This window comes from Amycolatopsis sp. NPDC101161, assembly GCF_044768185.1.
Lineage (GTDB): Bacteria > Actinomycetota > Actinomycetes > Mycobacteriales > Pseudonocardiaceae > Amycolatopsis.
Genome location: NZ_JBIWPI010000004.1, coordinates 523,053 through 577,305, shown reverse-complemented (window position 1 = coordinate 577,305; position 54,253 = coordinate 523,053). Strand labels below are relative to the sequence as shown.

General features: G+C 70.1%; 67 protein-coding genes (2 of these 67 only partly in view). 59 read left to right on the top strand and 8 right to left on the bottom strand.

What is annotated here, in order from left to right:
* The 5 genes from ACIRSS_RS30335 to ACIRSS_RS30315 all read left to right on the top strand — a co-directional run.
* Positions 1 to 607, top strand: partial view of a zinc ribbon domain-containing protein gene (locus tag ACIRSS_RS30335; RefSeq protein WP_400900754.1) — the 3' portion only. The gene continues 35 nt to the left of window position 1, outside the view; the window shows 607 of its 642 coding nt (coding positions 36-642); the start codon falls outside the window, past its left edge; the stop codon is at positions 605 to 607.
* Between the two features lie 310 nt (positions 608 to 917).
* A complete protein-coding gene (locus ACIRSS_RS30330; RefSeq protein WP_400900752.1) occupies positions 918 to 2,765 on the top strand; it encodes a hypothetical protein in 1,848 nt (615 codons plus the stop codon).
* A 70-nt stretch (positions 2,766 to 2,835) separates the two neighbouring features.
* Positions 2,836 to 4,518 carry a hypothetical protein gene (locus ACIRSS_RS30325; protein ID WP_400900750.1) on the top strand — a complete coding sequence of 561 codons (1,683 nt, stop codon included), beginning with the start codon at positions 2,836 to 2,838 and terminating at the stop codon, positions 4,516 to 4,518.
* A 27-nt stretch (positions 4,519 to 4,545) separates the two neighbouring features.
* Entirely contained in the window at positions 4,546 to 4,752 is a 207-nt protein-coding gene (locus ACIRSS_RS30320; protein ID WP_400900748.1) for a hypothetical protein, read from the top strand.
* A gap of 14 nt (positions 4,753 to 4,766) precedes the next feature.
* Entirely contained in the window at positions 4,767 to 4,985 is a 219-nt protein-coding gene (locus ACIRSS_RS30315; protein ID WP_400900746.1) for a hypothetical protein, read from the top strand.
* 39 nt (positions 4,986 to 5,024) lie between these two features.
* On the opposite strand, the gene ACIRSS_RS30310 is transcribed toward ACIRSS_RS30315, so the two are convergent.
* Positions 5,025 to 5,504, bottom strand: coding sequence for a GNAT family N-acetyltransferase (locus tag ACIRSS_RS30310; protein WP_400900744.1), 480 nt, complete (start codon positions 5,502 to 5,504; stop codon positions 5,025 to 5,027).
* A gap of 58 nt (positions 5,505 to 5,562) precedes the next feature.
* Here ACIRSS_RS30310 and ACIRSS_RS30305 point away from each other — a divergent pair, with 58 nt between their 5' ends.
* The 42 genes from ACIRSS_RS30305 to truA all read left to right on the top strand — a co-directional run bounded on the left by ACIRSS_RS30305 (position 5,563) and on the right by truA (position 31,790).
* The gene (locus ACIRSS_RS30305) at positions 5,563 to 5,784 is read left to right on the top strand and encodes a hypothetical protein (protein WP_400900742.1); all 222 of its coding nucleotides are present in this window, start codon (positions 5,563 to 5,565) and stop codon (positions 5,782 to 5,784) included.
* Between the two features lie 163 nt (positions 5,785 to 5,947).
* Complete coding sequence (locus tag ACIRSS_RS30300) at positions 5,948 to 6,103, top strand: hypothetical protein (protein WP_086675507.1); 156 nt, start codon at positions 5,948 to 5,950, stop codon at positions 6,101 to 6,103.
* A 759-nt stretch (positions 6,104 to 6,862) separates the two neighbouring features.
* A complete protein-coding gene (gene rpsL / locus ACIRSS_RS30295; RefSeq protein WP_003102113.1) occupies positions 6,863 to 7,237 on the top strand; it encodes a 30S ribosomal protein S12 in 375 nt (124 codons plus the stop codon).
* Positions 7,237 to 7,707: a 30S ribosomal protein S7 gene (gene rpsG / locus ACIRSS_RS30290; protein WP_003102106.1), complete on the top strand. Its 471-nt coding sequence runs from the start codon at positions 7,237 to 7,239 to the stop codon at positions 7,705 to 7,707. Before rpsL ends, rpsG begins: the two co-directional genes overlap by 1 nt.
* 63 nt (positions 7,708 to 7,770) lie before the next feature.
* Complete coding sequence (gene fusA / locus ACIRSS_RS30285; RefSeq protein ID WP_400900740.1) at positions 7,771 to 9,870, top strand: elongation factor G; 2,100 nt, start codon at positions 7,771 to 7,773, stop codon at positions 9,868 to 9,870.
* A 131-nt stretch (positions 9,871 to 10,001) separates the two neighbouring features.
* The gene (tuf, locus tag ACIRSS_RS30280; protein ID WP_360597555.1) at positions 10,002 to 11,195 is read left to right on the top strand and encodes an elongation factor Tu; all 1,194 of its coding nucleotides are present in this window, start codon (positions 10,002 to 10,004) and stop codon (positions 11,193 to 11,195) included.
* 394 nt (positions 11,196 to 11,589) lie between these two features.
* Positions 11,590 to 11,895, top strand: coding sequence for a 30S ribosomal protein S10 (rpsJ, locus tag ACIRSS_RS30275; RefSeq protein ID WP_003102098.1), 306 nt, complete (start codon positions 11,590 to 11,592; stop codon positions 11,893 to 11,895).
* A 31-nt stretch (positions 11,896 to 11,926) separates the two neighbouring features.
* On the top strand, positions 11,927 to 12,583 hold the full coding sequence (rplC, locus tag ACIRSS_RS30270; RefSeq protein WP_086675504.1) for a 50S ribosomal protein L3: 657 nt from the start codon (positions 11,927 to 11,929) through the stop codon (positions 12,581 to 12,583).
* Positions 12,580 to 13,269 carry a 50S ribosomal protein L4 gene (gene rplD / locus ACIRSS_RS30265; protein WP_086675503.1) on the top strand — a complete coding sequence of 230 codons (690 nt, stop codon included), beginning with the start codon at positions 12,580 to 12,582 and terminating at the stop codon, positions 13,267 to 13,269. Before rplC ends, rplD begins: the two co-directional genes overlap by 4 nt.
* Positions 13,266 to 13,577, top strand: a complete 312-nt coding sequence (rplW, locus tag ACIRSS_RS30260; RefSeq protein WP_003102087.1) for a 50S ribosomal protein L23 — start codon at positions 13,266 to 13,268, stop codon at positions 13,575 to 13,577. Before rplD ends, rplW begins: the two co-directional genes overlap by 4 nt.
* Before the next feature lie 15 nt (positions 13,578 to 13,592).
* Complete coding sequence (rplB, locus tag ACIRSS_RS30255) at positions 13,593 to 14,426, top strand: 50S ribosomal protein L2 (protein ID WP_257921854.1); 834 nt, start codon at positions 13,593 to 13,595, stop codon at positions 14,424 to 14,426.
* Between the two features lie 18 nt (positions 14,427 to 14,444).
* Positions 14,445 to 14,726: a 30S ribosomal protein S19 gene (gene rpsS / locus ACIRSS_RS30250; protein ID WP_003102083.1), complete on the top strand. Its 282-nt coding sequence runs from the start codon at positions 14,445 to 14,447 to the stop codon at positions 14,724 to 14,726.
* 31 nt (positions 14,727 to 14,757) lie between these two features.
* A complete protein-coding gene (gene rplV / locus ACIRSS_RS30245) occupies positions 14,758 to 15,174 on the top strand; it encodes a 50S ribosomal protein L22 (protein ID WP_125306112.1) in 417 nt (138 codons plus the stop codon).
* Complete coding sequence (gene rpsC / locus ACIRSS_RS30240) at positions 15,174 to 16,013, top strand: 30S ribosomal protein S3 (RefSeq protein WP_013222607.1); 840 nt, start codon at positions 15,174 to 15,176, stop codon at positions 16,011 to 16,013. Before rplV ends, rpsC begins: the two co-directional genes overlap by 1 nt.
* A gap of 3 nt (positions 16,014 to 16,016) precedes the next feature.
* Positions 16,017 to 16,436 (top strand): 50S ribosomal protein L16, encoded by a 420-nt coding sequence (gene rplP, locus ACIRSS_RS30235; RefSeq protein ID WP_004558864.1) that lies wholly within the window; start codon positions 16,017 to 16,019, stop codon positions 16,434 to 16,436.
* Positions 16,436 to 16,681, top strand: a complete 246-nt coding sequence (rpmC, locus tag ACIRSS_RS30230; protein WP_086675500.1) for a 50S ribosomal protein L29 — start codon at positions 16,436 to 16,438, stop codon at positions 16,679 to 16,681. The genes rplP and rpmC overlap by 1 nt, the downstream gene beginning before the upstream one ends.
* The gene (rpsQ, locus tag ACIRSS_RS30225; protein ID WP_285456195.1) at positions 16,678 to 16,956 is read left to right on the top strand and encodes a 30S ribosomal protein S17; all 279 of its coding nucleotides are present in this window, start codon (positions 16,678 to 16,680) and stop codon (positions 16,954 to 16,956) included. Before rpmC ends, rpsQ begins: the two co-directional genes overlap by 4 nt.
* Before the next feature lie 91 nt (positions 16,957 to 17,047).
* Complete coding sequence (gene rplN / locus ACIRSS_RS30220) at positions 17,048 to 17,416, top strand: 50S ribosomal protein L14 (RefSeq protein WP_004558867.1); 369 nt, start codon at positions 17,048 to 17,050, stop codon at positions 17,414 to 17,416.
* Positions 17,416 to 17,730 carry a 50S ribosomal protein L24 gene (gene rplX, locus ACIRSS_RS30215; protein WP_086675498.1) on the top strand — a complete coding sequence of 105 codons (315 nt, stop codon included), beginning with the start codon at positions 17,416 to 17,418 and terminating at the stop codon, positions 17,728 to 17,730. The genes rplN and rplX overlap by 1 nt, the downstream gene beginning before the upstream one ends.
* Positions 17,730 to 18,293, top strand: a complete 564-nt coding sequence (rplE, locus tag ACIRSS_RS30210) for a 50S ribosomal protein L5 (RefSeq protein WP_247015084.1) — start codon at positions 17,730 to 17,732, stop codon at positions 18,291 to 18,293. Before rplX ends, rplE begins: the two co-directional genes overlap by 1 nt.
* A 4-nt stretch (positions 18,294 to 18,297) precedes the next feature.
* On the top strand, positions 18,298 to 18,483 hold the full coding sequence (locus ACIRSS_RS30205) for a type Z 30S ribosomal protein S14 (RefSeq protein ID WP_004558870.1): 186 nt from the start codon (positions 18,298 to 18,300) through the stop codon (positions 18,481 to 18,483).
* A gap of 86 nt (positions 18,484 to 18,569) precedes the next feature.
* On the top strand, positions 18,570 to 18,968 hold the full coding sequence (rpsH, locus tag ACIRSS_RS30200; RefSeq protein WP_400900735.1) for a 30S ribosomal protein S8: 399 nt from the start codon (positions 18,570 to 18,572) through the stop codon (positions 18,966 to 18,968).
* Between the two features lie 16 nt (positions 18,969 to 18,984).
* Positions 18,985 to 19,524 carry a 50S ribosomal protein L6 gene (rplF, locus tag ACIRSS_RS30195; protein ID WP_400900733.1) on the top strand — a complete coding sequence of 180 codons (540 nt, stop codon included), beginning with the start codon at positions 18,985 to 18,987 and terminating at the stop codon, positions 19,522 to 19,524.
* 2 nt (positions 19,525 to 19,526) lie between these two features.
* On the top strand, positions 19,527 to 19,925 hold the full coding sequence (rplR, locus tag ACIRSS_RS30190; RefSeq protein ID WP_167379724.1) for a 50S ribosomal protein L18: 399 nt from the start codon (positions 19,527 to 19,529) through the stop codon (positions 19,923 to 19,925).
* A gap of 34 nt (positions 19,926 to 19,959) precedes the next feature.
* Positions 19,960 to 20,604, top strand: a complete 645-nt coding sequence (gene rpsE, locus ACIRSS_RS30185) for a 30S ribosomal protein S5 (RefSeq protein ID WP_086675494.1) — start codon at positions 19,960 to 19,962, stop codon at positions 20,602 to 20,604.
* 1 nt (position 20,605) lies between these two features.
* Positions 20,606 to 20,791 carry a 50S ribosomal protein L30 gene (rpmD, locus tag ACIRSS_RS30180; RefSeq protein WP_004558875.1) on the top strand — a complete coding sequence of 62 codons (186 nt, stop codon included), beginning with the start codon at positions 20,606 to 20,608 and terminating at the stop codon, positions 20,789 to 20,791.
* Entirely contained in the window at positions 20,788 to 21,234 is a 447-nt protein-coding gene (rplO, locus tag ACIRSS_RS30175; RefSeq protein ID WP_372671240.1) for a 50S ribosomal protein L15, read from the top strand. Before rpmD ends, rplO begins: the two co-directional genes overlap by 4 nt.
* An 82-nt stretch (positions 21,235 to 21,316) precedes the next feature.
* Positions 21,317 to 21,856: a hypothetical protein gene (locus ACIRSS_RS30170; protein WP_400900730.1), complete on the top strand. Its 540-nt coding sequence runs from the start codon at positions 21,317 to 21,319 to the stop codon at positions 21,854 to 21,856.
* A gap of 691 nt (positions 21,857 to 22,547) precedes the next feature.
* Entirely contained in the window at positions 22,548 to 23,069 is a 522-nt protein-coding gene (locus tag ACIRSS_RS30165) for a hypothetical protein (RefSeq protein WP_400900728.1), read from the top strand.
* 22 nt (positions 23,070 to 23,091) lie between these two features.
* A complete protein-coding gene (locus tag ACIRSS_RS30160; protein WP_400900726.1) occupies positions 23,092 to 23,715 on the top strand; it encodes a LysE family translocator in 624 nt (207 codons plus the stop codon).
* Between the two features lie 255 nt (positions 23,716 to 23,970).
* Complete coding sequence (secY, locus tag ACIRSS_RS30155) at positions 23,971 to 25,278, top strand: preprotein translocase subunit SecY (protein WP_400900724.1); 1,308 nt, start codon at positions 23,971 to 23,973, stop codon at positions 25,276 to 25,278.
* A complete protein-coding gene (locus ACIRSS_RS30150; protein ID WP_400900722.1) occupies positions 25,275 to 25,829 on the top strand; it encodes an adenylate kinase in 555 nt (184 codons plus the stop codon). The genes secY and ACIRSS_RS30150 overlap by 4 nt, the downstream gene beginning before the upstream one ends.
* Before the next feature lie 44 nt (positions 25,830 to 25,873).
* On the top strand, positions 25,874 to 26,650 hold the full coding sequence (gene map / locus ACIRSS_RS30145) for a type I methionyl aminopeptidase (RefSeq protein WP_400900720.1): 777 nt from the start codon (positions 25,874 to 25,876) through the stop codon (positions 26,648 to 26,650).
* 266 nt (positions 26,651 to 26,916) lie between these two features.
* Entirely contained in the window at positions 26,917 to 27,138 is a 222-nt protein-coding gene (gene infA, locus ACIRSS_RS30140) for a translation initiation factor IF-1 (RefSeq protein WP_004558881.1), read from the top strand.
* A gap of 37 nt (positions 27,139 to 27,175) precedes the next feature.
* A complete protein-coding gene (gene rpmJ, locus ACIRSS_RS30135) occupies positions 27,176 to 27,289 on the top strand; it encodes a 50S ribosomal protein L36 (protein ID WP_004558882.1) in 114 nt (37 codons plus the stop codon).
* 209 nt (positions 27,290 to 27,498) lie between these two features.
* Complete coding sequence (gene rpsM / locus ACIRSS_RS30130; RefSeq protein ID WP_004558883.1) at positions 27,499 to 27,879, top strand: 30S ribosomal protein S13; 381 nt, start codon at positions 27,499 to 27,501, stop codon at positions 27,877 to 27,879.
* On the top strand, positions 27,876 to 28,061 hold the full coding sequence (locus tag ACIRSS_RS30125; protein WP_013222623.1) for a hypothetical protein: 186 nt from the start codon (positions 27,876 to 27,878) through the stop codon (positions 28,059 to 28,061). Before rpsM ends, ACIRSS_RS30125 begins: the two co-directional genes overlap by 4 nt.
* A gap of 18 nt (positions 28,062 to 28,079) precedes the next feature.
* Entirely contained in the window at positions 28,080 to 28,487 is a 408-nt protein-coding gene (gene rpsK, locus ACIRSS_RS30120; protein WP_004558885.1) for a 30S ribosomal protein S11, read from the top strand.
* Between the two features lie 23 nt (positions 28,488 to 28,510).
* Positions 28,511 to 29,116, top strand: a complete 606-nt coding sequence (rpsD, locus tag ACIRSS_RS30115) for a 30S ribosomal protein S4 (protein ID WP_400900718.1) — start codon at positions 28,511 to 28,513, stop codon at positions 29,114 to 29,116.
* Between the two features lie 100 nt (positions 29,117 to 29,216).
* Positions 29,217 to 30,287 (top strand): DNA-directed RNA polymerase subunit alpha, encoded by a 1,071-nt coding sequence (locus tag ACIRSS_RS30110; RefSeq protein ID WP_004558887.1) that lies wholly within the window; start codon positions 29,217 to 29,219, stop codon positions 30,285 to 30,287.
* 41 nt (positions 30,288 to 30,328) lie between these two features.
* On the top strand, positions 30,329 to 30,877 hold the full coding sequence (gene rplQ / locus ACIRSS_RS30105) for a 50S ribosomal protein L17 (RefSeq protein WP_400900716.1): 549 nt from the start codon (positions 30,329 to 30,331) through the stop codon (positions 30,875 to 30,877).
* 73 nt (positions 30,878 to 30,950) lie between these two features.
* On the top strand, positions 30,951 to 31,790 hold the full coding sequence (gene truA, locus ACIRSS_RS30100) for a tRNA pseudouridine(38-40) synthase TruA (protein ID WP_400901923.1): 840 nt from the start codon (positions 30,951 to 30,953) through the stop codon (positions 31,788 to 31,790).
* A 43-nt stretch (positions 31,791 to 31,833) separates the two neighbouring features.
* Here the strand turns inward: truA and ACIRSS_RS30095 are convergent, their stop codons facing one another.
* Both ACIRSS_RS30095 and eccE read right to left on the bottom strand, forming a co-directional pair.
* Positions 31,834 to 32,553, bottom strand: a complete 720-nt coding sequence (locus ACIRSS_RS30095) for a hypothetical protein (RefSeq protein WP_086681370.1) — start codon at positions 32,551 to 32,553, stop codon at positions 31,834 to 31,836.
* Entirely contained in the window at positions 32,550 to 33,785 is a 1,236-nt protein-coding gene (gene eccE, locus ACIRSS_RS30090; protein ID WP_400900714.1) for a type VII secretion protein EccE, read from the bottom strand. Before eccE ends, ACIRSS_RS30095 begins: the two co-directional genes overlap by 4 nt.
* A gap of 582 nt (positions 33,786 to 34,367) precedes the next feature.
* Between eccE and eccB the strand changes: the two genes are divergently transcribed.
* From eccB to ACIRSS_RS30075, 3 genes are all read left to right on the top strand, one after another.
* A complete protein-coding gene (gene eccB / locus ACIRSS_RS30085) occupies positions 34,368 to 36,005 on the top strand; it encodes a type VII secretion protein EccB (protein WP_400900712.1) in 1,638 nt (545 codons plus the stop codon).
* Positions 36,006 to 36,072: 67 nt separating this feature from the next.
* Positions 36,073 to 36,390, top strand: coding sequence for a hypothetical protein (locus ACIRSS_RS30080; RefSeq protein ID WP_400900710.1), 318 nt, complete (start codon positions 36,073 to 36,075; stop codon positions 36,388 to 36,390).
* A complete protein-coding gene (locus tag ACIRSS_RS30075) occupies positions 36,390 to 37,502 on the top strand; it encodes a WXG100 family type VII secretion target (RefSeq protein ID WP_400901921.1) in 1,113 nt (370 codons plus the stop codon). Before ACIRSS_RS30080 ends, ACIRSS_RS30075 begins: the two co-directional genes overlap by 1 nt.
* Before the next feature lie 42 nt (positions 37,503 to 37,544).
* Here the strand turns inward: ACIRSS_RS30075 and ACIRSS_RS30070 are convergent, their stop codons facing one another.
* Positions 37,545 to 39,173 carry a S8 family serine peptidase gene (locus tag ACIRSS_RS30070; RefSeq protein WP_400900708.1) on the bottom strand — a complete coding sequence of 543 codons (1,629 nt, stop codon included), beginning with the start codon at positions 39,171 to 39,173 and terminating at the stop codon, positions 37,545 to 37,547.
* 20 nt (positions 39,174 to 39,193) lie between these two features.
* Positions 39,194 to 40,558, bottom strand: a complete 1,365-nt coding sequence (eccD, locus tag ACIRSS_RS30065; RefSeq protein WP_400900706.1) for a type VII secretion integral membrane protein EccD — start codon at positions 40,556 to 40,558, stop codon at positions 39,194 to 39,196.
* 303 nt (positions 40,559 to 40,861) lie between these two features.
* Between eccD and eccCa the strand changes: the two genes are divergently transcribed.
* From eccCa to ACIRSS_RS30040, 5 genes are all read left to right on the top strand, one after another.
* Positions 40,862 to 44,875 (top strand): type VII secretion protein EccCa, encoded by a 4,014-nt coding sequence (gene eccCa, locus ACIRSS_RS30060; protein WP_400900704.1) that lies wholly within the window; start codon positions 40,862 to 40,864, stop codon positions 44,873 to 44,875.
* 109 nt (positions 44,876 to 44,984) lie between these two features.
* On the top strand, positions 44,985 to 47,003 hold the full coding sequence (locus ACIRSS_RS30055) for a type VII secretion-associated protein (protein ID WP_400900702.1): 2,019 nt from the start codon (positions 44,985 to 44,987) through the stop codon (positions 47,001 to 47,003).
* An 18-nt stretch (positions 47,004 to 47,021) separates the two neighbouring features.
* On the top strand, positions 47,022 to 47,378 hold the full coding sequence (locus tag ACIRSS_RS30050; RefSeq protein ID WP_400900700.1) for a hypothetical protein: 357 nt from the start codon (positions 47,022 to 47,024) through the stop codon (positions 47,376 to 47,378).
* Between the two features lie 253 nt (positions 47,379 to 47,631).
* Positions 47,632 to 47,958: a WXG100 family type VII secretion target gene (locus tag ACIRSS_RS30045; RefSeq protein ID WP_400900698.1), complete on the top strand. Its 327-nt coding sequence runs from the start codon at positions 47,632 to 47,634 to the stop codon at positions 47,956 to 47,958.
* A 60-nt stretch (positions 47,959 to 48,018) separates the two neighbouring features.
* Positions 48,019 to 48,312 carry a WXG100 family type VII secretion target gene (locus ACIRSS_RS30040; protein ID WP_400900696.1) on the top strand — a complete coding sequence of 98 codons (294 nt, stop codon included), beginning with the start codon at positions 48,019 to 48,021 and terminating at the stop codon, positions 48,310 to 48,312.
* Between the two features lie 79 nt (positions 48,313 to 48,391).
* Here the strand turns inward: ACIRSS_RS30040 and ACIRSS_RS30035 are convergent, their stop codons facing one another.
* Both ACIRSS_RS30035 and ACIRSS_RS30030 read right to left on the bottom strand, forming a co-directional pair.
* The gene (locus tag ACIRSS_RS30035; protein ID WP_400900694.1) at positions 48,392 to 49,078 is read right to left on the bottom strand and encodes a DUF4333 domain-containing protein; all 687 of its coding nucleotides are present in this window, start codon (positions 49,076 to 49,078) and stop codon (positions 48,392 to 48,394) included.
* Between the two features lie 28 nt (positions 49,079 to 49,106).
* Positions 49,107 to 50,000 carry a hypothetical protein gene (locus tag ACIRSS_RS30030; RefSeq protein WP_400900692.1) on the bottom strand — a complete coding sequence of 298 codons (894 nt, stop codon included), beginning with the start codon at positions 49,998 to 50,000 and terminating at the stop codon, positions 49,107 to 49,109.
* 261 nt (positions 50,001 to 50,261) lie between these two features.
* Between ACIRSS_RS30030 and rplM the strand changes: the two genes are divergently transcribed.
* The 3 genes from rplM to glmM all read left to right on the top strand — a co-directional run bounded on the left by rplM (position 50,262) and on the right by glmM (position 52,754).
* Positions 50,262 to 50,714, top strand: a complete 453-nt coding sequence (rplM, locus tag ACIRSS_RS30025) for a 50S ribosomal protein L13 (protein WP_086679273.1) — start codon at positions 50,262 to 50,264, stop codon at positions 50,712 to 50,714.
* A gap of 14 nt (positions 50,715 to 50,728) precedes the next feature.
* Positions 50,729 to 51,250, top strand: a complete 522-nt coding sequence (gene rpsI, locus ACIRSS_RS30020) for a 30S ribosomal protein S9 (protein WP_364284751.1) — start codon at positions 50,729 to 50,731, stop codon at positions 51,248 to 51,250.
* A 169-nt stretch (positions 51,251 to 51,419) separates the two neighbouring features.
* Positions 51,420 to 52,754, top strand: a complete 1,335-nt coding sequence (gene glmM, locus ACIRSS_RS30015) for a phosphoglucosamine mutase (RefSeq protein ID WP_400900690.1) — start codon at positions 51,420 to 51,422, stop codon at positions 52,752 to 52,754.
* Here glmM and ACIRSS_RS30010 read toward each other — a convergent pair.
* The gene (locus ACIRSS_RS30010; protein WP_400900688.1) at positions 52,740 to 53,675 is read right to left on the bottom strand and encodes a cytochrome P450; all 936 of its coding nucleotides are present in this window, start codon (positions 53,673 to 53,675) and stop codon (positions 52,740 to 52,742) included. The genes glmM and ACIRSS_RS30010 overlap by 15 nt on opposite strands.
* A gap of 14 nt (positions 53,676 to 53,689) precedes the next feature.
* Here ACIRSS_RS30010 and ACIRSS_RS30005 point away from each other — a divergent pair, with 14 nt between their 5' ends.
* Positions 53,690 to 54,253: the 5' portion of a fatty acyl-AMP ligase gene (locus ACIRSS_RS30005; RefSeq protein ID WP_400900686.1), read on the top strand. Its footprint extends 1,086 nt past the window's final position; the window shows 564 of its 1,650 coding nt (coding positions 1-564); it begins with the start codon at positions 53,690 to 53,692; the stop codon falls past the right edge of the window.

Genomic DNA, 54,253 nt, shown 5'->3' with positions numbered 1-54,253 from the left:
GGACCTCTCCAACACGCAGGGGTACCAGTTCGAGTTCCGCTGTGAACGCTGCGGCAACGGTTTCCGTTCCGCCTTCCAGCGCGACACCATGGAAACCGGGCGAAGCGTGCTTCGCACGGTCGGGTCGTTCTTCGGCGGGACGCTGCGGGACCTGAGCAACTCGGCCGACCAGTGGCGCTACGACCGCGCGACCAACTCGCCCGCCAAGGACCGGGCGCTGGCCGCCGCGGTCAAGGAGATCACCCCGAGCTTCCGCCAGTGCCGCGGCTGCGGCGACTGGATGTGCCAGGACCAGTGCTGGAACGAGGAGATCGGCCAGTGCCTGCGCTGCTCGCCGAGCGTCGCCGAGGAGATCTCGCGCGCGCAGGCGTCGGCGCAGCGCGACCAGATCTGGGACAAGGCCCGAGAGAAGGACTGGACGTCCGGGCTGGACATCGACACCCGCGCCAAGGTCACCTGCCCCGGCTGCGGCCTGAAGGCCGACGGCGGGAAGTTCTGCGCTTCCTGCGGCACGTCCCTGGCGCTCAAGGTCGCCTGCGGCGGCTGCGGGAGCGAGGCCAACAAGCCGGGCGCGCTGTTCTGCTCGGACTGCGGCACCAAACTCTGACCGGGAGTTCCCGGCACTTCATAACGAATACATAACTCGCAGCCCCGGCGTTCAGGCGCCGGGGCTGCGCCGTTGTGACCAACCGTGACGCCGCCGGTTGGACTACCCGCTTCGCTCACCCGTTCGGCGCAAGGGATCGCGTCAACTCGGCCCACGCCGTGGGAAATTGACCCGATCGGTGGGCATCTCATTCTTTGATCACGGCTGGACGCTTCGTCCGCTTGGCGCGAATATTCCGCCCGGGTCCGCTGACGTCAGCTTTCCGTTGTGTCCCAACGGTTTCCGTCCGTGAAGAAGAACAGGGAGAACCATGCGATCAACTCCGTCGCGCCCGGGCCGGTGGCGAAAGGTGGTGACCGGCGCCGCGGCACTCGCCCTCGCGGCCGGCGCGGTCACGTACACCGGCTCGTCCACCGGCGCCTACGCCGACGTCCAGACGATCACCGACGCGAAGACCGCGTCCGACGGCAAGCAGTACTGGGTGCAGAACCACCTGGTGTCCAAGGATCTCGCGCGTTCGGAGAGCGGGACGCCGAAGAAGTGGCTGCTCGTCTGGGCCGGTGACGAGAACATCGCCGACACGCTCGTCAAGGACGTCAAGAACCTGCCGGGCACGCTCGGCGGCGGGCTCAACAAGATCAAGAACGCCTTGCCCGGCCCGGACTTCCTCGCCGTGATCGACGCGACGCAGGGCTCGCCGACGTACGGCAAGGTCGTCAACACCGCGACCGTCGGCCCGCTGGTCGAAAACGAGCCGCACCACATGCAGTACGTCTGGCACAAGGGCGACACGATCTACGCCGGCGCGCTGTTCGCCGCGGCGACGTACGCCTTCGACGTCAGCGCGCTGCCGCAGCTGAAGCTCAAGGGCGTCAGCCTGCCGACGAACACGCTCGGCGGCAGCGTCCCGGACGCCTACTGGGTGCTGAAGGACGGCACCGCGTACGGCACGTACATGGGCGGCCCGGTGGTCCCCGGCCCGCACGCCTACGCCGACGGCTCCACGCAGATCGGCAACGGCTTCGCGGGCAGCCCCGGCGAGGTCGTCCACTTCGGACAGAACGCGCAGGTGCTCTCGGAGTCCCCGGCGGCGACCCCGCAGGGCGACAACAAGAAGCTCTGCGACAACCTGCCGCAGCTGGGCACGCCGACCTGCGCCAACCCGCACGGCATCCAGGCCCGCGAGGACCTGGACACGCTCGTCACGAGCGACTACGCCGAGCCGCGCAACATCATCCTCGACCCGGTGAAGCAGCCGTCGCCGTACCTGCGGCGGCCGACCGTGCGGACCTGGGACATCTCCGACCGCAACCACCCGAAGCTGAAGTCGGTGTCGTACCTGCAGGACGGCCCGCGCGCCGATCCGGCCGACCCGCTGCACGCCGAGAGCCGCGCGGTCATGGAGACCACGGTGACCAACCTGCCGGGCCACAAGGGCGCGTTCGCCCAGACCATGCAGGGCGGCGCGGTGTTCTACACGCCGGACATCACCGCGAAGGAGCCGCACTGGATCGAGGTGTTCGACGACGGCGCCGCGAACAAGTCCATCTACGCCAACAACGACTCGAACGGCGCCAGCTCCAACGGCGGCTGGATCCAGACGAGCCCGGACGACAAGTACCTCTACCGCGCGATCGTCGGGCGGCAGAAGGGCACGCTCTCGGCCGACGACCCCGGCACCACCGGCGGCGTCTACGTCCTCGACATCCGGAAGCTGGTCAACGCCGGCGACCGCATCGAGGACATCGAAGGCCGGGTCGACACGAAGGCGAAGGCACAGCAGGGCGGGGGCGGCGACCTGCCGACCGTCGTCGGCGCGGCCCCGATCAACCCCGGCACGCCGGGCGCGGGCCCGCACTGGGGCGCCTACGACAACTTCGTGCTCGGCGACGACGGCTTCTACCACGAAACCACGTCGCCGCAGCACCTCGCGGTGTCGAACTACTTCGTCGCGCGGTCCGGTTTGGACGGTGACCACAAGGTCAACCTGCTGAACCTCGGCCCGGACGGGAAGGTGTCGGTCGACTCGAACTTCCGGGACGAGTTCACCGGCCAGGTCGGCGTCAACTTCAACCGCAAGTCGTGGCCGCACGGGGACTTCGGCAACGCCAAGCCGCACTCCGAACTGTTCGTGGTCGCGGACGCGAACGTCAAGTAACGCGGTCGTGAGTGCGTAACGGTGTTCTAACACTGTTACGCACTCACGACCCCCTGGACTGGGAGTCTTGATGGACCACGACCACTCCGCGCCCACCGGTTCGTCCACTGTGGACAGCCTGGCGCTGGTGCTCCGGCTGGCCCTGCTGCTGTCGACGGCGTTCCTCGCCGGTGGCGGCCTGGTGCGGGGGCCGGTGCCGGCTCGCCGCGCGCTCTACGCCCTTGGTGGGCTTTCGGCGCTGCTCGCCGTCGTGTCGGCGTTCGTCGCCGACGTCAACGTGGTCGCGCTGGCGATCCACGTCGTGCTCGCGGTGGCGGTGCCGGTCCTCCCGCGGGCCACCCGCTGGACGTCGGCCGCGCTGCTGGCGCTCGTCGTGCTGGAGACGTCGCTCGGCGGCACCGGCATCGAGTTCGCGATCGACACCGTGTTCGTCGCCGGGGCGGCCGTGTGGTTCGGCTTCGCGCTGCTCGGGCCGGTGACGACGGCGGCCGTCCGGCCCGGGCCCCTCGCGCTCACCCTCGGCGGCCTGCTGGTCCTGGCCGGCGCGGTCCGGTTCGGCCTGTCCGGCCTCGGCTTCGACCGGCGGCTCTACACGACGGTCTTCGGGCTCGCGGTGGTCGCCGTCGTGGTCCTCCCGCTGGTCGTCAGCGGGCTCGCGGCGGTCCTGCGCGAGCGTGCTTACCGGTTCGGCGTGCTCGGCGTCGCGCTCGCGTTCGTCGCGTGGGGCGCGCTCGGCGCGATCCCCGCGCCGCCGCCGTTGCCCGTTCCGGGCGTGCCGCTGCTCGCCGGCGAGGCCGGGTTCCCGGTGCTCGTCAGCCCGCAACGGCCGGGCCGCAACGTCGTCCACTTCCCGGCGAGCGCGGGCGACGACCTCTCGGCGGGAGTCCGCGGCGGGCTGATCACGAAGGCCGTCGCGCGGCCCGGGGCCGAGGGCACGTGGGCCGATGTCGACTTACCGCCCGGCCGGAGCGACCTGGAGATCCGCCGCGGTGACGCGACGACGGTCGTCGAGGTCGACGCGGGGACCGCGCCCGGCCCGGCGATCGCCGAGGCGGACGCGCCGGAATGCGCGTCCGCGGCGCTCGGCGGCCTGGTCGCCGGCCGCGCCGACGTGCTGAGCGCGTGCCCGTCCGACGCGCTGACGCCGGAGGACAGCGGCGCGCTGGTCAAGCTCGTCGAGTTCCTGGCCGGGCGGAAGCCGGCCGCGCTCACGCTCGTCGAAGACGACTCGCCGCGCGGGGTCGCGGCGGCGAAGCTGGTGCGCGAAACCGCGGCGCGGACCGGGCTGGCCGTGCGGCCGGACGCCGGGCCCGACACCGCGCTCGTCGTCGTCTCCGGCTGGGCGGGCGGGTACACCGCGATGACGCGGGCCGCCGAACTGCAGCGCCTCGAACCCACCCACCAGTACGGGCTCTACCTGGCGCCGTGGCTGCTGAACGGGCCGATCGTCAACGCCGTGGCGAGCGCGTCGCTGCCGCTGCGGTTCGACCCGCGGGAGGCGACCGCGGTCGGGTACGCCGTGGCGGTCGGCGACCGCTTCGGCGGCGAAAGCCCGACGCCTAGCGGCTTCCGGACCTGGCTCGGCGCCGACCGGGCCGCGGGGGACGTGCAGATCTTCGCCGCCGCCCAGGTCAACGCCATGCCGATGTACCCCACCGAACCCCACGCCACCGGAATGGTGATGGACCGCGACTACGCGGGCCAGTGGGTGTCCGACGGAACCATCGTGCCGATCACGTCGGTTCTCCGCTGAAAAACCCTTGAGAGGAAAGGAAAACGCATGAAGCGTCTTGCTGCCCGCGTGCTGCTGCCGCTGGTCGCGGCGACGGCGTTCACCGGCCTGGCCGCCGGGGTCGCCTCGGCCGACCCGACCGACGGTTCCGTCTGGCTCGTGCCCGGCGTCGACCTCGGCAGCGTGCTCGGGCCGGTCGGCCAGCCGGTCGGCCTGCTCGCGCCCGTCTTCGACCTGATCACCGCTGTTTCCTGAAAGGCAGAGAACCCATGAAGAAGACCCTCGCTGTCGCGGTCCTCGCCGGCGCGGCCCTGTTCGGCGCGGCGACGCCGGCGCTGGCCGCCGACGGCCCCGGTGTCGTCGTGGTCGACGAGCCGGACACCAGTGGCCTGAACAACATCTGGACGTTCGCGCCGCTCGGCGTCCCGGTGCTCGGCCTGATCCAGTCGGTCAACGGCGTGCCCGGCAAGCTCCTGCCTTCCTTCTGACCGCGACGGCGGCCCCTCGCCCCCGAGGGGCCGCCTGCGTCAGCTGAGGGCCTTCTCGAACCAGTGCTCGGCGTACTTGTCGTCGTTGAACGGCTCGACCTCGGCGTACCCGAGCTTCGCGTACAGCGCGCGGGCCTCGACGAGGTCGTGGCGTGTGTCGAGCCGCATGAGCCGCGACCCGAGCCGCCGTGCCGCGTCCTCGGCGGCCGTCACCAGCGCGGGGCCGCCGCCGCTGCCGCGGTGGGCGTGCTTCACGAAGACCTTGGTCAGCTCGCTGACGCCGGGCGCCGCCACTCGGGTGCCGGCGCAGCCCGCGACGACGCCGTCCCGCCGTCCGACGAGGAAGGCGCCGGTCGGGGCCATCAGATCGGTGCCGGGTTCGTCGGCGATGCCCTGGTCGATCTCGGCTTCGGTGGCCTGGCGTCCGTAGTAGCGCGAAGCGACTTCGTCCATGTACTCGCGCATGATCGCGACGGCGTCCGGGTGGGCGACGTCGATCTGGGTGATCTTCCAGTTCACGTCCTCATCGTGAGGTCGCTGTCCAGCGAATTCGGCGGCCCCCGGGCACCATGGGCGCATGACGACTGTCACGAAGCGCCTGACGGTGGTGGCCGTCCTGCTGATCACGCTGGGCGCGATCCTGCTGTCGGTGGGCGCGATCGGTTTCCAGGCGTCCAAGCCGGCCGACGCCAACATCGGCGCGGGGTTCGCGCTGCTGGCCGGGCCTTACATCGTCGGGCTGGGGCTGGTGTTCGCGCTGTCGGCGGGCTTGACGCACCTCACGACGCGCCGCCGCTGACGGTCCACAGGGTCGCGAGCACTGCTGCCCGCCACCCATCGTGGCCGCTCGGCGACGGTGTGACGTACGGAACGCCGGATCCGATCCCACTGCGTCACCCGGTCGGGTAATGGGTAGGTTGCGGCCGCAAGGGGAAGCAGGGGAACAGCGCTAGGAGTGCGTGATGAGCAGCAGCGAAGGGGCCGGCCGGCCCGACGAAGAACCGAAGTCGACGGGCAGCCACGCGGCGCCGGAGGGGGCCGGGGTGCACCCGCTCATCGACCTCTCGCGCGACCCGAACCCGGGCAAGCCGGACCACGCGAAGCCCGACGAGGACTGAGCGGGGGAGCCAGGCCGGGTCGGTCCGGCCCACGGAGCGCGGCTGACGCGCCGGCGGGCCGGGCCCGCCGGGCCGGGCCGGGGTAGCCGGGCCTACCGAGCCGGGCCCACCGAGCCGGGTCGGGTCGGTCCACGGAGCGCGGCTGACGCGCCGGCGGGCCGGTTCTGCCGAGCTAGGGCCCCCGGGCCTACTGAGCCGGGTCGACCGCGCCGGGTGAGCTGGAGGGCCGCCCGGCGGGTCGCGCACGCCGGGATCCACCGTCGCGAACGACTCATCCGGGACGTGGACGAGTCGTCCGCGGCCGCCGGCCGGGAGCGGAACATTCCCGAGGCCGGCGGTGTTGTAATCAGTGCGGGGGGAGTCCGTGCCGGGCGCACCCGGCGGCGGAAACCCGGGGGAAACCGGCCCTGGCGGGCGGGGAAACCACGCCACCGCGACCGGACTCCGGAACATCCCCCGGCCGGGCGGTGCCGAGAGGTAGGCTGGAGGTTCGCCGACCTTCAGACCCCCCGCCGCGTTCCGTCCGGACCCGGGCGGGTATCTTTGGAGACCGTGCCCGGCAGGCGTCGGGCCGCTCCGCGTGCCGTGCGCATGGGCGGGGTGCTCAGGCACCCGGTCACCGGCTTCGGCAGGTCGGGGTTCCGACGGAAAATCCCTCCGGGAAGTTACCGGTCGAGAGACCGTGACGCGGGCCGACACGCCCGACCGCGGGGGCCGGTGAAGACACGAAGAAGCAGATCACGACAGGAAGCTGGTCCATTGCCCACGATCCAGCAGCTGGTCCGCAAGGGCCGCCAGGACAAGGCTGCCAAGCAGAAGACCGCGGCCCTCAAGGGGAGCCCGCAGCGGCGAGGCGTGTGCACCCGCGTGTACACCACGACCCCCAAGAAGCCGAACTCGGCGCTGCGCAAGGTCGCGCGTGTGAAGCTGACCAGCGGCATCGAGGTCACCGCCTACATCCCCGGTGAGGGCCACAACCTGCAGGAGCACTCGATGGTGCTCGTGCGCGGTGGTCGTGTGAAGGACCTTCCGGGTGTCCGTTACAAGATCATCCGCGGTTCGCTCGACACGCAGGGTGTCAAGAACCGCAAGCAGGCGCGCAGCCGGTACGGCGCGAAGAAGGAGAAGAGCTAATGCCCCGCAAGGGTCCGGCCCCGAAGCGGCCGCTGATCTCCGACCCCGTCTACGCCTCCCCGCTGGTCACCCAGCTGGTGAACAAGGTGCTGAAGGACGGGAAGCGGTCCCTGGCCGAGCGCATCGTGTACGGCGCGCTCGAAGGCGCTCGCGAGAAGACGGGCACCGACCCGGTCGTCACGCTGAAGCGCGCTCTCGACAACGTGAAGCCCACCATCGAGGTGAAGAGCCGCCGCGTCGGTGGCGCCACCTACCAGGTGCCGATCGAGGTCAAGCCGGGTCGCTCGACGACCCTGGCGCTGCGCTGGCTGGTCTCCTTCTCGCAGGCCCGCCGCGAGAAGACGATGATCGAGCGCCTGCAGAACGAGCTCCTGGACGCGTCGAACGGCCTCGGGGCCTCCGTGAAGCGTCGCGAGGACACGCACAAGATGGCCGAGTCCAACCGGGCCTTCGCGCACTACCGCTGGTGATTTCCGCCCGGCATCAGATGCAAGCCATGCCGGGCCCCACGCTTGAGACAGGGGAACATTCTCGTGGCACGTGAAGTGCTGACCGACCTCAACAAGGTCCGCAACATCGGCATCATGGCGCACATCGACGCCGGCAAGACCACCACCACCGAACGGATCCTGTTCTACACCGGGGTCAACTACAAGATCGGTGAAGTCCACGACGGCGCCGCCACCATGGACTGGATGGAGGAGGAGCAGAAGCGGGGTATCACCATCACCTCGGCTGCCACCACCACCTTCTGGAACGACTACCAGATCAACCTGATCGACACCCCCGGGCACGTCGACTTCACCGTCGAGGTGGAGCGCAACCTGCGGGTGCTCGACGGCGCGGTCGCGGTCTTCGACGGCAAGGAAGGCGTCGAGCCGCAGTCCGAGCAGGTCTGGCGGCAGGCGGACAAGTACGACGTCCCGCGCATCTGCTTCGTCAACAAGATGGACAAGCTGGGTGCGGACTTCTACTACACCCTGAAGACGATCACGGAGCGCCTCGGCGTCAAGCCGCTGGCGATCCAGCTGCCGATCGGCGCCGAGAACGACTTCGAAGGCGTCATCGACCTGGTCCGCATGAAGGCGCTGACCTGGCGCGGCGAGGTCCAGAAGGGCGAGGACTACTCGGTCGAGGACATCCCCGCCGACCTGGCCGACCGCGCCGCGGAGTACCGGGAGAAGCTGATCGAGGCCGTCGCCGAGACGGACGACTCCCTCATGGAGAAGTTCCTCGAGGGCGAAGAGCTCTCCGAGGCCGAGATCAAGTCCGGCATCCGCAAGCTGGTCATCACGCGTGAGGCGTTCCCGGTCCTGGCCGGCTCCGCCTTCAAGAACAAGGGCGTGCAGCCCATGCTCGACGCGGTGATCGACTACCTGCCGTCGCCGCTGGACGTCCCGGCCGTCGAGGGCCTGCTGCCCGACGGCGAGACCGTGGTCTCCCGCAAGGCGTCGGTCGACGAGCCGTTCGCCGCGCTCGCGTTCAAGATCGCCGCGCACCCGTTCTTCGGCAAGCTGACCTACATCCGGGTGTACTCGGGCAAGGTCGCCGCCGGGGCGCAGGTCATCAACGCGACCAAGGAGCGCAAGGAGCGCATCGGGAAGATCTTCCAGATGCACTCCAACAAGGAGAACCCGGTCGACGACGCCCAGGTCGGCCACATCTACGCGGTCATCGGGCTGAAGGACACCACCACGGGTGACACCCTGGCGGACCCGCAGAACCCGATCGTGCTGGAGTCGATGACGTTCCCCGAGCCGGTCATCCGGGTCGCGATCGAGCCGAAGACGAAGGCCGACCAGGAGAAGCTGTCCCTGGCGATCCAGAAGCTGGCCGAAGAGGACCCGACGTTCCAGGTCAAGCTGGACGAGGACACCGGCCAGACGATCATCGCGGGCATGGGCGAGCTGCACCTCGAGGTGCTGGTGAACCGGATGAAGTCCGACTACAAGGTCGAGGCGAACATCGGCAAGCCGCAGGTCGCCTACCGCGAGACGATCAAGAAGACGGTGGACAAGCTCGACTACGTCCACAAGAAGCAGACCGGTGGTTCCGGCCAGTTCGCGAAGGTCATCGTGAAGCTGGAGCCGCTCGAGCGCACCGACGGCGCGCTCTACGAGTTCGACAACAAGGTGACCGGTGGTCGCGTGCCGCGGGAGTACATCCCGTCGGTCGACGCGGGCGCGCAGGACGCGATGCAGTACGGCGTCCTGGCCGGCTACCCGCTCGTCGGGTTGAAGTTCACCCTGTTGGACGGTGCTTACCACGAGGTCGACTCTTCGGAGATGGCGTTCAAGATCGCCGGTTCCATGGCGATGAAGGAAGCCGCGAAGAAGGCCGGCCCGGTGATCCTGGAGCCGATGATGGCGGTCGAGGTGACCACGCCCGAGGACTACATGGGTGACGTCATCGGTGACCTCAACTCCCGCCGTGGTCAGATCCAGGCCATGGAGGAGCGGTCGGGTACCCGCGTCGTGAAGGCGCTGGTCCCGCTGTCGGAGATGTTCGGCTACGTCGGTGACCTCCGGTCCCGCACGCAGGGTCGGGCGAACTACTCCATGGTGTTCGACTCCTACGCCGAGGTTCCCGCGAACGTCGCGAAGGAAATCATCGCGAAGGCGACGGGGGAGTAAAACCCCTCACCGCGCGCGGGCATTAAGGGACTCTCCTGAACGTCCGCTAGCACCGACGAAGGAACATTCGGGGGTCGGCAGCCACGCCGGCCCCCGAGCACAAAGCGAAACCAGTCCAGGAGGACATTCCAGTGGCGAAGGCGAAGTTCGAGCGGAGCAAGCCGCACGTCAACATCGGGACCATCGGTCACGTCGACCACGGCAAGACCACGCTGACCGCGGCGATCACCAAGGTTCTGCACGACAAGTACCCCGAGCTCAACGAGTCGCGTGCGTTCGACCAGATCGACAACGCGCCCGAAGAGCGCCAGCGCGGTATCACGATCAACATCTCGCACGTCGAGTACCAGACCGAGAAGCGTCACTACGCGCACGTCGACGCCCCCGGTCACGCGGACTACATCAAGAACATGATCACCGGTGCCGCCCAGATGGACGGCGCGATCCTGGTCGTGGCCGCGACCGACGGCCCGATGCCGCAGACCCGTGAGCACGTGCTGCTCGCCCGCCAGGTCGGCGTGCCCTACATCGTGGTCGCGCTGAACAAGGCCGACATGGTCGACGACGAGGAGATCCTCGAGCTCGTCGAGCTGGAGGTCCGTGAGCTGCTGTCCTCGCAGGAGTTCCCCGGCGACGACGCCCCCGTCGTGCGCGTCTCGGGCCTGAAGGCCCTCGAGGGCGACGCGAAGTGGGCCGAGGCCGTTCTCGAGCTGATGACCGCCGTCGACGACAACGTGCCGGACCCGGTGCGTGAGCTCGACAAGCCGTTCCTCATGCCGATCGAGGACGTCTTCACCATCACCGGTCGCGGCACCGTCGTCACCGGCCGCGTCGAGCGTGGCGTGGTCAACGTGAACGAAGAGGTCGAGATCGTCGGCATCAAGGAGAAGTCGCAGAAGACGACTGTCACCGGTGTCGAGATGTTCCGCAAGCTGCTCGACTCGGGCCAGGCGGGCGACAACGTCGGCCTCCTGCTCCGCGGCATCAAGCGCGAGGACGTCGAGCGCGGCCAGGTCGTCGTGAAGCCGGGTACCACCACCCCGCACACCGACTTCGAGGGCCGGGTCTACATCCTGTCGAAGGACGAGGGTGGCCGTCACACCCCGTTCTTCAACAACTACCGCCCGCAGTTCTACTTCCGCACCACCGACGTGACCGGCGTCGTGACCCTCCCCGAGGGCACCGAGATGGTCATGCCGGGCGACAACACCGACATCTCGGTGCAGCTGATCCAGCCGGTCGCCATGGACGAGAACCTGCGCTTCGCGATCCGCGAGGGCGGCCGCACCGTCGGTGCGGGTCAGGTCACCAAGATCATCAAGTGATTCGGCGCCCCGCCCGGGGGTAATACACCCCCGGGTCAGGGGCGTCAAATCACGTGTGCGACACTATTCAGGTTGCTCGTCCTGGGGCGGCCGATCCTTGCGAGGGTCCGGCCGCCCTGGTGCGAGTGGCCACGGTCCGCCGAGCTCTTCCTTCGGGTTGCAGGCGAGCGGGCAAAGGCAGTGAGACGGTCAGCCGGCTCATAGCCTCCTCACGTTGAGGAAGACCAGGCAAGACGACGATCCCGCGGGATCCGTCTGTGCGTCGGGCGCGACACGCCCGACCGCGTGGACCGGGGACAGGGCCGTTGAACTGCGGAAACCCAGGCTCAGGGTGGGAACACCCGGCGGGGTTTGTGAGATAGCGGCACGAGACGACAAGGAACGAGCAGCCACCATGGCGGGACAGAAGATCCGCATCCGGCTCAAGGCCTACGACCACGAGGCGATCGACACCTCGGCGCGCAAGATCGTGGAGACGGTCACGCGCACCGGCGCCCGGGTCGTCGGGCCGGTGCCGCTGCCCACCGAGAAGAACGTTTACTGCGTCATCCGCTCGCCGCACAAGTACAAGGACTCGCGCGAGCACTTCGAGATGCGCACGCACAAGCGTCTGATCGACATCCTCGACCCGACGCCGAAGACGGTCGACGCGCTCATGCGCATCGACCTGCCGGCGAGCGTCGACGTCAACATCCAGTAAGCGTTGGGCGAGCGGCGGAGATAAGAGACTCATGTCTGACAGGCAGATGAAGGGCATCCTGGGCACCAAGCTCGGCATGACCCAGGTCTTCGACGAGCAGAACCGGGTTGTCCCGGTCACCGTCGTGAAGGCCGGTCCGAACGTGGTCACCCAGGTTCGGACCCAGGAGAAGGACGGCTACAAGGCCGTGCAGCTGGCGTTCGGCGCGGTCGACCCGCGCAAGGTGAACAAGCCGCGCACCGGCCACTACGACAAGGCGGGCGTGACCCCGCGGCGCTTCCTCGCGGAGCTGCGTACCACCGACGCCGAGACCTACGAGGTCGGCCAGGAGATCACCGCCGAGGTGTTCGCCGCCGGCGTCGAGGTCGACGTGACCGGTACCAGCAAGGGCAAGGGCTACGCCGGTGTCATGAAGCGCCACGGCTTCAAGGGCCAGGGCGCGAGCCACGGTGCCCAGGCCGTGCACCGCAAGCCGGGTTCGATCGGTGGCTGCGCCACCCCCGGCCGCGTCTTCAAGGGCCTGCGCATGGCGGGCCGGATGGGCAACGACCGGGTCACCACGCAGAACCTGACCGTGCACGCCGTGCGTGCCGAGGACGGCCTGCTGCTGATCAAGGGCGCCGTGCCCGGTCCCAAGGGCGGCCTGCTGTTCGTGCGCAGCGCCGCGAAGGGTGGTAACTCCGAATGACAAGCGTCGAGCTGAAGACCCCGGCCGGTAAAGCCGACGGCACCGTGGACCTCCCCGAGGAGATCTTCGACGTGCAGGCCAATGTCGCGCTGATGCACCAGGTGGTGGTGGCCCAGCAGGCCGCCGCGCGCCAGGGCACGCACGACACGAAGACCCGTGGTGAGGTCTCCGGTGGCGGCAAGAAGCCGTACCGGCAGAAGGGCACCGGCCGTGCCCGCCAGGGTTCGACCCGCGCGCCGCAGTTCGTCGGCGGTGGCGTCGTCCACGGCCCCACGCCGCGTGACTACTCGCAGCGCACCCCGAAGAAGATGAAGGCCGCCGCCCTGCGTGGCGCCCTCTCCGACCGGGCGCGCGCCGGCCAGCTGCACGTCGTCACCGAGCTGGTGACCGGTGAGAAGCCGTCGACCAAGGCCGCCAAGACCGCCCTCGCCGCCGTCACGGCCGCGAAGCGCGTGCTCGTGGTGCTGGACCGGGCCGATGAGCTGAGCTGGGTTTCCCTGCGGAACCTGCCCGAGGTGCACATCCTCTGGGCGGACCAGCTCAACACCTACGACGTTCTGGTCAACGACGACGTCGTGTTCACCAAGGCCGCGTACGACGCGTTCGTCGCCGGCCCCGTCCGCGGTAAGACCGTCAAGGCTTCCGCGCGGTCGGGCGAGGTCACGGAAGGGAGTGACGAGAAGTGAGTTCGGTCGCCATTCCGGACCCCCGCGACATCCTGCTCGCGCCGGTCATCTCCGAGAAGTCCTACGGGCTGCTCGAGGACCACAAGTACACGTTCATCGTCCGCCCGGACGCCAACAAGACCCAGATCAAGATCGCGGTCGAGAAGGTGTTCGGCGTCAAGGTGGTCAGCGTCAACACGGCCAACCGCCAGGGCAAGCGGAAGCGGACTCGCGCGGGCTTCGGCAAGCGCAAGGACACCAAGCGCGCCATCGTGACTCTTTCGCCCGAAAGCAAGGCGATCGAGATCTTCGGCGGACCCACCGCGTAAAGGACTGAGCTGACAATGGGCATCCGCAAGTACAAGCCGACGACCCCGGGTCGTCGCGGTTCGAGCGTCTCGGACTTCGCCGAGATCACCCGCTCCACCCCGGAGAAGTCGCTGCTTCGTCCGCTGAGCGGTTCGGGCGGTCGCAACTCGTCCGGCAAGATCACCACCCGGCACAAGGGTGGCGGCCACAAGCGCGCTTACCGCGTCATCGACTTCCGTCGCAATGACAAGGACGGCATCCCCGCCAAGGTCGCGCACATCGAGTACGACCCCAACCGGTCCGCTCGCATCGCGCTGCTGCACTACGCCGACGGCGAGAAGCGCTACATCATCGCGCCGGAGAAGCTGAAGCAGGGCGACACCGTCGAGAACGGCCCCCGGGCCGACATCAAGCCGGGCAACAACCTGCCGCTGCGCAACATCCCGGTCGGCACCGTGATCCACGCGATCGAGCTCCGCCCCGGCGGCGGCGCGAAGATGGCGCGGTCCGCGGGCGCGAAGGTGCAGCTCGTCGCCAAGGACGGTCCGTACGCCCAGCTGCGTCTCCCCTCGGGCGAGATCCGCAACGTGGACGTGCGCAACCGCGCCACGGTCGGCGAGGTCGGCAACTCCGAGCACGCCAACATCAACTGGGGCAAGGCCGGCCGCAACCGCTGGCGCGGCAAGCGCCCCACGGTCCGTGGTGTCGTCATGAACCCGGTCGACCACCCGCACGGTGGTGGCGAGGGCAAGACGTCCGGTGGTCGTCACCCCGTCAACCCGAACGGCAAGCCCGAGGGTCGTACGCGCCGGCGCAAGCCGAGCGACGCCCTCATCGTCCGCCGCCGGCGTACCGGCAAGAAGCGCTGAGCAGGGAGGTAGAAGCACATGCCACGCAGCCTTAAGAAGGGCCCGTTCGTGGACGACCACCTGCTCAAGAAGGTGGACGCGCTGAACGAATCGGGCAAGAAGACGGTCATCAAGACCTGGTCGCGCCGCTCGACGATCATCCCGGACTTCCTGGGTCACACGATCGCCGTGCACGACGGCCGCAAGCACGTCCCGGTGTTCGTCACCGAGGCCATGGTGGGTCACAAGCTGGGCGAGTTCGCCCCGACGCGGACCTTCAAGGGCCACATCAAGGACGACCGCAAGTCGCGCCGCCGCTGAGCGGGCACGAAACAAGACAAGGGAAGTAGCGATGAACGCCCAGAACGACGCGACGGTCGAGGCCCTGCCTACGGCTTACGCGCGGGCTCGCTTCGTCCGGGACTCGCCGACCAAGGTGCGCCGGGTGATCGAGCTCATCAAGGGACGTAGCGCCGCCGACGCCTTGGCCGTGCTCCGGTTCGCCCCGCAGGCGGCCAGCGAGCCGGTCGCGAAGGTGCTCGCCAGCGCCGTGGCCAACGCCGAGAACAACCTTCAGCTGGACCCGGAGACGCTCTGGGTCAAGAACGCGTACGCCGACGAGGGCCCCACCCTCAAGCGGATCCGCCCGCGGGCCCAGGGCCGTGCGTACCGGATCCGCAAGCGGACCAGCCACATCACCGTCGAGGTGGAGTCGCGTCCGGCCGTCGCGCAGAAGGCTCAGAGCAAGAAGAAGGCAGGTGGCCGGTAGTGGGCCAGAAGATCAACCCGCACGGTTTCCGCCTGGGTATCACCACGGACTGGAAGTCGCGCTGGTACGCCGACAAGCAGTACGCCGAGTACGTGGCCGAGGACGTCAAGATCCGCAAGCTCCTCGCCACCGGTATGGAGCGCGCGGGCATCTCCAAGGTCGAGATCGAGCGCACCCGTGACCGCGTTCGCGTCGACATCCACACCGCCCGGCCGGGCATCGTCATCGGCCGCCGCGGCGCGGAGGCCGACCGGATCCGCGGCGCGCTGGAGAAGCTGACCAAGAAGCAGGTCCAGCTGAACATCCTCGAGGTCAAGAACCCCGAGGCCGACGCCCAGCTGGTCGCCCAGGCGGTCGCGGAGCAGCTTTCCAACCGCGTGGCGTTCCGCCGCGCGATGCGGAAGGCGATCCAGACCTCCATGCGCTCGCCGCAGGTCAAGGGCATCCGCGTGCAGTGCGGCGGTCGTCTCGGCGGTGCCGAGATGTCCCGCTCCGAGCACTACCGCGATGGCCGCGTCCCGCTGCACACGCTGCGCGCCGACATCGACTACGGCTTCTTCGAGGCCAAGACGACGTTCGGTCGCATCGGCGTCAAGGTGTGGATCTACAAGGGTGAGCTCGTCGGTGGCCTGAAGGCCCGTGAGGCCCGCGACGCCGCCGAGCGCGCGCCGCGCGGTGGTCGCGACCGCGACCGCAGCGACCGGCCGTCCCGCCCGCGTCGTTCCGGCGCCTCGGGCACGACCGCCACCTCGACCGAAGCCGGTCGCGCCGCCGCTGCGGCCACGACCGAGGCCCCGGCGGCTCCGGCCACCGAGACCGCAGAAAAGACGGAGGGCTGAGACGTGCTCATCCCGCGCAGGGTCAAGCACCGGAAGCAGCACTCCCCGAAGCGCCACGGCGCCGCCAAGGGTGGCACGAAGGTCAGCTTCGGCGAGTACGGCATCCAGGCGCTTGAGCACAGCTACGTGACGAACCGGCAGATCGAGTCCGCTCGTATCGCCATGACCCGTCACATCAAGCGTGGCGGCAAGGTGTGGACGACCATCTACCCGGACCGCCCGCTGACGAAGAAGCCGGCGGAAACCCGCATGGGTTCCGGTAAGGGTTCGCCCGAGTGGTGGATCGCCAACGTGAAGCCGGGCCGCGTGATGTTCGAGATCTCGTTCCCGAACGAGGAGACCGCCCGTGAGGCGCTCCGCCGCGCGATCCACAAGCTGCCCATGAAGTGCCGCATCGTGACCCGTGAAGGTGGTGAGTTCTGATGGCGAACGCTGGTGCTCTGGCATCGGAGCTGCGTGAGCTCACCGCGGAAGAGCTCGTCCTGCGTCTGAAGGAATACAAGGAGGAGCTCTTCAACCTCCGCTTCCAGATGGCGACCGGACAGCTCGACAACAACCGCCGTCTGCGCACCGTCCGCACGGACATCGCGCGGATCTACACGGTCATGCGCGAGCGCGAACTCGGCCTGTCCGTTGCCCCCGACGCCGAGAGTGAAGGTGCCGCATGAGCGAGCCCACCACCGAGACGCCGGCCCGGAACGACCGCAAGGTCCGCGAGGGCTACGTCGTCTCGGACAAGATGAACAAGACGATCGTGGTCGAGCTCGAGGACCGCAAGAAGCACCCGCGTTACTCGAAGGTCGTCCGCACCACCTCCAAGGTGAAGGTGCACGACGAGAACAACGAGGCGGGCGTGGGCGACCGGGTCACCCTGATGGAGACCCGCCCGCTGTCGGCGACGAAGCGGTGGCGCCTGGTGCAGATCGTGGAGAAGGCCAAGTAAGCAGGGCTCTTCGGAGTTCTTAGTTCCGCAAGGCTCGCCAAGGTGAATCCTCACCAGCGGGCGAGAACCGGCGCGACATACAGGAGTTGACGTGATCCAGCAGGAGTCGCGGCTTCGGGTAGCCGACAACACGGGTGCGAAGGAAATCCTCTGCATCCGCGTTCTCGGTGGTTCCGGGCGGCGCTACGCCGGCATCGGCGACATCATCGTCGCCACCGTGAAGGACGCCATCCCGGCTGCCGGGGTGAAGAAGGGCGATGTCGTCAAGGCCGTCATCGTCCGCACGGTCAAGGAGCGCCGTCGTCCGGACGGTTCCTACATCCGGTTCGACGAGAACGCCGCCGTGCTCATCAAGAACGACAACGAGCCCCGGGGCACCCGCATCTTCGGCCCGGTGGGCCGCGAGCTGCGCGACCGAAAGTTCATGAAGATCATTTCGCTCGCGCCGGAGGTGCTGTGATGAAGGTGAAGAAGGGCGACACGGTCGTCGTCATCGCCGGCAAGGACAAGGGCGCCAAGGGCAAGGTCATCCAGGCTTACCCCGAGCGCGACCGCGTGCTGGTCGAGGGCGTGAACCGGATCAAGAAGCACACGCGGATCACCCAGACCCAGCGCGGTGCGCAGTCCGGTGGCATCGTCACGCAGGAGGCCCCGATCCACGTCTCCAACGTGATGGTCGTCGACTCGGACGGCAAGCCGTCCCGGGTGGGTTACCGCATCGGCGAGGACGGCAAGAAGGTCCGGATCTCGCGCCGGAACGGTAAGGACATCTGATGACCACCGCAGAGAAGGTCGCGCCCCGCCTCAAGGTGCGCTACCGCGAAGAGATCAAGGGCCAGCTGCAGGCGGAGTTCTCCTTCGCCAACGTCCACCAGATCCCGGGCGTGGTGAAGGTCGTCGTGAACATGGGCGTCGGTGACGCCGCCCGTGACAGCAAGCTGATCGAGGGCGCGGTCAAGGACCTCGCGCTGATCACGGGCCAGAAGCCCGAGGTCCGGAAGGCCCGCAAGTCCATCGCGCAGTTCAAGCTGCGCGAGGGCCAGCCGATCGGCGCGCGCGTCACGCTGCGCGGCGACCGCATGTGGGAGTTCCTCGACCGGCTGCTGACCATCGCGCTGCCGCGTATCCGCGACTTCCGCGGGCTTTCGCCGAAGCAGTTCGACGGCCACGGCAACTACACCTTCGGTCTCAACGAGCAGTCGATGTTCCACGAGATCGACCCCGACTCCATCGACCGCCCGCGCGGCATGGACGTCACCGTCGTCACGACCGCTACGAACGACGACGAGGGCCGGGCGCTGCTGCGCAAGCTCGGCTTCCCGTTCAAGGAGAACTGAGCCGATGGCCAAGAAAGCACTGGTCCACAAGGCCGCGAAGAAGCCGAAGTTCGCCGTGCGCGCCTACACCCGCTGCCAGCGGTGCGGCCGCCCGCACGCCGTGTTCCGCAAGTTCGGGCTCTGCCGGATCTGCCTTCGCGAGATGGCGCACGCGGGCGAGCTGCCCGGCGTCCGCAAGTCCAGCTGGTAAGAGCTTCTTTAAAAACTCCACTTCGCCACAGGCCCCGCCCGCTCCGGCGGGCGGGGAACCAGGGCGAGAAAGGTTGACAGGTCACCATGACGATGACCGACCCCATCGCAGACTTCTTGACTCGTCTGCGCAACGCGAACTCGGCGTACCACGACGAGGTCAAGCTCCCGCACTCGAAGCTCAAGGCGAACATCGCCGAGATCCTCAAGCGCGAGGGCTACATCGCGGGTTACCACGACGAGCCGGGCGAGAAGCACAAGAACCTGGTCGTCGAGCTCAAGTACGGCCCCAACCGTGAGCGGAGCATCGCCGGCCTGCGGCGCGTCTCCAAGCCCGGTCTGCGGATCTACGCCAAATCGAACGAACTGCCGTCCGTGCTCGGCGGCCTGGGCATCGCGATCATTTCGACGTCCGGTGGCCTGCAGACCGACCGGCAGGCCAAGCGCAACAGCGTGGGCGGCGAAGTCCTCGCCTACGTCTGGTAAGGGAAGGGGTACAGGCATGTCACGCATCGGAAAGCTGCCGGTCGCCGTCCCTTCCGGGGTCGAGGTGACCATCAACGGTCAGCACATCAGCGTCAAGGGCCCCAAGGGGACCCTGGAGCACACCGTCGCCGAGCCGATCACGGTCGAGCGCGACGACGACGGCACCCTGCTGGTCAAGCGCCCGGACGACGAGCGCACCAGCAAGGCTCTGCACGGCCTCACCCGCACCCTGGTGAACAACCTGGTCGTGGGTGTGACCTCGGGCTACGAGAAGAAGCTCGAGATCCACGGTGTCGGTTACCGCGTGCAGGCCAAGGGCTCGGACCTCGAGTTCGCCCTCGGCTACAGCCACCCGGTGAAGATCGAGGCTCCGGACGGCATCACCTTCAAGGTGGAGAGCCCGACCCGGTTCTCGGTCTCCGGCATCGACAAGCAGAAGGTCGGCCAGATCTCGGCGGTCATCCGCCGGCTGCGGCGCCCGGACCCGTACAAGGGCAAGGGCCTGCGGTACGAGGGCGAGAAGATCCGCCGCAAGGTCGGAAAGACGGGTAAGTGATCATGAGCGACACGACTACGAAGCGCAAGCCGGTGGGCAAGGACATCTCGACCCGCCGCCGCGTCGCGAAGGCCCGTCGGCACTTCCGCCTCCGCAAGAAGGTCTCGGGCACGGACCAGCGTCCGCGCCTGGTCGTCAAGCGGTCCTCGCGGCACATCGCCGTGCAGGTCATCGACGACCTGGCCGGCCACACGCTGGCGTCGGCGTCCACCCTCGAGGCGGACGTCCGGGCGCTCGACGGCGACAAGAAGGCCAAGGCCGCCAAGGTCGGGGAGCTCGTCGCCGCGCGTGCCAAGAACGCCGGGATCTCGGCTGTGGTGTTCGACCGTGGCGGCAACGCCTACCACGGCCGCATCGCCGCGCTCGCCGACGCCGCCCGCGAGGCGGGGTTGGAGTTCTGACGATGCAGAAGCTTGTTAACGGAAGGAAAGCCTGATGCCGGGACGTACACGGCAATTCGGCGGCGGCCAGGGTGGACCCGGCGGGCAGGGCGGCAACGACCGCGGTGACCGTCGCGACCGCCGTGACCGGCGCGACAGCGGTCGTGGCGGGGCGGCCCAGGACAAGACCCCGCACCTCGAGAAGGTCGTGACGATCAACCGCGTCGCCAAGGTCGTCAAGGGTGGTCGTCGCTTCAGCTTCACCGCCCTGGTGGTCGTCGGCGACGGCGACGGTCAGGTCGGCGTCGGCTACGGCAAGGCCAAGGAAGTTCCCGCGGCCATCGCCAAGGGCGTCGAGGAAGCGAAGAAGAACTTCTTCCGCGTTCCCCGCGTCGGCGGCACCATCCCCCACCCGATCACGGGTGAGGAGGCCGCCGGTGTCGTGCTGCTCCGTCCGGCGTCCGCCGGTACCGGCGTCATCGCCGGTGGCCCGGTGCGCGCGGTGCTGGAGTGCGCGGGCGTCCACGACGTGCTGTCGAAGTCGCTCGGCTCCGACAACGCGATCAACATCGTGCACGCGACCGTGGCGGCCCTGAAGGGTCTGCAGCGTCCCGAAGAGGTCGCGGCCCGCCGCGGTCTCCCGCTCGAGGACGTCGCGCCGGCCCGGATGCTGCGCCAGCGCGCGGGCCAGGGGGTCTGACATGGCTCAGCTCAAGGTCACCCAGGTCAAGAGCAAGATCGGCACGAAGCACGCTCACCGCGAGTCGCTGCGCACCCTCGGGCTGCGCAAGATCCGCCAGAGCGTCGTGCGTGAAGACACCCCCCAGGTGCGCGGCCTGATCCACACCGTCCGCCACCTGGTGGAGGTCGAGGAGGTCCAGGCATGACGGCCATCAAGATCCACCACCTGCGTCCGGCTCCGGGCGCCAAGCGCGAGAAGATGCGCGTCGGTCGTGGTGAGGGTTCGAAGGGCAAGACGGCCGGTCGCGGTACGAAGGGCACCAAGGCCCGGAAGAACGTGCCCGCCGGGTTCGAGGGTGGGCAGATGCCCATCCACATGCGGCTGCCGAAGCTGCGTGGCTTCAAGAACCGCTTCCGCACCGAGTACCAGCCGGTGAACGTGGGCGACATCGCCCGCGTCTTCCCGGACGGCGGCACCATCGGTGCCGACGAGCTCGTCAAGGGCGGTCTCGTCCGCAAGGGCAAGCTGGTGAAGGTCCTCGGCAACGGCGACGTGAACGGCGTCAAGCTGAACGTCACCGCCGACGCGTTCTCCGGCTCCGCCAAGGAGAAGCTCGAAGCGGCCGGTGGCTCCGCCACCACCAACTGAGCTGGTTGTTCAAGTCGAAGGCCCGTCTGGTTCGCCAGGCGGGCCTTCGGCGTTTTCGAGGGGGTTTGTGGTGCGGGCTTTCGTGGCACCAGCGCTCGTCGTGGGCGCGACGGCGTTGACGGTCGTGGGGACGTTCCTGCCGTTCTTCCGCACCGAGCAGGCCGTGGGCCTGGAACCGTCGGGGATCGCGCAGACGACGCTGCGGGCCTGGCGGATCGACTACTCGTTCCCGGGGCAGGGGGAGATGACCTCGCCGTCGGCCCCGCTGGGCGTCCCGCTGCTGCTGGCGAGCGCGATCCTCCTGGCAGCGGCGGTCCTGGGCGTGGTGACCCGCCGGCCCGCGCGGCGGACGACCCTGGTGGGGGCGGCGTTCCTGGCGGGAGCGGTGTGCACGATCGCCGCGCAGGGCATCCGCAGCCTGTTCGAGAACAGCGGCCTCCGGGTCTCGACCACGCCGCTGGCCGGGACGTGGGTCCTGCTGGCCGCGGTGGTCGTGGCGGCGGGGGCGGCGCTGAGCCAGTGGGGCACCCGCGAGTGGGCCAACCCGGAGGCGGCGTACGCGGACACGCCGACGCCGCCGTCGGGAGTGGTGATCACGGTGCTCCCGCCCGAAGCGGACTGACCGGACAGGTTCCTTGCCGCGCCGCGGGTCCGGACGGAGGATCGGAGGGGTGGACAGACCGTCGCAGGAGCCGCCCGAGCCGCCGGAGTCGCCGTTGAGCTTCCCGGTGGAGGCGCCGAAGGTCGCGGGCGTGGAGCCGGGAGCGGGCTCGCCGCTGAGCTTCCCGGTGGAGGTCGAGCCGGCGGGGGATCCGCTCGACTTCCCGGTGGAGACTCCAGTCCCGCCGAGCGGCGATCTGCTCGCCTTCCCGGCGCAGGCTTCGCTCCCGTCCAGCGGGAATCCGCTCGACTTTCCTGCGCAGGCCGCAGTCCCTCCGAGCGCGAGTCCGCTCGACTTTCCTGCGCAGGCCGCAGCCTCGCCGAGCGCGAGTCCGCTCGAGTTCCCGGCCCAGGCCGCAGCCCCTCCGAGCGCGAATCCGCTCGAGTTCCCGGCCCAGGCCGCAGCCCCTCCGAGCGCGAATCCGCTCGACTTCCCCGCGCAATCCGTCACCCCGCCGAGCGCCTTCCCCGCCCAAGCCCCGCAAGCGCCCCCACCGGCCACACCGCTGCCGTTCCCGGTCGCCCACCTACCCGGCGCGGCCCCCACACCCGCGCCGCACGAACCGCCGCCACCCGCCGCCCCCGAAGCTCCTGCCGGCACCTCCAGGCTCCGGCGCTTCCTCCCACCGGCCCTCACCGCCGCGGCCGCGCTCATGGCCGCCGGGGGGCTCTTCCTGCCGCTCTTCCGCCTCCAGCAGCACGTCAACGTCCGGCAGCGGTACTTCGACGCCCAGCTCACCGTCACCCAGACCGCCTGGGGCAGCCGGATCGAAATCCCCGGGCAGGAAGCCACCGACCAGGCCGCCTCGCCCCTCGGTATCCCGGTGATCCTCGCCGTCGTCCTGCTCGCCGTCGCCGCTTTCACCGCCTTCGCGCGCCCTCGCCGCGGGCGGTGGCTCATCGGTGCCGGGGCCTTCTTCACCGGCGGGGTCGTCCTCACCGTCGGGATGAGCGGGCTCGGGTGGTCTGCCATGGCCGACGGCATGGACCTCGAGGTCACCACCACCGCCGGCATGTGGCTGCTGATCGCCGCCACCGCCTCGGCCGCGGTCGCGGCGGTCGTCGCGGCGCTGCCGGGCAAGAGCTGGGCCGACCCGACCCTCGCCTACGCCGACACCCCGACCCCGCCGTCCGGCGTCGCCATCACCGTCCTCCCGCCCGAAGAACCCGGTTGACCCCGGCGGTTACCGTGGAAACGTGTCGTGGCTGCTGGTCTTCTTCGGGGCTTCTGTCCTCATCGCGCTTACGCCCGGCGCGAACAACCTGCTCGGTCTCCACCACGGGATGACGCACGGTGTCCGCCGTGGCCTCGCCGGGCTGGCCGGCCGGCTGGCCGCGTTCACCCTGTTGATCACCGCCGTCGCGGCCGGGCTGGGGCAGCTGCTGGCCGCTTCCGAGACCGCGTTGACGATCATCAAGTGGGCCGGTGCCGCGTACCTGCTCTACCTCGGCGTGCGCCTGCTGTGGTCGACATTCCGGGGCGAAACGGACGTCCCCGAACCGGACACGCGACCCGCGTCCGCCTGGCGCGTGACGCGCAAGGAGTTCGGCGTCGCGATCACCAACCCCAAGGCCATCCTCATCTTCACCGCGTTCGTCCCGCAGTTCATCGACGCAGGTCACGGGCCCTTTCCGGCGCAGATCGCGCTGCTCGGCGCGGTCTACCTGCTGGCCGAGTTCCTGGCCGGTTCGGTCTACGTCGGCGTGGGCGCCGGCTTGAAGTCGATCAAGCTGACGCGGCGGACCCGGCGCACCGTGGACCGGGGGACCGGCGTGGTCCTCGTCGGCCTCGCCGGCGTGCTCGCGACGTCCAACGCCTGAGCCCGATCTGTCAAGGAATACGGCCAAGACGGCGATGTGGATCAACCCGCCGGAGCAACCTTGGTACGGAAAACGCACACGGACTGCGGACACGCCCTGTGAAGCTGTTAGAGTCGGCGACACGCTTCGGGACGAGTGTGCCCCGAAGCGTTCCTGGCTTGCGTGCCAGTAGTGCTGTGTGTTCCCGCCGGCCACCGTGCCGGCCAAGCCGATCGTCGGTTGAGGACGGCCGACGACGCCGAGGAGGTCCCCCGCGTGTTCAGCGCCTTCCGCTCGGCTCTCGCGACGCCGGATCTACGCAAGAAGATCCTGTTCACGCTAGCCATCGTCGCGGTCTACCGAATCGGTGCGACCATTCCGGCACCCGGGATCTCCTACGGGGCGGTCCAGGCCTGTAGTTCCCAGGCGCAGCAGGAAGGCGTCTACCAGCTGCTGAACCTGTTCAGCGGCGGTGCGCTGCTGCAGCTGTCGCTCTTCTCGACCGGCATCATGCCGTACATCACGGCGAGCATCATCATCCAGCTGCTGACCGTGGTCATCCCGCGGTTCGAGGAGCTGAAGAAGGAAGGCCAGTCCGGCCAGGGCAAGCTGACCCAGTACACCCGGTACCTGACGGTCGCGCTGGCGATCCTGCAGGCCACCGGCGTGGTCGCGCTCGCGGACCGCAAGCAGCTCTTCCCGGACTGCCAGTCGCCGATCATCCCGGACAACAGCGTCTACTCGCTGGCGATCATCGTCATCACCATGACCGCGGGCACCGCCGTCATGATGTGGCTGGGCGAGCTGATCACCGAACGCGGCGTCGGCAACGGCATGTCCGTCCTGATCTTCCTGAACATCGCCGCGCGCATCCCGGTCGAGGGCGGGAACATCCTGTCCAACGGCGGTGGCATCGCGCTGACGATGATCTGCATCTTCGGGCTCGTGATCATCGCGAGCGTCATCTTCGTCGAGCAGGGGCAGCGCCGGATCCCGGTGCAGTACGCCAAGCGCATGATCGGCCGCCGGATGTACGGCGGCACGTCGACCTACCTGCCGATCAAGGTGAACCAGGCCGGCGTCATCCCGGTCATCTTCGCGTCGTCCCTGCTGTACCTGCCGGACCTGATCAGCCGCCTCGTCGGCGACCAGAACAGCAACTCCGGCTGGCAGGTCTTCATCAAGAACTACATCGTGAACCAGTCCAGCTGGGTGCACATCGCGCTGTACTTCGGCCTGATCATCTTCTTCACGTACTTCTACATCACGATCACGTTCAACGTGGACGAGCGTGCGGAAGAGATGAAGAAGTTCGGCGGGTTCATCCCGGGCATCCGCCCGGGCCGCCCGACGGCCGAGTACCTGAGCTTCGTCCTGGGCCGGATCACCCTCCCCGGTTCGCTGTACCTGGGCATCATCGCGATCCTTCCGAACTTCTTCCTGTCGGTGACCGGTAGCGGGAACAACCAGAACTTCCCGTTCGGTGGCACGGCTGTGCTGATCATGGTCGGTGTCGGGCTCGACACCGTTAAGCAGATCGAAAGCCAGCTGATGCAGCGCAACTACGAAGGGTTCTTGAAGTGACGCGGCTGGTTCTCGTGGGTCCGCCCGGCGCGGGCAAAGGTACGCAGGCGGAGGCTCTGTCGGAGCAGCTGCGCATCCCGCACATCTCCACGGGCGAGCTGTTCCGCGCGCACGTCGGCCAGGAGACCCCGCTGGGCCAGGAGGCCAAGCGCTACCTCGACTCCGGCGAGCTCGTGCCCGACTCGGTGACCAACGAGATGGTCCGCGAGCGGCTGGCGGAGCCGGACGCGAAGGCCGGCTTCCTGCTCGATGGCTTCCCCCGCAACACCAAGCAGGCCGAGGTGCTCGGGGAGATCCTGGGCGACGCCGACGTCTCGCTCGACGCCGTGATCCAGCTGCAGGTGCCCGAGGACGTCGTCGTCGGGCGGCTCATGTCCCGCGGCCGCGCGGACGACACCGAAGAGGTCATCCGCCGCCGCCAGCAGATCTACGTGTCGGACACCGCGCCGCTGCTGGAGTACTACGCCGACATCCTGGTGACCGTCGACGGCGTCGGCAGCGTCGAGGAGATCTCCGGCCGGGTGCTGAAAGCGCTGCGCGACCGCACGTGAACCTCGGAGGATTGCGTGTTCTGCAAGTGCTCCGCCGTGGGCGCATGATCGAGGTCAAGACCCCGGACGAGCTGCAGGCGATGCGGGCCGCGGGGCTCGTCGTCGCCCGCACGCTCGCGGCGGTCCGCGCCATCGCGAAACCGGGCGTCAGCACGGCCGAGCTCGACGAGCTCGCCGAGCAGACGATCCGGGACGCCGGCGCGGTGCCGTCGTTCAAGGGCTACCACGGCTTCCCGGCGTCGATCTGCGCGTCGGTGAACGAGCAGATCGTCCACGGCATCCCGGCGAAGACGCAGGTCCTGGCCGACGGCGACATCATCTCCGTCGACTGCGGCGCGATCCTCGACGGCTGGCACGGCGACTCCGCCGTCACCCTGGCCATCGGCGCCGTCTCCGACGCCGACCTGGCGCTGTCCGCGGCGACCGAAGCGGCGATGTGGGCCGGCATCGAGGCGGTCCGCGCCGGCGCCCGGCTGACCGACATCTCCTACGCCGTCCAGTCGGCCGCCGAACGCGCGGGCCGCGACGACGGCATCGAGTACGGGATGATCGTCGAGTACGGCGGCCACGGAATCGGCCGCGAGATGCACATGGACCCGTTCCTGCCGAACGTCGGCAAGCCGGGCAAGGGCCCGCGGCTGAAGGCCGGCATGGCGCTGGCGATCGAGCCGATGCTGACCGGCGGTGGCGGTGAGACCCACGAGCTCGACGACGGCTGGACGGTCGTCACGGCCGACGGCTCCCGCGCGGCCCACTGGGAGCACACCGTCGCGATCACCGACGACGGTCCCTGGGTACTCACTGCGGCCGAAGACGCCTGACCTGCGCATTCACCCACACGAGGTGATCGCCATCACGTCCACCTGCACGGTCCTTTAGCATGGTCACCCCCGGTTTGGGGGTCGCGACACGACATGCGTACACTGTCAAGTCGGCGCACTTATCGTGCCCGGATCCTGCGCGCTCGTGAATTCACGGTCTTGGGAGCCGGGCACCAGTGTGCCACGCACCACCCCAACCCGGCACTAGTGCTCAGGTTGATCACGGGTGTGGCGGCCGACAGTGCTGACAAGGAAATGCGGAGGACATGGCGAAGAAAGACGGGGCCATCGAGGTCGAAGGCCGCGTAGTCGAGCCGCTCCCCAACGCGATGTTCCGCGTCGAGTTGGAGAACGGTCACAAGGTCCTGGCACACATCAGCGGCAAGATGCGGCAGCACTACATCCGCATCCTGCCCGAGGACAGGGTTGTCGTGGAGCTCTCGCCCTACGACCTCTCTCGTGGTCGCATCGTCTACCGCTACAAGTGATCACGAAGAGCAGCTCAGAAGCAGGAGAGCAGAAGACGTGAAGGTCCAGCCGAGCGTCAAGAAGATCTGCGACAAGTGCAAGGTGATCCGCCGGCACGGCCGGATCATGGTGATCTGCGAGAACCTGCGGCACAAGCAGCGGCAGGGCTGATCGCCCACCTGCACTCGAGCAGAGTGGATTGACGGCTACACAACCTCCCCGCACCTGCCGGGCCACGCGAATGGCCCGGTTCACCCCCGGACTTCAGGCCGGGGCTGGGACACCCGAGGCGCAAGCCGAGGGCACGACAGGCGAGTCGGTCCCGGAACCGGACGGGGAGCAGACCTGAAGATGAATTCAATGAAGGAGCATCAGCGCCAATGGCACGACTCGCTGGCGTAGACCTCCCCCGCGAGAAGCGGTTGGAGATCGCGCTTACGTACATCTACGGCATCGGCCGTACCCGCTCGAAGCAGCTCATCAAGGCTGCCGAGCTCAACGCGGACACCCGCGTCAAAGACCTCAGCGATGACGACCTCGCGAAGCTGCGTACGTACATCGAAGAGAACTTCAAGGTCGAGGGTGACCTTCGCCGCGAGGTGAACGCCGACATCCGTCGGAAGATCGAGATCGGGTGCTACGAGGGCCTTCGCTGGCGCCGGGGACTTCCCGTCCGCGGTCAGCGCACGAAGACCAACGCCCGTACCCGCAAGGGTCCGAAGAAGACGGTCGCCGGCAAGAAGAAGGCTGGCAAGAAGTGAGCGTCCAGGGCAAGAAGGTCGTGCAGATGGGTGGCGTTCAGCGCCGCGGCTCGGCTTGTGTCTCGCCCAAGGCGCTCTACGCCCGCCCGATGGCGCTCCGCAACCTGTACACCGACGCCGGATCGATCATCCGGCGCGGCCAGGCCGAAGCGGTCGCCGCTCACCAAGAGAACGCGCGCTAACAGGAGAACCCTCAGAACATGCCACCGAAGTCTCGTACTGCGGCGGGGGCCAAGAAGGTCCGCCGCAAGGAAAAGAAGAATGTCGCGCACGGTCACGCGCACATCAAGAGCACCTTCAACAACACCATCGTCTCGATCACGGACCCGACCGGTGCCGTGATCGCGTGGGCGTCGAGTGGTCACGTGGGCTTCAAGGGCTCCCGCAAGTCCACCCCGTTCGCCGCGCAGATGGCCGCCGAAAACGCTGCCCGCAAGGCCGCCGAGCACGGCATGAAGAAGGTCGACGTCTTCGTGAAGGGCCCGGGTTCGGGCCGCGAGACGGCGATCCGCTCGCTGCAGGCGGCCGGCCTCGAGGTCGGCACCATCCAGGACGTGACCCCGCAGCCTCACAACGGCTGCCGCCCGCCCAAGCGGCGCCGGGTCTGAGGAACGGGGAGGAGTAAGAAGAAATGGCTCGTTACACCGGCCCCGCGACGCGTATTTCGCGTCGCCTCAAGGTTGACCTCATCGGCGGCGACCAGGCTTTCGAGCGTCGCCCCTACCCGCCGGGCCAGCACGGCCGCGGGCGCATCAAGGAGTCCGAGTACCTCCTGCAGTCGCAGGAGAAGCAGAAGGCTCGCTACACCTACGGCGTTCTCGAGCGTCAGTTCGTCCGGTACTACAAGGAAGCCGTCCGGCGTCCGGGCAAGACCGGTGAGAACCTGCTGCAGATCCTCGAGTCCCGCCTGGACAACGTGATCTACCGCGCCGGCATCGCCCGCACCCGCCGTCAGGCGCGTCAGCTGGTGAGCCACGGCCACTTCCTGGTCAACGGCGTCAAGGTCAACGTTCCCTCGTTCCAGGTCTCGAAGTGGGACATCATCGACGTGCGGCCGAAGTCGTTCTCGATGCTGCCCTTCGTCGTGGCGAAGGAGTCCTTCGGCGACCGCCCGATCCCGGCGTGGCTGCAGGTCGTCCAGTCCAACCTCCGCGTGCTGGTCCACCAGCTGCCGGAGCGTGCGCAGATCGATGTTCCGGTTCAGGAACAGCTGATCGTCGAGCTTTACTCGAAGTAGTCCGGCACCGTCGGACAGGCGGCGGCGCGACAGGTGCGCCGCCGCCGCGCCATCCCTTCGACGTCATATGGCGGGCGTCGTCTGGAAAGGAAAACAAGGAATGCTGATTTCCCAGCGGCCGGCTCTCGGCGAAGAGACGGTCAACGAGACCCGCTCCCGGTTCACCATCGAACCGCTGGAGCCCGGCTTCGGCTACACGCTCGGCAACTCGCTGCGTCGTACGCTGCTGTCGTCCATCCCGGGCGCGGCCGTGACGAGCATCCGCATCGACGGCGTGCTGCACGAGTTCACCACCGTTCCCGGGGTGAAGGAAGACGTCACCGACATCATCCTGAACCTCAAGGAGCTCGTGGTGTCCTCGGAAGAGGACGAGCCGGTCACCATGTACCTGCGCAAGCAGGGCCCGGGTGAGGTCACGGCGGCCGACATCGTGCCGCCGGCGGGTGTCACCGTGCACAACCCGGATCTGCACATCGCGTCGCTGAACGGCAAGGGCAAGCTCGAGATCGAGCTCGTCGTCGAGCGCGGCCGCGGTTACGTTCCGGCCCTGCAGAACAAGCAGGCGGGCGCGGAGATCGGCCGGATCCCGGTCGACTCGATCTACTCGCCGGTGCTCAAGGTGACCTACAAGGTCGAGGCCACCCGTGTCGAGCAGCGCACCGACTTCGACAAGCTGATCCTGGACGTCGAGACCAAGCCGTCGATCACGCCGCGCGACGCGGTCGCGTCGGCCGGCAAGACGCTGGTGGAGCTGTTCGGTCTCGCCCGCGAGCTGAACGTCGACGCCGAGGGCATCGAGATCGGCCCGTCGCCGCAGGAGGCGGACACCATCGCCGCCTACGCGATGCCGATCGAGGACCTGGACCTCACCGTCCGGTCGTACAACTGCCTGAAGCGCGAAGGCATCCACACGGTGGGCGAGCTCGTCTCGCGCAGCGAGGCGGACCTGCTCGACATCCGCAACTTCGGCGCCAAGTCGATCGACGAGGTCAAGCTCAAGCTCGTCGGCCTCGGCCTCGCGCTGAAGGACAGCCCGCCCGGGTTCGACCCGACCGCGGCGGCCGCCAGCTACGACGGTGAAGGCTGGTCGGAGGGTGTCGGTGGCATCGCCGACGGGATTTCGGACGGCCACGACGATGGCCAGGACTACGCAGAGACCGAGCAGCTCTGAGGCCGTGTGCCTGGACGCTGTGAGCTGAACTAGGAGAACCAATGCCCACCCCTACCAAGGGAGCCCGGCTCGGCGGGTCGTCCGCGCATGAGCGGCTGATCCTGGCCAACTTGGCCACGCAGCTGTTCGAGCACGGCAAGATCACCACCACCGAGGCGAAGGCGAAGCGGGTCCGCCCGCTGGCCGAGAAGCTGATCACCAAGGCGAAGCGGGGCGACCTGCACAACCGCCGTCAGGTGCAGCGCGTCGTCCGCGACAAGGACGTCGTCCACAAGCTGTTCGCGGAGATCGGCCCGCACTTCGCCGAGCGCGAAGGTGGCTACACCCGGATCACCAAGACGATGCCGCGCAAGGGCGACAACGCCAAGATGGCGGTCATCGAACTGGTGGCCGAGAAGACGGTGACTTCGGAAGCCGAGCGCGCTCGCAAGACGAAGTTCGCGAAGGACGAGAAGCCCGCCGCCCCCGCCGCGGAGGAGACCACCTCGACCGAGGAGGCCCCCGCCGCTGCCGAGGAGGCCAAGGCTGAGGACACCACCGCGGAGACCGAGGCCCCGGCTTCGGACGACGCGGACGCCAAGAAGGACTGACGTCCTGACGGCAGATTCGACACCGGACGAGCCCGCCACTCCCGCTGGGGAGGGCGGGCTCGTTCGTCTGCGCCTGGACGTCTCCTACGACGGCACGGACTTCTCGGGCTGGGCCCGCCAGCCGGGCCGCCGGACGGTCCAGGCGCTGCTGGAGGAGGCCCTGCAGCGGCAGCCGCCGGGGGCCTCGGTGCCGAAGTCCGTGGTCGTCGCGGGCCGCACGGACGCCGGGGTGCACGCGACGGGCCAGGTGGTGCACGTCGACGTCGTGCCCCTTTCCGCGCCCTCGGGGCGGATTCCCGTGTCCTCCGAGGGCATCCCGGACCTGGCCCGCATGACGGGCCGGTGGAACCGCCTCCTGCCGGGCGACGTCCGGGTGCTGGGTGCCCGGATCGCGCCCGAGGGTTTCGACGCGCGGTTCTCGGCCATCCGCCGGCACTACCGCTACCGGGTGTCGGACGCGCCCTGGGGCGTGGACCCGTTGCGCCGCCACGACACGCTGGCCTGGAACCGTCCACTTTCGACGGACGCGATGAACGCGGCGGCCGCCGAACTGCTGGGCCTGCACGACTTCGCCGCGTACTGCAAGCAGCGCGACACGGGCACGACGATCCGTGAGCTGCAGCGCTTGGAGTGGGCGCGGGTGGACGAGCACCTGCTGGAGGTCCGCGTCTCGGCGGACGCGTTCTGCCATTCGATGGTCCGCAGCCTGGTCGGCGTGCTGCTCCTGGTCGGGGACGGCCGCCGCACCGACACGTGGCCGGCGAAGGTGCTGGAGAGCGGCATCCGCGACAGCGCGGTCGCCCCGGCGCACGGCTTGACGCTGCTGGGCGTGGACTACCCGCCCGACGCCGAACTCGCGGCCCGCGCGGCCCAAACCCGCAACGTCCGCACGGCCCCCACCGGTCGTGAGTGAGAAACAGCGTTAGAACACCGTTTCCCACTCACGACGGGGTGGGTCAGTCGCCGCGGCGGACCGGGCCCAGGAGCTGCTGCTCCTTGCCCGTCGTCACCAGGCGCAGCGGCCGCCACAGGTTGCGGCCCAGGGCCACCACCTGGTCGTCCTGCAACGTCGTCAGCTGGCGCATCATCTGGGGCGGCAGGCGCCAGATCCGCGCCGCCAGCTCGGCCTGACCCGCGGGGAGGCGCTGCATCAGCACCAGGTCCGCCGCATTGGCCGTCGCGCCCGCCTGCGGGTGCAGGTACGGCAGCACGTAGACCGTCGTCTGCCACGGCGACCTCGGCGGGAACAGGTCCTGCGGGGTCGGGCCGCCGTCCGTCACGACCAGCAGCGGCGCGTCCTCCGACGGCCGCGGCAGCTCGACCGGGGACAGCCGGCGGATCTGGACCAGCGGCGACGGCCGGCCGTCGCGGGTGCCGGCCGCGCGGGACAGCACCTGCCACTCGGTCGGGCGTCCCGTCGCGACCACGACCCACGCGCCGACCGCCATCGCGCGCATCGCGACCTGGCGGGCCAAGTACAGCCCGCCCACCAGCACGATGCGCGTCGGCGTCGAACGCAGCGCCGAGATCGTCAGCGGCTCGCCCTTGAGGCCCGAGCCGAGCACGATGCCACCGCGGTCACCCGACGGGCTGACCGCGTCGAGCATCGCCGGGTCCACGGTGAACTCCGGCGCCACCCCGAGGTTCTGCCCGGCGTCCCGCATCCGCGAACTCATGCTGTCCCTCCGATCGGCAGCGTCGCCGCGAACGCCGAAACCTGCAGCCCGCGCAGCGGCGTCAGGCCGACGTCCAGCCGCTCGGACAGCCCCTGCAGCCGCTGGTCGGCGGCTTCGAGCTCACGCGGGTTGCGCGCGCTCAGCCGGACCACGCCGCGCAGCCCGATCTTGCCTTCGTCGGACGCGGGGGAGATCGACATCGCGAGCGTCGCCGACAGCGCGCGGACGCTGGTCAGCGCGTTCAGGCTCCCGGTGATCTTGCCCTTGGGCCAGCCGGTGATCGCGTAGCTCGCGTGGCCGATGCCGGCCGCGGTCACGCCGGACCAGCGCTCCTGCAGCGTCACCTTGCTCGGCGAACCGGCGACGGCGGTGAGCTCCGCGGCCGAAATGCTCGCGCGCAGCAGCTCGTCCGGGTCGAGCGGCCGGGTCGGCACGCCCTGGGACTCCAGCGCGTTGCGCACCCGCGAAAGCGCGCCGATCAGCGCGCGGTGGGCGCCGACGACGCCGCCGCCGCGCTCCCGGATCGCCGCCGGGCAGCGCTTCGGGTCGAGCCGGATCGCCACCCACGTCGTCCGCCGCGCCGCCGCGGGGAGCGGGCCGAGCACCTCCATGTAGGAGCTGAGCGCGGGCGAGTCCGCCGGCAGCGCCGCGCTGCCCGGGTAGCAGTGCCAGATGACCTGGATCGAGTCGAGGACCACGCCGCGGTCTTCGAGGCAGGGCGCGAGCGCCGACAGCGGGAGGCTGGGCGCGCCACCGGCCTGGGTGATCAGCGCCGGCGTCGGCTCGACGAGCAGCACCGCCGTCCAGGTGCCGTCGTTCCAGGCGAGGCCGACCTGCTGGCGCTCGTGGTCGACGCCGTGCGCCACGACGAGGTCCGGGACGGCGACGCGCAGCAGGTTCACGCGCGCGTCGTCGGGGCCGGTCACCGTGGTCTCCTCGGCGGCCAGCTCCTCGACGGTGCTCGGCGGCAGCGGTTCGGCGACGCGGTCGTGGGACCGGAAGGAGTAGCGCAGCGTCAGGCCGATCCACTGGGTGAACCAGCGGCCGCGCCAGCGCAGCAGCGCGACGATGAGGGCGAAGCCGACGATGCCGACGCCGACCCACTTGAGCGACATGTCGATGGCGAGGAGCACGAGCCCGACCGCGAGGCCGACTTCGAGTACGACGAGGTTCGCCACGGGCAGCGGGCCGAGGTTGACGCCCGAGGAGCGCCGCCGGGCGGGCGGAGCCATCCGCACGGGGCTGGGCGCGGGATTGGCCGGGCCGTCGTCGGGTCCCTGGGGACCGCCGGGGCCACCGCCACCGGGGCCGCCGGGACCACCCGGACCGCCACCGCCGGGCCCACCGGGACCGCCAGGTCCGCCACCGCCGGGGCCACCGGGCCCACCAGGTCCGCTCGGGCCGCCGGGGCCGGTCGGGCCGCCGGGGCCGGTCGGGCCGCCGGGCCGTACGACAGGTCCGCCAGGACCGGGAACGGGACCGCCGGGGCCGCGCGGGGGCATGCTGGGCCCGCCGGGGCCGCCACCGGGTCCGCCCGGGACACCTCCGGGACCGCCGGGGCCACCTGGTCTCACCGGACGCGGCGGCGGGCCCGGCTGGCGGCCGGGCGGCGGGGGCCCGGGCGGGCCAGGCGGACGTGGAGGGTTGGTGACGGACATCCGCGCTTTCTCTTCCCCTCGTGCTTGCTGCGTACCCGGAAGCCGGGTCCCGGGGTGCCCGACACTAGCTTGAGTTGGTAGAAACCCCACACCAGACGGTCCCCGTACGGCTATCCTGCGGAACCGTACCGCGACGGGGAGAGCTGTAGGTCGAGAATGCCATCAACACCCACGACTAAGTCTCAGGTTCAGGCGTATCAGTTCGTCCTACGGCGGATGCAGTCGGCGCTGGTCCGGCGGGACGCCGTGATGCTGCACGACCCGATGCGCACCCACACGAGGGCCACCATCGTCGGGGTCGTGCTGGGCGCGCTCGGCATGATCGTGTTCGTCGTCTGGGGGCTGCTCAGCCCGGCGCCGTCGGTGCCCGAGGCCGGGAACATCGTGATCGGCGAACAGTCCGGCACGGTCTACGTGGTGATGGGGAACCCGAAGACCCTTGTCCCGACGTTCAACTTGGCGTCGGCCCGGCTTCTCCTGCTGGCCCAGCAAAAGCAACCGAGCGCGGGGAACCCCGGCACGGCGACGGCGGCTCCGGCGCCGGCGCCGAGTGCCGCGGCTGTGAAGAACCCCACGGTCGTTTCCGATGAGCAGCTGAAGGACATTCCGCGCGGAAAACTGACCGGAATTCCGGACGGACCGCAGCTGATGCCGTCGGATTCCCAGCGCATTTCCCCCAACTGGGCGGTGTGCGACCAGGTTCTGCTCGACCCGACGCAGCCGAACCCGGACATCGGCAAGACCGACACCTACGTCTTCGGCGGCGTCGCGCCGAGCGGCCTCGGCACCGAGCTCGGGGAGAAGGAAGCGTTGCTGGCGGCGGCCGACAACGGCAAGACCTACCTGATCTACCGCCTGCCGAGCACGCAGAACCGCCCGAACGCCAACACCGTCCGCGCCGAGATCGACACCAGCGACTCGCACAACGCCGTCTTGACGGCTTTGCAGCTGCTGAACCAGAAGCCCCGGAAGATCACGCAGGGCCTGCTGAACGCGATCCCGGAGGTCTCGCCGCTGGCCCCGCCGCGGATCCCGGACGGCGCGCCCCCGGCCGACCTCGACGGGCTGGCCCCGGGCGAGGTCTTCTCCACGCAGCCCACGGGTGCGCAGGCGCAGTACTGGGCCATCACCACGACCGGCATCCAGGAGGTGTCGCAGGCGGTCGCCGACGTCATGCGCGTCGCGAAGCACGGCAGTGCGAGCCAGCCGCGGATCCTCGGCCTCGACAAGCTGTCCGGCGTCCGCGTGCTGCGGACCGGCGACCAGGGCTACATCCCGGTCGACGACTTCCCGCGCTCGGTGCCGACGGTCCTCGACGCGACCAAGAACTCCCCGGTCGCGTGCCTCGGCTGGTCGGTGGTCGGCGACGGCGCCAACCGCGACGGCCACACGTCGGTGTACATCGACAACCAGCTGCCGGGCCAGAACGGCCACGGCGCCAAGTTCGCCACGACCAAGGTCACCACGCCGGGCCCGAACCGCGTGCCGATCACCGGCTTCTACCTGCAGCCGGGCTTCGCCGCGGTGGTGCAGTCCGCCACCGGCCAGGCCAGTTTCGGCAAGGGCGCGATCCAGCTGATCTCCGACCGCGGGGTGCGCTACAGCGTCCCGGACGCCGCGACCGCGGACGCGATCGGGCTGAACAACCGGCAGCCCGCGCCCGAGTCGATCATCGGCCTGCTCCCGACCGGCTCGTCGCTGAACACCCAGGACGTGCTCAAGCAGTTCGACTCCGTGCCGATCGACCCGAACGCGGGCTCGTTCCCGACGCAGACGCAGCAGGCGGGCGGCTGAGGCGGAACCATCGGGCGGCGGCGGACGTCTCACGCCCGAAGGGTCTTCTGCTGAGCGGAGAGGTGCCATGGCCGGCTTGAGGATGGACGGCGTGGTCGTCGCCGACTACGCCCGGACGGCCGAGGAGGCCGCTGACGACCTGCACGCGGCCGCGGCGGACGTCGGGGGCGAGGGCGTCTCCGGCGAGTCCTACGGGGCACTGGGGGCCCAAATCGGCCTGGGTGAGTCGTACGGCCGCGCGGCGGGCGCGTTGCGGCGTCAGCTGGTCGACGGCGCCGAGGCGCTGAAGTCGGCCGCGGAGGCGCTGCGGCACGTCACGGTCCGCCACAGCGGGCAGGACGCGGAGGCCGCGGCGCTGATCGAGCGCGCGGGGAGGCCGGAATGATGTTCGCCGAGCCGGAGGGTTCCACGGACTCCATCCCGCACCCGCTGGCGAAGCGGGCCGCCGCCCCGGTGGCCACCGCGCCCGCGGTGGCGTTCGCCCCGGACGCGGAAGGCGACGAGATCGCCGCCACCGCCGAGCCGTACCTGGCCTACCTGACGGATGTCGCGCACCAGCTGGGCGTGATCGACCCCGTCGAGACGTACTTCCGCCCGCTGATCGGCCGCTGGGGCGACCTCGGCGCCGAAGCCGGGCGGCTGCGCTCGGCCGCCGCCGCGGCGGCCGAGGTGTCCGCACGGCTCGACGACCGCCTCGGCCGTCTCGACGCCGGCTGGGCGGGCCGGGACGCCGACTCTTTCGTCGCGTACATGCGGGAGATCGGCGCCGCGGGCGGTGACCTCCAGGAGGCGCTGACGGTCCTCGCCGGCGCGCTCGACGAGCTGGTGACCACGCTTCGCCACGTCGTCGTCGACCTCGCCGAAGTCCTGGTCGACGCCGCGGACCTGATCTCCGAGACGATGACGCTGCCCAGCGGCGGCACCAAGCGCGCGCGGGCGCAGCTGCGGGAGACGCAGGATTCGGCGAAGGCGTTGTACGAGACCGCGCGGGACGTCCTCGAGGCGTTCGACCGGCTCTGCGACGGCGTCGACGACCCCGACGCGACCGCGCGCAGCATCGAGATCGCCCACCGGTACCCGGAGGAGCGATTCCGCTTGCAGGAAACGGAATCCGGCGCGACGGCTGCTGCTTCTCCGGCCGGGGCTGCTGCCGCCGGTTCCGACGAGGTGACGACGCCGTCGTCGGCGAGCGGGGATCCGGCGGAGCCGAAACACACGGGCGTCGGAAAGCCGGACGCCGCCCAGCCCGCGGACGCGGCACCCCCGTCGGCGCCCGCCGAGGACAGCGCGGCCAACCACAGCGCGTCGGGCATGCCGATGATGCCGATGATGGGCTTCGGCGCGTTCGGCGGCGGCGGTGGCGGCGGCCGTCGCCAGTCGAAGACGCGTCCGACGACGACACCGGCGGAGTTGCTGGGGGAGCCGGGTTTGGTGGCCCCGCCGGTGATCGGCGAGGACGAGAACGCACCGAAGCAGAAGAAACCGCCGGCGCCGTGAGTTCCGGCCCGGCCCGCGTCGAAAACGCGGGCCGGGCTTCGTTCAGCGGCGGGGGGTGCCCGTGTCGGCCGGGCGGCCACGGCGGATCGTGCGCATCACGAACAGCGTGATCAGCAACGCCACCAGGCCACCGCCCGTGCCGGCCAGCGCCACGATCATCGGCGTCGAGCTGCTGTCGTTCGACGGCGGGAGCTGGGCCAGCTGCGGGGCGGGGATCGGCGCCTGGTTCCCCACCTCGGACGGCAGGCTCTGGGTCAGCGCGGCCACCGGGTCGATGACGCCGTACCCGACGAAGTTGTCCCGGCCGCCCGGGGCCGCCGGGTGCTGGGCCGTCTCCTTGATGCGGTTGATGATGCCCTTCGCGTCCAGGGTCGGGTACTTCGCCTTCACCAGCGCCGCGAGGCCCGCCACGTACGGCGCCGCGAAGCTCGTGCCCTGGATTTCGCTGGCCTTGTCGCCGCTCTCGAACGTCAGGTTCGCCAGGCCGTCGGAGTTCTCGGCCGGGTCGAGCGAGATGATCTGCGTTCCCGGCGCCGCGACGCCGACCCACGGGCCGTGCACGCTGAACGGGGCCACGCCGCCGGTCTGGTCGATCGCCCCGACCGACAGCACGTCGTCGGCGAACCACGGCGGGGTCACGATCGTCCTCGGCCTGCGCGCGTCCGGCTGGTCGTTCTGCGGGCAGGTGTCCGTCGCGTTGCCCGCGGCGGCGACGATCACGATGCCCTGCGACGCGGCGTAGCTGGCGGCGGCCTGGACCTGCTGCTCGCCGTCGGTGATGTGCCCGTCGGCGGCGCGGCAGTTGTCGACCGACATGTTGATGATGTCGGCCTCGTGCCGCTCGGCGATGCCGTGGATGATCTCGGCGAGCGTCTTCAGCGTGCCCGCCGTGCCGGCCTTCTCCAGCTGGCGCCCGCCGTTCGACTGCCCGGGGGACGTCCGGTCGCCGTCCCCTTGACCGGAGCCGCCGCCACCGCCCTGGGTGCTCGGCGGCAGCGAGGACTGCGAACCGGCGGGCGTGCTCGGCGGCGCTCCGCTCGACGTGCCGGGCGGCGGGTTCGGGGTCGAGGTCGACGTGTCGGGCTCGTAGTTCTCGCTCAGCTGCCGGTAGGACACGATCGTGGCATCCGGGGCGACGCCGACGAACCCGACCTCCGGGTTGTCGGGCTTGGCCGCGATGATGCCGGCGACCTCGGTGCCGTGGCCGTCGCAGTCCTCGAGGCCGTCGCCCTTGCCAGCCACCTTCGAGACGTACTCGCCGCCGGGCTTGACCCGGCCCTGGAACCACGGGTGCTGGGTGACGCCGGTGTCGACGACCGCCACCCGGATGTTGCCCCCGGCGCTCCCGGTGGCCGCCTTGACGATCTCCTGCGCCTTCGAGATCTGCAGGTAGTCCTGGCCCCACGGCCGGTTCTTCAGCACGATGTTCTGGCCGAGCGTGCTGCGCTGGACGCAGCCCTTCGACTGCTTGTACTTCTTGTCCGGCTGCCGGGTGTCCGCGGGCAGCTTGGTCATGTCGACCGGCGGCGGGGTCGCGAAGTAGCCGTCGGCCGGGGCCGACTGGGCCCACACCGGGATCGTCGCGCCCACCGGGGCCAGGATGCCGATCGTGGCGGCGATCAGGGCCGTCGTGGTGCGCCGGGTCGTGCCGAAACGGTGTCCTGGTGCCATCGGAGATTCACCCGATCCGGTCACTTGAAGTTCAGGTGCCGCAGGGTGGTGTACAGGTCCATCACACCCAGGGCGAGCGGGAGCACGGAGGCGATGCAGATCGCTTCGATGATCTCGACCGTGCGCCGCAGCGGCGGCGAGAAGCGCTGGTTCGGGAAGATCACGCCGACCACGAGCGCGCCCGCGGCCAGCAGGATCAGCACGCCGAAGACGTAGAGCAGGCGGTTCTGCGCGCTCGCCGTGACGAGCCAGCCGATCCCGATCCCGGTCGCCGCGACGAGGCCGTTGGTGAGCAGGGCGATCGCCTGGCTGCCGTTCGCGTACGCGCGGGCGCGCAGGAGCAGCACGAGCGTCGCGACGACGCCGAGGATGATCCCGAACGCGCCGGGCGCGGTGGCGGCGATGATCGCGGACACCGCGACCGTGGCGCCGCAGCCGATCATCAGGCCGGTCATGTAGTTGTGCGCGATCGCCGTGCGGCGCTCGATCGCGCGGTAGTCCGGGAAGCCGGAGTCTTCCTTGAGCTCTTCGGCGTTGCTCGGGACGTGCGGCAGCGGCAGCTTGGCGAGCCAGATCGTGGCGCGCGGCAGGATCGAGATGCAGGCGAGGGCGACCGCGACCGTGCCGGCCGCGATGCCGGCCGCCGGGTGCGCGACGAGCGTGCCGAAGAGGAAGGCCAGCGCGCCGAAGGTGCCCGCGGTCGCGGCGGCGATGAACGTCGTGATGCCGGCGCCGATCACCATGATGCAGACCGACGCGACGATGATCACGAGGACCGCGCCGAGCAGCAGGTTCGCCCGCATCGAGAGGCCGGGCACGATGTAGAAGCCGCTGACGAAGGCCAGCGGCAGCCCGCCGGCCGCGGCGATCAGGACGCCGGTGGCTTCCGCGCCGTAGGCCTTGGCGAGCGTGGCGCCGACCGCGACGCACGCGATCGCGCCGATGCCGCCCGCGATGGCCGCGCCGAGCGCGTTGCCGCCGTAGAGCGAGCCGCTCATGAACAGCGCGATGGCGGCGGCGACCAGCGCCAGCCCGCCCGCGATGTGCCCGAAGCGGTTCGCCGTCTCCTTGGTCCAGGGGCGGAAGCTGTCGGGGGAGGACTCGGCGATGGCGTCGACGACGTCGTCGTACAGCGGCGGCGGCGGGTTCTCGTTGCGCTTGCGCAGCTGCAGGAGCTCCCCGTCGACGACGCCGAGCGAGGCGAGCGTCCGGCTCGGGTCCAGCGGGGCGTCCCCGAGCTTGGCGAGCGCCCAGCCACCGTGGCGCGCCCCGCCGTCCGGCGACGACTCCTTGGCCATGTCCAGCAGCATCGGCAGGAGATCGGCCACCGCGACGTCGGCGGGCAACGCCACGTCGATCCGGGTGGACGGCGCGACGACCGTCACCCTGCTGAAAACTGTCGTGCCCGTAGCCACTGCACTGCCCCCGCTCGGTCGAGACTGCTCCCGGGGGAACTTATACCGAACCCCGGTGCGGGCATCACCGAACGTCCGAAAATCACCGGCAGCGGCAGGTCCGTTCCCGGAACTCGGCGTTACTGTCGGTGGTGGGCCCTACACTCGCGGGGCGAGGGTGGGGCAGCGCTCATGAGGTCTTCCGGCATCCGCCGGAATTCGTCCGCGGCGTTCGATAGGTTGTTCGCACCAAGCGGTGGCCGCCATCGTCGAGTTTGAATGAGGGGTCCTTCGATGAGCACGCTGCAGTTCAAGAAGTCGCCGCGGCTGGCGGCACCGCGTCCGCCGGGCGGTGAGGTGCACCTCGAGCCGCCTCCTGAGGTGCCGCGCGTCATCCCCGGGAACATCGTCATGAAGGCGCTTCCGGTCGTCATGATCGTCGCGTCGCTCGGGATGATGGTCTTCATGTTCCAGGCCAGCAACCGGAACCCGATGATGATGGCCATGGGCGGCATGATGGTCGTCGGCACGCTCGGGATGATGGCCGGCGGCGGGGGCAAGGGCGGCGGCGCCAAGCGCGCCGAGATGGACGAAGACCGCAAGGACTACCTCCGCTACCTGGGCCAGATGCGCGACCGCGCCCGCGAGGCGATGGTCGACCAGCGCGCGGCCCTGGAATGGGTGCACCCCGACCCCCAGTCCCTCTGGTCGCTGGCCGCCAGCCGCCGGATGTGGGAACGCCGCCAGAACGACCAGGACTTCCTGCACCTGCGCGTCGGGCGCAGCTCGCACCGCCTCGCGACGCGGCTGGTCCCGCCGCAGACCGGGCCCGTCGACGAGCTGGAGCCGATCGCCACCCTCGCGCTGCGCCGGTTCGTGCGCGCGCACTCGATCGTGCCGGACCTGCCCACCCAGATCACCCTCCGCGGGTTCGCCGCGGTGAGCATGCAGGGCGACCGGGCGCTGACCCGCGGCCTCACCCGCGCGATGCTCGCGCAGATGGTCACCTTCCACAGCCCGGACGACGTGCTGGTCGCGATCGCCACCGCGGGCCGCGCGAAGGAGGAGTGGGAGTGGGCGAAGTGGCTGCCGCACGCCCAGCACCCGACGCTGTCGGACGGCATCGGCCAGCTCCGCATGATGGCCGGTTCGCTGGCCCAGATCGAAAACTGGCTCGACGAAGAACTGCGTGACCGGCAGCGGTTCTCCCGCAACGCCACCCCGGCGCCGGACCAGCCGCACGTCGTGATCATCGTCGACGACGCCGAGGTGACCCGGGAAGAGCAGATCATCCTCGAGGAGGGCCTGGTCGGCGTCACGCTGGTCGACCTGTCCGACTCCATCGGCAACCTCGCCGCCCGCCGCGGCCTGCGGCTGGTCGTCGAACCCGACCGCCTCGGCGCGCGCAGCGCCGGTGGTGTCGAGTGGTTCGGCCGCCCGGACACCCTCAGCCTGGTCGAGACCGAGTCGCTGGCCCGGCTCATCTCGCCGTACCGCGTCGGTGGCGCGGCCGGGCAGGACGTCGGCGACGAAGAGCCGTTGCTGTCCAACCCGTCGCTGCTGGAACTGCTCGGCATCCCCGGCGACCCGATGACCTTCGACGTCCAGCAAGCCTGGCGGCCCCGCCCGATCCGGGACCGCTACCGCGTCCCGTTCGGCGTCGGGGAGTACGGCCAGCCGGTGGAGCTGGACATCAAGGAAGCCGCCGCCGAAGGCATGGGCCCGCACGGGTTGTGCATCGGCGCGACCGGGTCCGGTAAGTCGGAGTTCCTCCGCACCCTGGTCCTCGGCATGCTCGCCACCCACTCCTCGTCGACGCTGAACTTCGTCCTGGTCGACTTCAAGGGTGGCGCGACGTTCCTGGGGCTGGACAAGGCCCCGCACGTGTCGGCGGTGATCACCAACCTCGCCGACGAGGTCACCCTGGTCGACCGGATGAAAGACGCGCTGGCCGGGGAGATGAACCGCCGCCAGGAAGCGCTGAAGAACGGCGGCAACTTCAAAAACGTCTGGGAATACGAGAAAGCCCGCGAGAACGGCGCCGACCTCGACCCCCTGCCCGCACTGTTCATCGTCTGTGACGAGTTCTCCGAACTGCTGGCCGCGAAGCCGGACTTCATCGACTTGTTCGTCGCAATCGGCCGGCTGGGCCGGTCGCTGCAGATGCACATGCTGCTCGCCTCCCAGCGCCTGGAGGAAGGCAAGCTGCGCGGCCTGGACTCGCACCTGTCGTACCGGATCGGGTTGAAGACGTTCTCCGCGGCGGAGTCCCGCGCGGCGATCGGGGTGCCGGACGCGTTCGAGCTGCCCTCGGTCCCCGGCGGCGGCTACCTCAAGTACGACACCTCGACCCTGGTGCGGTTCAAAGCCTCCTACGTCTCCGGCCCCTACCGGCCGGCCGGGATCCAGGCGGCCGGGCCGGCGGCGACGGTGGTGCGGGCGGACAAACGCCCGCAGCTGTTCGTCCCCGACTTCGTCGAACTGCCCAAGGAACCGGAACCGGAGCTGATCGAAGCCGCCCCGGTGGCCGCGGCCCCGCAGTCGGAAGAAGCGGTCGAGCCGTCGGAGCTGGATGTGATCGTGTCGCGGCTGATCGGGCAGGGCCCGCCCGCGCACGAGGTGTGGCTGCCGCCGCTGAAGGATCCCAACTCCCTCGACACGCTGTTGCCGAACCTGAACCCGACCGACGACCGGGGCCTGTCCCCGGTCGGGTTCTTCGGCAACGGCCGGTTGCAGGTCCCGCTGGGCATCATCGACCGGCCGTATGAGCAGCGGCGGGACCCGTTGTGGGCGGACTTCTCCGGCGCGGCCGGGCACGGCGTGATCGTCGGCGGCCCGCAGTCGGGGAAGTCGACGATGCTGCGGACGCTGATCATGTCGATGGCGTTGACGCACACGCCGGAGGAGGCGCAGTTCTACTGCCTGGACCTCGGTGGCGGCACCCTGGCCGGGCTGGCCGACCTGCCCCACGTGGGTGGGGTCGCGGTCGCGCGCCGCGAGCCGGACAAGGCGCGGCGGATCGTGGCCGAGCTGACCACCCTGCTCACCGAGCGGGAGGGCCGGTTCGGGGCGATGGGCATCGACTCGATGACCGAGTTCCGCAACCGCAAACGCCGCGGGGAGATCCGGGCGGATCAGGACCCGTTCGGGGATGCGTTCCTGATCGTGGACAACTGGCGGGCGTTGCGGGATGACTTCGAGGAGCTGGAAACCACCATCACCCGCCTCGCCACGCAGGGTCTGTCCTACGGCGTGCACGTGGTGATCGCGGCGAACCGGTGGGCGGACATCCGGCCGGCGATCAAGGACATGATCGGGACCCGGTTCGAGCTGCGCCTGGGTGACCCGACCGAGTCCGACATCGACCGCCGGGTGGCGGTGAACATCCCGACCGGGCGCCCGGGCCGCGGGTTGACCCGGGAGAAGCTGCACATGCTCGGCGGTCTCCCGCGGATCGACGGCTCCAGCGACCCGGAGACGATCGCGGCCGGCGTGGCGGACGCGGTGGCGAAGATCAAGGCCGCCTGGCGGGGCCGGGTCGCGCCGCAGGTCCGCCTGCTGCCGGAGATGATCACCTACGAAGAGGTGCTCAAGCTCGATCAGCACCGCGACTCGAAGCTGATCCCGATCGGCGTCAACGAGGAAGACCTGCAGCCGATCTATCTGGACTTCAACGCCGAGCCGCACTTCTACGCCTTCGCCGACGGCGAGTCGGGCAAGACGAACCTGCTGCGCCAGATCGCCCGCGGTATTTCCGAGCGGTTCACCGCGAAGGAAGCGCTGATCCTGCTGGTCGACTACCGGCGCACGATGCTCGGCTACGTGCAGGGTGATTCGCTGCTGGGGTATGCGGTGTCGGCGGCGCAGCTGGAGAGCATGGTCGGCGACGTGTTCAACTCGATGACCCGGCGCCTACCGGGTCCGGATGTGACGCAGGAGCAGCTGAAGACGCGGTCGTGGTGGAAGGGCCCGGAGCTGTTCATCCTGGTCGACGACTACGACCTGGTCGCGACCTCCAGCAACAACCCGTTGCGGAAGATCTCCGACTTCCTGCCGCAAGCCAAGGACGTGGGTCTGCACCTGGTGGTGGTGCGGCGCACGGGTGGTGCGTCGAAGGCGATGTATGACCCGATCATCGGGAAGCTGAAGGAGATCGCGGCGCCGGGCATGGTGATGAACGGTTCCCGCGATGAAGGCGCGCTGGTCGGCAACATCAAGCCGTCCGCGATGCCGCCGGGGCGGGGCAACCTGCTGACCCGCAAGGCCGGCAAGCAGCTCATCCAGGTGTCGTGGATCAACCCCGACTGACGACGGCGGCCGGACGCGCTCTCGGCGAGGTGGGTAGGTTCCTCCCCGAGGGCGCGCCCGGCCGGCCGGGCGCGGGGGAACATCGCTGTGTTGTCTTCGGGAGCTGCTGGTGACGGTCCGGGTTGCGGTGGACTTCGGGACGTCGAGCACCTGCGTCGTCGCCTCGGTGAACGGGCGCGACCCGCAGGTCGTGGTGATCGACGGCCAGCCGCTGATGTCCTCGGCGGTGTTCGCCGCGGCGGACGGCACGCTCTTCGTCGGCCAGGAGGCCGAGCGGCAGGCGGCCGTCGACCCCTCGCGGTACGAGCCGAACCCGAAGCGCCGGATCGACGAAGGCGACCTGCTGCTCGGTGACAGCGTCCTGCGCGTCACCGACGTCGTGCACGCCGTGCTGGGCCGCGCGGTCGCCGAGGCGCGCCGGCTCGCCGGCGAGGCCGAGGTCGACCTGCTGGTGCTGACCCACCCCGCGGACTGGGGCGCCATCCGCACCCGGCTGCTGCGGCAGGCCGCGGGCGGGCTGGCGCGCGAGGTCGCGCTGGTGCCCGAGCCGGTCGCGGCGGCGGTCTACCACGCGGCGACGTTCGCGCCGCAGGACGTGACGAACGACCGCACCGTCGAGTTCAGCGGCCGCCCCGGCGACGCGCTCGCGGTGCTCGACCTCGGCGGGGGCACGGTCGACGTCAGCGTCGTGCGGCGGCTGCCGCCGGACGCCGCGCGCGACCGGGCCGGCCGTCCGCAGCGCGGCGGCTTCCAGGTGCTCGCCACCCGGGGCGACCCCGCGTTCGGCGGCGCGGACATCGACCAGGCGCTGCTGGAGCACGTCGGCTCGCTCGTCGCGGGCGCGGACCAGGACGCGTGGCGGCAGCTCGTCGAAGGCCGGGAGATGGTCGACCGGCGCCGCCGCCGCGTGCTGCGCCAGGACGTGCGGGGCGCCAAGGAAACGCTGTCGCGCCACGCCTACACCGACGTGCCGATGCCCCCGCCGTTCGCCGACGCGCACGTCACGCGCGAAGACCTGGAGCGGCTGATCGCGGCGCCGCTCGGCCGCGCGGTGGAGCTGACGGTCGCGGCCATCGGCGACGCCGGCCTGCGGCCGAAGCAGCTCACGGCGATCTTCCTGGTCGGCGGGTCGAGCCGGATCCCGATGATCTCGCGGCTGGTGCACGAACGCACCGGCGTCGTGCCGACGAGCCTCGACCAGCCCGAGACGGTCGTCGCGCGCGGCGCGCTGCGCGCGGTGCTGGTCGACCCGGACCGCACGGGCGCGCTGCCCGGCGAAGCCATGGCGCGGCTGGGCGCGGTGCCCGGCGGTGCCCACAGCCCGGCGGCGCAGCGCACCGAGGTCGTCCGCCCCGGCGACGTCGCCCCGCGCCCCGCCGACCAGCGCCCGGCGCCGCCGCGCACGCCCGCCGCCATGCCACTCGGGCCCGCCGGGTTCCCGAACCGCGCGGCCCCGCCGTCGCCGCCCCACGGGCAGCCGGCGGCCCGGCCGTGGACCCCGGCCGCCGGCCAGCCTGCCCAGGGGCTCGCCACCCCCAACCGCCCCGGCGGCGCTCCCGCGCAGCCGGAGAAGAAGGGGCGCGGAAAGCTCTGGGGGATCGTCGGCGTCGCCGTGGCCGTCGTGGCCGCGCTCGTCGTCACCGGGATCTTCGTGTTCCGCGACTCCGGGACCCAGGCCGAGACGGGCCGGACGCTTTCGCAGTACGACTTCAAGTTCATCGCGCCGGAGGACTGGGTCCAGACCGACGACCGGGTCGCCGACAAGCAGGTCGTCATCCACCCGCAGGAGTCCCGCGACGGCAACGACCTCCTGGTCGCCCAGGAGTACGTCATGGACTACGACGCGACGGCGAACCCGCAGAAGCTCGCCGACGAGCTGAAGCGCACGGCGGACACCGACACCGACCGCTGGAGCGGGTTCAACCCGAGCCTGTCCTACGCGGGCAAGACCGTGATCGGCTACCACGAGAGCAAGCCGAACCGCCCCGACCTCCAGGTCGACTGGTACGTCGTGGCGAAGGGGAAGATCCGCGTCCACGTCGGGTGCCAGTACGCCACGGCGCAACTGCGCGACCGGGTCGCTGCCGCGTGCACGCAGGCCGTGCGCACGGTCGAGATCGTCGGCTGAGAGAAAGGGGGGCACCCGGTGCCGTCCGAAGAGTTCGACAGCGCCGCGGCGGCCTTCCGGCGCACCGGCGAGGACGCGGTGACGCACGCCCGGCGCGTCGCCGGCAACGCGAAGGCGCGCACGCACCGGCACCACAGCGAAAACGTCGAACTGCTGAAGCGCGGCGGCCGCGGCGCGAAGTCCGGCGACCCGACACCGGGGACGCTGCGCGCCGCCGCCGAACGGTTCCGCCGCGCCCGCGGGTTGTCGGTTCCGGCGGTTCCCGATCCCGCCGATTCGGTTCCTTCGCGTTCGCAATCCACCGCTCGTGCCCCTCGAACGGGTGACGAGGACGAAGACTTTTCCCAGATGCGAATCATGAAACGCGACGGCTGAACGCCGGCCCCGATTGCTGTGCGTGTGCTAACCGCGCTGGTGGAGAACGCTTTTTCGGGTGACGCATCGCCGGGTCGAGGCGTTCGCGGAATACCGGTCGCGATCGGTTCCCGCGAGGAGCGTTCACGCAAGCAACTACTTGCGGGCAAAGCACGACAAGGGGGAACCGGACGTGGCAGGGTCTGCGTCGTAGGGCCGTACAACGAACAAGCTTGGTACGGCCAACCATCACTCTTCAGAAGGGGGTTCCGGTATGAGCGCCGGTTCCGGATTCCAGGGGACAGTTCAGCAGTTCACCGACGCCGAAGGCCGCGTCACCGAGGTGCGCGCCGGCATGGACAACAACCTCTCCACGCTGCGCGACCGCATCGAGGCCACCCGCGCCGGCTGGCAGGGTGAGGCGCAGAAGGCGTTCGACAACGTCATGATGCGGTTCGACGACGACGCCCGTCAGATGAACCAGGCCCTGCAGCGCATCGGTGACCTCCTCCGCGAGGCGGGCTCGAAGTACGAGCGTTCCGAGCAGCAGCAGCAGGAGATCCTCGGGGCCGTCAACCGGGGCTTCGACGCGCTCGGCTGAGCTTCACCCTGAATTTTCTTTTCCTCCACCAAAACTTTCTCTGCACAGAAGGAGCACATCATGCCCGATGGCGCCGGCATTGTCGTCAATTACGCCACCATCCACGCGGCCGCGGACGACTGCCGCAGCACCGGCAACGAGCTGCAGCAGGCCTTCGACCGCCTGAAGGACGACCTCAAGCCGCTGGTCACCACCTGGACCGGTTCCGCCAAGGAGCAGTACGACCAGGCCCAGCGCACCTGGGACCAGAAGTTCGAGGACCTGAAGCAGGTTCTGGCGCAGATCGCCGCCGCCCTGCCGCAGATCGCCGACGGCTACCAGTCGACGGACAACGCCGTCGAAGGCCTGTTCTGAGCCGGTAGTCCCGGAAACCACGGCGGGCCCGCACTCCGGTGCGGGGCCCGCCGTTTTCTTTTGCCCGGCAAGGGAAAACTCAGTGCGGCGCGCCGACCTCGTACTCGGGGCGGTCGTTGAGCACCCGGATCGTCACCTTCTTGTCCTGCCCGCCGATCTTCACCGTGCAGTCGAACGTCGTGCCGTTCTCGGCGGCTTCGTTCGCCGGGCACTGCGCGTTCGTCACGTCCGGCTCGCCGTAGCTCTCGTTCAGGACCTTGACCACACCGTCCTGAAGGGACTGTTGCTCGAGCACGTTCCCGCGGAACGCGCCCAGCAGCCACGCGGCCACGCCGCCGACGACGAGCACCAGGACGACCGCGCCGGCGATAAGCGCCGGCTTCTTCGACTTGGGCTTCTTCTCCGGCTTCCCCGCGAACGCGCCCAGACCGCCGTACTGCGCCGGCTGGAACCCGCCGCCGTACTGCTGCTGCTGAGCGGGCGGCGGGAACTGCGCCGCCTGGCCGCCGCCGGGCGTGCCCGGCTGCTGCCACGGACCGCTGCCCGGCTGTCCCGGCTGCCACGGTCCCGAGAACGACCCGGAACCACCCGGCTGCTGCGAAGGGGTCCACTGGCCGGTGTAGGAACCGGAAGCCGTGCCCGGGTCGGCGTTCTGCTGCCACTGCCCGGCGTGCGGGCCGGTCGCCTGCTGCTCCTGCCACCCGGCGGGCGGGTGGGCCGGCGGCTGCCACCACTGCGGCTGCTGCGGGTCGGGCGGCTGGGTCATCGGTGCTCACCTCGGGTCGTGGCGGTGGTCACTGGCCCTGCGCTTCGCCGAGCCGGCGGTAGAAGTCGTTCATCGCCGCCCGGTCGGGCAGCACCGTGATCTGCGACGCGTCCGGCAGCTTCGGCATGTCCTGCAGGCTCGCCTTGCCGGTGAACCGGAAGTCGTACTTGAGCTCGACGTTGTGGCCGTCCCCGGCGAACTTGGCGTCCATCACGAACGAGACCAGGCTGCCGTCCGGGTTCAGCGTGATCGTGGTCGGCACCATGGCCTTCTTCAGCTCCGGCCCGACCTGGCCGGTGATGCTCGGCGGCAGGATCTCGACCTTGTTCTTGACGAAGACGTCGAACGGCACGTTGACGGTCAGCGCGGTCTTCCCGTCGCCGAGGCTCTTCGCCCCGCGGACCGCGCGCTTGTCGGCCTGGTAGGCGTCCACGGTCGAGTCGGCCATCCGGCACGGGGTCAGCACGCCGCCCCAGACGCACGGCTGGACCAGGCCGGCCTCCGGCTTCGGCATCGACACCCACGCCGTCGGCGAGACGCCCTTCTGGACGTACATCGGGCCGAGGTAGGTGTACTCGACCGAGCCGTCGGCGGGCGTGTACGTGTCGATGATCTCGTCCGGGTTCTTCTGCGACCGGTGCCGCACGGCCCGGCTCTCCGGGCTGCCGGTGCGCGCCGACGTCACGGTGCTGTGGATCCACTTGTCGTCGAACTTGAAGTAGGCGTCCAGCGAGTTGGTGACGTCGCGCGTGTCGGTGATGGCGTTCCCGAGCTTGCCGATGACCTGCTCGAACTTCGCGCCGACGTAGTCCGCCGCGTCGTCGCCCTTCGGCAGCGCCGTGCCCGCCTTCGCGGTGCCGCAGGCGCTGACCAGGGCCAGGATGGCGCCCAGGACGAAGATCGCCGTCGGTCGTCTGCTCATGCGCGTCCCCCGCTCGAGTGGTGCCGCCCGGATCGTCTCATCCTCGCGTGTCGGCGCGGCGCGTGCGGGCACTTCGGCGGGAAAACCGGGTACAGTCTTGCTGCGCCCGGGCCGGTCGAAGGTCCCGCCGGGCGTCTCCACCCACCCCGATGCACGGGTGCGGTGGGCGTGCGGGTATCTTTACATGTCGTTGTGCGCTGCGGCGCGTAAGCGCTAGGCCCGCACAGAACCCACACGCAATGTTGACGACGAGGTAGACCCTTGCCCACGTACAGCCCCAAGCCCGGCGATCTCACTCGTGCCTGGCACGTGATCGACGCCGAGGATGTCGTGCTCGGAAGGCTGGCGACCGAGGTCGCCACGCTGCTGCGCGGCAAGCACAAGCCGACCTACGCCCCGCACGTGGACACCGGTGACTTCGTCATCATCGTCAACGCCGAGAAGGTCGCGCTCACCGGTAACAAGCGCGAGCAGAAGTTCGCCTACCGGCACAGCGGTTACCCGGGCGGTCTGCGGAAGCGCTCGTTCGGCGAGCTGCTCGACACCAAGCCCGAGCACCTCGTCGAGAAGGTCGTCAAGGGCATGCTGCCGAAGAACAAGCTCGGCCGCGCCCAGGCGAAGAAGCTGAAGGTGTATGCCGGCCCGCAGCACCCGCACGCCGCGCAGCAGCCGCAGGCGCGCGAGATCACCAAGATCGCGCAGGTCGCGCAGTGAGTGAGGAACAGTCTGTGACCAGCACCGAGACCGAGACCCCCGAGGTCGTCGAGGCCACCGAGGCGACCGAGACCGGCGCCGTCGCGACCAGTGAGACCCCGGTCGCCACCAGCGAGTCCGCTGCCGCGCCGCGCCCGTCGCGTGCCGCCGGCGGCAACGCGCAGACCGTCGGCCGCCGCAAGGAGGCCGTCGTCCGTGTGCGGGTCGTCCCGGGCACCGGCCAGTTCAAGCTCAACGGCCGCACCCTCGAGGAGTACTTCCCGAACAAGGTGCACCAGCAGCTCATCAAGGACCCGCTGGTCCTGGTCGAGAAGCCGGACTCGTTCGACATCTTCGCCAACCTGCACGGTGGCGGCGTCTCGGGTCAGGCGGGCGCGCTGCGCCTGGCGATCGCCCGTGCGCTCATCGAGGTCGACGCCGACGACCGCCCGGCCCTCAAGAAGGCCGGCTTCCTGACCCGTGACGCGCGCGCCACGGAGCGGAAGAAGTACGGCCTCAAGAAGGCCCGCAAGGCCCCGCAGTACAGCAAGCGCTGATCGCGCCCCTGGCGCAACCCACCGGAGCGCCCATCCGTCCATCGGATGGGCGCTCCGGTGTTTTCAGGGGTGTTTCGTCTTCGCGGCGCGGAGCGACACTCGGGGGTGGCGGAAAGCGGTCCGCCCACGTCGCTAGGTTGTCGTGGTCATTCCACAAGGAGGTCGATCGATGGCACGCCTGTTCGGTACCGACGGGGTACGTGGCCTGGCCAACGCCGAGCTGACGCCGGAGCTGGCCCTGGCGCTGGCGGCCAGCGCCGCCCGCGTGCTCGCCGCGCACGACCGCTCGCACCGGCCGGTCGCGGTCGTCGGCCGCGACCCGCGCGCCAGCGGCGAGATGCTCGAGGCCGCGGTCGTCGCGGGCCTCACCTCCGCCGGGGCCGACGTCCTGCGCGTCGGCGTGCTGCCGACGCCCGCCGTCGCCTACCTGGTCGGCTCGCTCGAGGCCGACCTCGGCGTGATGATCTCCGCCTCGCACAACCCGATGCCCGACAACGGCATCAAGCTCTTCGCCTCGGGCGGGCACAAGCTCCCCGACGGCATCGAGGACGAGATCGAAGCCGGCCTCGCGGACGGCAAGGTCCGCCCGACCGGCGCCGGTGTGGGCCGCGTCCACGACGTCGACGACGCCCTCGACCGCTACGCCACCCACCTGCTCGGCGCGACGCCGCACTCGCTCGCAGGGCTGAAGGTCGTCGTCGACTGCGCGAACGGCGCGTCGTCGGCCGCCGCCCCCGAGGTCTACCGCCGCGCCGGCGCCGAGGTCGTCGCGCTGCACGCGGAGCCCGACGGCATCAACATCAACGACCACTGCGGCTCGAACCACCCCGAGAAGCTGCGCGAGGCGGTCGTCGCGCACGGCGCCGACCTGGGCATCGCCCACGACGGCGACGCCGACCGCTGCGTGGCCGTCGACTCCGCGGGCGAGCTCGTGGACGGCGACCAGATCATGGCCGTCCTGGCTCTCGCGCTGGCCGAGGCCGGCGAGCTGGTCAAGGACACGCTGGTCGCGACCGTGATGAGCAACCTCGGCCTGCACCTGGCGATGAAGGCCCACGGCGTCACCGTCGTCACGACGGCGGTGGGCGACCGGTACGTCCTCGAGGAGCTGCGCGCGAGCGGCTACGCGCTGGGCGGCGAGCAGTCCGGCCACGTCGTGCTGCCGGCCCACGCGACCACCGGCGACGGCCTGCTGACCGCGCTGCGCCTGATGAGCCGGATGGCCGAGACGGGCAAGTCCCTGGCCGACCTGGCCGCGGTGATGAACCGGCTGCCGCAGGTCCTGGTGAACGTCCCGGTCGCCGACAAGGCGGCGGTGGCGGACTCCAGCGAGGTCCGCGACGCCGTCGGCGAGGTCGAAGCCGAGCTGGGCGAGGAAGGCCGGGTGCTGCTGCGCCCGTCCGGCACCGAGCAGCTGGTCCGCGTGATGGTCGAGGCCACGGCCCAGGCCACGGCCCAAGCCGCCGCCGACCGCCTGGCCGGCGTCGTCTCAGCGGTTTCCTGACCGGGTGACCACGGCCTTCGCCAGGCCGTGGAACACCGGGTGGGTCTTCCACCCGACTTCGGTGACGGCGTGGTCCGGCGTGAGGATTCGAGCGAGGGCGCGCAGGGCGATTTCGCCCTCCGCCACCGCCACCCGCGACCCGGGGCAGGCGTGCCGGCCGAGGCCGAACGCCAGGCCGTCGCCCAGCGGGACGGCCACCTTCTCGTCCGGCGCCAGCGTCCGGCCCGCGATCTCGGCGGCGGCCGTCGCCCGCCGGGCCGCGTAGCGGGTCGGGGCGATCTCCTGGACGAGGGCGCGCACCCCGGCCGCGCCGAGGTCTTCGCGCGGGGTCGTCACCAGGCCCAGCCCGGCCAGCGCGAGGAAGTTCATCGAGTTCTCGTACGCCGCGTGCGCGAGCATCACCGGCGTCACCATCAGCTCGTCTTCGCTGATCCGCCCCTCCGCGTGCGCGCGGCGCAGCAGGGCGAGCCCGCCGCTGCCGGTGTCGGGTGCCTTCAGGAAGAACATCGCCACGCGCAGCGCCGCGACGTCACCGGCGGGCGACGACTCGCCCGACCACACGTTCAGGTTGGCCGTGGTCTCCGACAGCGCCGTGAGGAACCGGTCGTCGAACGGCCCCGCGCCCAGCACCGCGGCGGCGACCAGCGCGGCCACCGGCCGGCCGAAGTCGGCGACCAGGTCGAACTCGGCCCGGTCCGCCAGCCCGCGCACGATCTCTTCGATGCCGGCCCCGACCTCGGCGGGCAGCGGCTCGACGAGCCCGATGACCTCCTTGACGACCTCCCGCAGCCGCCGGTGGTCCTCGCCGTCCATGAACAGCAGGTTCGCGGGGGCCGAGGTGTCCGGGCTCGAGCTCAGCCGCGGGTCGCGGAGCACGGCGGCCCGGTCCGCGCGCCCGTCCACTACGAGGAAGTCGTCCACCTCCGTATGATGCCGTGGTGCCGGACGAGGTTCCCGAAGACGTGCTGGCGACCCCGCTGACGCTCCGGCTGGCCGGCCGCGCCGCCGACCCGCGCCCGGCCTACACCCAGCTCGACTGCTCCGGCGGGGCCGAACTCGCCGAGCGCACGCTGACCTGGGCCGAGCTGCTGGTGCGGGTCCGCGCCGTCGCCGCGGCCCTGCGCGAACTGGTCGAACCCGGCGAGCGCGTCGCGATCATCGCGCGGCAGGACCTGTCGTACGTCGTCGCGTTCTTCGGCGCGCTCTACGCCGGTGCCGTGGCCGTCCCGCTGTCGGCGCCGGACCTGCGAGCGCAGCGCGAGCGGCTCACCGGCGCGCTGAACGACTGCGACGCCGCCGTCTGGCTGACCTCCGAGCCGCTGCTGGAGAAGGTGCGCGAGCTGGCCGGGGTGCCGCGGCCGCGGGCCGTCGTCGCGGTGGACGCCCTGCCCGGGGCCGGGGAGTTGCCGCCGGCCGCGGTCCGCCCCGAGGACCCGGCCTACCTGCAGTACACCTCCGGCACGACCCGGTCCCCGGCCGGGGTGGTGATCAGCCACCGC

Bases quoted from the DNA above. Each gene is read 5' to 3' on its own strand.
- rpsK (WP_004558885.1), top strand. From the start codon at position 28,080: ATGCCACCGAAGTCTCGTACTGCGGCGGGGGCCAAGAAGGTCCGCCGC.
- rpsS (WP_003102083.1), top strand. From the start codon at position 14,445: ATGCCACGCAGCCTTAAGAAGGGCCCGTTCGTGGACGACCACCTGCTC.
- rplV (WP_125306112.1), top strand. From the start codon at position 14,758: ATGAACGCCCAGAACGACGCGACGGTCGAGGCCCTGCCTACGGCTTAC.
- rplQ (WP_400900716.1), top strand. From the start codon at position 30,329: ATGCCCACCCCTACCAAGGGAGCCCGGCTCGGCGGGTCGTCCGCGCAT.
- ACIRSS_RS30165 (WP_400900728.1), top strand. From the start codon at position 22,548: ATGGCCGCCGGGGGGCTCTTCCTGCCGCTCTTCCGCCTCCAGCAGCAC.
- ACIRSS_RS30035 (WP_400900694.1), bottom strand. From the start codon at position 49,078: ATGACCCAGCCGCCCGACCCGCAGCAGCCGCAGTGGTGGCAGCCGCCG.
- ACIRSS_RS30095 (WP_086681370.1), bottom strand. From the start codon at position 32,553: ATGAGTTCGCGGATGCGGGACGCCGGGCAGAACCTCGGGGTGGCGCCG.
- rpsE (WP_086675494.1), top strand. From the start codon at position 19,960: ATGCCGGGACGTACACGGCAATTCGGCGGCGGCCAGGGTGGACCCGGC.
- rpsD (WP_400900718.1), top strand. From the start codon at position 28,511: ATGGCTCGTTACACCGGCCCCGCGACGCGTATTTCGCGTCGCCTCAAG.
- rplB (WP_257921854.1), top strand. From the start codon at position 13,593: ATGGGCATCCGCAAGTACAAGCCGACGACCCCGGGTCGTCGCGGTTCG.
- rplD (WP_086675503.1), top strand. From the start codon at position 12,580: ATGACAAGCGTCGAGCTGAAGACCCCGGCCGGTAAAGCCGACGGCACC.
- rplF (WP_400900733.1), top strand. From the start codon at position 18,985: ATGTCACGCATCGGAAAGCTGCCGGTCGCCGTCCCTTCCGGGGTCGAG.
- rplE (WP_247015084.1), top strand. From the start codon at position 17,730: ATGACCACCGCAGAGAAGGTCGCGCCCCGCCTCAAGGTGCGCTACCGC.
- ACIRSS_RS30205 (WP_004558870.1), top strand. From the start codon at position 18,298: ATGGCCAAGAAAGCACTGGTCCACAAGGCCGCGAAGAAGCCGAAGTTC.
- rpmC (WP_086675500.1), top strand. From the start codon at position 16,436: ATGGCGAACGCTGGTGCTCTGGCATCGGAGCTGCGTGAGCTCACCGCG.
- ACIRSS_RS30075 (WP_400901921.1), top strand. From the start codon at position 36,390: ATGTTCGCCGAGCCGGAGGGTTCCACGGACTCCATCCCGCACCCGCTG.
- eccCa (WP_400900704.1), top strand. From the start codon at position 40,862: ATGAGCACGCTGCAGTTCAAGAAGTCGCCGCGGCTGGCGGCACCGCGT.
- glmM (WP_400900690.1), top strand. From the start codon at position 51,420: ATGGCACGCCTGTTCGGTACCGACGGGGTACGTGGCCTGGCCAACGCC.
- ACIRSS_RS30080 (WP_400900710.1), top strand. From the start codon at position 36,073: ATGGCCGGCTTGAGGATGGACGGCGTGGTCGTCGCCGACTACGCCCGG.
- infA (WP_004558881.1), top strand. From the start codon at position 26,917: ATGGCGAAGAAAGACGGGGCCATCGAGGTCGAAGGCCGCGTAGTCGAG.
- ACIRSS_RS30070 (WP_400900708.1), bottom strand. From the start codon at position 39,173: ATGGCACCAGGACACCGTTTCGGCACGACCCGGCGCACCACGACGGCC.
- ACIRSS_RS30110 (WP_004558887.1), top strand. From the start codon at position 29,217: ATGCTGATTTCCCAGCGGCCGGCTCTCGGCGAAGAGACGGTCAACGAG.
- rpsG (WP_003102106.1), top strand. From the start codon at position 7,237: ATGCCCCGCAAGGGTCCGGCCCCGAAGCGGCCGCTGATCTCCGACCCC.
- rpsQ (WP_285456195.1), top strand. From the start codon at position 16,678: ATGAGCGAGCCCACCACCGAGACGCCGGCCCGGAACGACCGCAAGGTC.
- ACIRSS_RS30300 (WP_086675507.1), top strand. From the start codon at position 5,948: ATGAGCAGCAGCGAAGGGGCCGGCCGGCCCGACGAAGAACCGAAGTCG.
- rpmD (WP_004558875.1), top strand. From the start codon at position 20,606: ATGGCTCAGCTCAAGGTCACCCAGGTCAAGAGCAAGATCGGCACGAAG.
- ACIRSS_RS30045 (WP_400900698.1), top strand. From the start codon at position 47,632: ATGAGCGCCGGTTCCGGATTCCAGGGGACAGTTCAGCAGTTCACCGAC.
- ACIRSS_RS30320 (WP_400900748.1), top strand. From the start codon at position 4,546: ATGAAGCGTCTTGCTGCCCGCGTGCTGCTGCCGCTGGTCGCGGCGACG.
- ACIRSS_RS30030 (WP_400900692.1), bottom strand. From the start codon at position 50,000: ATGAGCAGACGACCGACGGCGATCTTCGTCCTGGGCGCCATCCTGGCC.
- rplX (WP_086675498.1), top strand. From the start codon at position 17,416: ATGAAGGTGAAGAAGGGCGACACGGTCGTCGTCATCGCCGGCAAGGAC.
- rpsH (WP_400900735.1), top strand. From the start codon at position 18,570: ATGACGATGACCGACCCCATCGCAGACTTCTTGACTCGTCTGCGCAAC.
- eccB (WP_400900712.1), top strand. From the start codon at position 34,368: ATGCCATCAACACCCACGACTAAGTCTCAGGTTCAGGCGTATCAGTTC.
- ACIRSS_RS30330 (WP_400900752.1), top strand. From the start codon at position 918: ATGCGATCAACTCCGTCGCGCCCGGGCCGGTGGCGAAAGGTGGTGACC.
- rplC (WP_086675504.1), top strand. From the start codon at position 11,927: ATGTCTGACAGGCAGATGAAGGGCATCCTGGGCACCAAGCTCGGCATG.
- rplO (WP_372671240.1), top strand. From the start codon at position 20,788: ATGACGGCCATCAAGATCCACCACCTGCGTCCGGCTCCGGGCGCCAAG.
- map (WP_400900720.1), top strand. From the start codon at position 25,874: ATGATCGAGGTCAAGACCCCGGACGAGCTGCAGGCGATGCGGGCCGCG.
- ACIRSS_RS30325 (WP_400900750.1), top strand. From the start codon at position 2,836: ATGGACCACGACCACTCCGCGCCCACCGGTTCGTCCACTGTGGACAGC.
- eccE (WP_400900714.1), bottom strand. From the start codon at position 33,785: ATGGCTCCGCCCGCCCGGCGGCGCTCCTCGGGCGTCAACCTCGGCCCG.
- rpsJ (WP_003102098.1), top strand. From the start codon at position 11,590: ATGGCGGGACAGAAGATCCGCATCCGGCTCAAGGCCTACGACCACGAG.
- rpsM (WP_004558883.1), top strand. From the start codon at position 27,499: ATGGCACGACTCGCTGGCGTAGACCTCCCCCGCGAGAAGCGGTTGGAG.
- rplR (WP_167379724.1), top strand. From the start codon at position 19,527: ATGAGCGACACGACTACGAAGCGCAAGCCGGTGGGCAAGGACATCTCG.
- ACIRSS_RS30040 (WP_400900696.1), top strand. From the start codon at position 48,019: ATGCCCGATGGCGCCGGCATTGTCGTCAATTACGCCACCATCCACGCG.
- ACIRSS_RS30315 (WP_400900746.1), top strand. From the start codon at position 4,767: ATGAAGAAGACCCTCGCTGTCGCGGTCCTCGCCGGCGCGGCCCTGTTC.
- ACIRSS_RS30305 (WP_400900742.1), top strand. From the start codon at position 5,563: ATGACGACTGTCACGAAGCGCCTGACGGTGGTGGCCGTCCTGCTGATC.